The sequence below is a fragment of the Mycobacterium sp. ACS4054 genome (assembly GCF_001667275.1).
Taxonomy (GTDB): domain Bacteria; phylum Actinomycetota; class Actinomycetes; order Mycobacteriales; family Mycobacteriaceae; genus Mycobacterium.
On record NZ_LZHV01000014.1, the window covers coordinates 57,672 to 113,111 of the forward strand.

The 55,440-nt window shown below is 68.2% G+C and carries 57 protein-coding genes (2 of these 57 running past the window's edge); 30 read left to right on the forward strand and 27 right to left on the reverse strand.

The window, feature by feature from the left end; genetic code table 11:
• The 3 genes from A5730_RS02055 to A5730_RS02065 all read right to left on the reverse strand — a co-directional run.
• Positions 1–985 carry the 5' portion of a hypothetical protein gene (locus tag A5730_RS02055; RefSeq protein ID WP_067894939.1) on the reverse strand. Its footprint begins 794 nt before the window's first position, so the window shows 985 of its 1,779 coding nt (coding positions 1–985); its start codon is at positions 983–985; its stop codon lies off the left edge, out of view.
• A 69-nt stretch (positions 986–1,054) separates the two neighbouring features.
• Positions 1,055–1,867 carry a PPOX class F420-dependent oxidoreductase gene (locus A5730_RS02060; protein ID WP_067894942.1) on the reverse strand — a complete coding sequence of 271 codons (813 nt, stop codon included), beginning with the start codon at positions 1,865–1,867 and terminating at the stop codon, positions 1,055–1,057.
• Between the two features lie 181 nt (positions 1,868–2,048).
• Positions 2,049–2,360: a hypothetical protein gene (locus A5730_RS02065; RefSeq protein WP_067818350.1), complete on the reverse strand. Its 312-nt coding sequence runs from the start codon at positions 2,358–2,360 to the stop codon at positions 2,049–2,051.
• Between the two features lie 157 nt (positions 2,361–2,517).
• On the opposite strand from A5730_RS02065, the gene A5730_RS02070 reads away from it, so the two are divergent.
• Together A5730_RS02070 and A5730_RS02075 are read left to right on the forward strand one after the other, a co-directional pair.
• Positions 2,518–3,216, forward strand: a complete 699-nt coding sequence (locus A5730_RS02070; protein ID WP_067894945.1) for a DUF899 family protein — start codon at positions 2,518–2,520, stop codon at positions 3,214–3,216.
• A complete protein-coding gene (locus A5730_RS02075) occupies positions 3,213–3,689 on the forward strand; it encodes an ATPase (RefSeq protein WP_067894948.1) in 477 nt (158 codons plus the stop codon). The genes A5730_RS02070 and A5730_RS02075 overlap by 4 nt, the downstream gene beginning before the upstream one ends.
• A 32-nt stretch (positions 3,690–3,721) precedes the next feature.
• Here A5730_RS02075 and A5730_RS02080 read toward each other — a convergent pair whose 3' ends face one another.
• Entirely contained in the window at positions 3,722–5,683 is a 1,962-nt protein-coding gene (locus A5730_RS02080; RefSeq protein ID WP_156745648.1) for a bifunctional diguanylate cyclase/phosphodiesterase, read from the reverse strand.
• 560 nt (positions 5,684–6,243) lie between these two features.
• Positions 6,244–6,555 carry a DUF732 domain-containing protein gene (locus tag A5730_RS02085; RefSeq protein WP_055399344.1) on the reverse strand — a complete coding sequence of 104 codons (312 nt, stop codon included), beginning with the start codon at positions 6,553–6,555 and terminating at the stop codon, positions 6,244–6,246.
• 197 nt (positions 6,556–6,752) lie between these two features.
• Between A5730_RS02085 and A5730_RS02090 the strand changes: the two genes are divergently transcribed.
• Positions 6,753–7,313, forward strand: coding sequence for an FKBP-type peptidyl-prolyl cis-trans isomerase (locus tag A5730_RS02090; RefSeq protein ID WP_067894959.1), 561 nt, complete (start codon positions 6,753–6,755; stop codon positions 7,311–7,313).
• Positions 7,314–7,338: 25 nt separating this feature from the next.
• Here the strand turns inward: A5730_RS02090 and A5730_RS02095 are convergent, their stop codons facing one another.
• Complete coding sequence (locus A5730_RS02095; protein WP_067894962.1) at positions 7,339–7,782, reverse strand: nuclear transport factor 2 family protein; 444 nt, start codon at positions 7,780–7,782, stop codon at positions 7,339–7,341.
• Positions 7,783–7,900: 118 nt separating this feature from the next.
• Between A5730_RS02095 and A5730_RS02100 the strand changes: the two genes are divergently transcribed.
• Complete coding sequence (locus A5730_RS02100) at positions 7,901–8,548, forward strand: heme oxygenase (biliverdin-producing) (protein ID WP_067894965.1); 648 nt, start codon at positions 7,901–7,903, stop codon at positions 8,546–8,548.
• A gap of 25 nt (positions 8,549–8,573) precedes the next feature.
• Here A5730_RS02100 and A5730_RS02105 read toward each other — a convergent pair whose 3' ends face one another.
• A complete protein-coding gene (locus A5730_RS02105) occupies positions 8,574–9,590 on the reverse strand; it encodes a hypothetical protein (RefSeq protein ID WP_231994600.1) in 1,017 nt (338 codons plus the stop codon).
• An 86-nt stretch (positions 9,591–9,676) separates the two neighbouring features.
• Complete coding sequence (locus tag A5730_RS02110) at positions 9,677–11,110, reverse strand: FAD-binding oxidoreductase (RefSeq protein WP_067894971.1); 1,434 nt, start codon at positions 11,108–11,110, stop codon at positions 9,677–9,679.
• Positions 11,111–11,353: 243 nt separating this feature from the next.
• Here A5730_RS02110 and A5730_RS02115 point away from each other — a divergent pair, with 243 nt between their 5' ends.
• Together A5730_RS02115 and A5730_RS02120 are read left to right on the forward strand one after the other, a co-directional pair.
• Positions 11,354–12,037, forward strand: a complete 684-nt coding sequence (locus A5730_RS02115) for a GAP family protein (protein ID WP_067894972.1) — start codon at positions 11,354–11,356, stop codon at positions 12,035–12,037.
• A gap of 52 nt (positions 12,038–12,089) precedes the next feature.
• Positions 12,090–12,860 carry a class I SAM-dependent methyltransferase gene (locus A5730_RS02120; protein WP_067894975.1) on the forward strand — a complete coding sequence of 257 codons (771 nt, stop codon included), beginning with the start codon at positions 12,090–12,092 and terminating at the stop codon, positions 12,858–12,860.
• An 11-nt stretch (positions 12,861–12,871) separates the two neighbouring features.
• Here A5730_RS02120 and A5730_RS02125 read toward each other — a convergent pair whose 3' ends face one another.
• Positions 12,872–14,107 carry an osmoprotectant NAGGN system M42 family peptidase gene (locus tag A5730_RS02125; protein ID WP_156745649.1) on the reverse strand — a complete coding sequence of 412 codons (1,236 nt, stop codon included), beginning with the start codon at positions 14,105–14,107 and terminating at the stop codon, positions 12,872–12,874.
• An 86-nt stretch (positions 14,108–14,193) separates the two neighbouring features.
• Positions 14,194–14,613: a hypothetical protein gene (locus A5730_RS24565; RefSeq protein WP_156745650.1), complete on the reverse strand. Its 420-nt coding sequence runs from the start codon at positions 14,611–14,613 to the stop codon at positions 14,194–14,196.
• Between the two features lie 359 nt (positions 14,614–14,972).
• Here A5730_RS24565 and A5730_RS02135 point away from each other — a divergent pair, with 359 nt between their 5' ends.
• Positions 14,973–15,716: a sensor domain-containing protein gene (locus tag A5730_RS02135; RefSeq protein ID WP_067895334.1), complete on the forward strand. Its 744-nt coding sequence runs from the start codon at positions 14,973–14,975 to the stop codon at positions 15,714–15,716.
• A 10-nt stretch (positions 15,717–15,726) separates the two neighbouring features.
• On the opposite strand, the gene A5730_RS02140 is transcribed toward A5730_RS02135, so the two are convergent.
• Entirely contained in the window at positions 15,727–16,608 is an 882-nt protein-coding gene (locus tag A5730_RS02140) for a CoA ester lyase (RefSeq protein WP_067894984.1), read from the reverse strand.
• A 124-nt stretch (positions 16,609–16,732) separates the two neighbouring features.
• Here A5730_RS02140 and A5730_RS02145 point away from each other — a divergent pair, with 124 nt between their 5' ends.
• Complete coding sequence (locus A5730_RS02145) at positions 16,733–17,656, forward strand: class I SAM-dependent methyltransferase (protein WP_067895337.1); 924 nt, start codon at positions 16,733–16,735, stop codon at positions 17,654–17,656.
• Between the two features lie 8 nt (positions 17,657–17,664).
• Here A5730_RS02145 and zwf read toward each other — a convergent pair whose 3' ends face one another.
• Positions 17,665–19,173, reverse strand: a complete 1,509-nt coding sequence (gene zwf / locus A5730_RS02150) for a glucose-6-phosphate dehydrogenase (protein WP_067894987.1) — start codon at positions 19,171–19,173, stop codon at positions 17,665–17,667.
• Between the two features lie 152 nt (positions 19,174–19,325).
• On the opposite strand from zwf, the gene A5730_RS02155 reads away from it, so the two are divergent.
• Positions 19,326–19,508, forward strand: coding sequence for a hypothetical protein (locus A5730_RS02155; protein WP_067894990.1), 183 nt, complete (start codon positions 19,326–19,328; stop codon positions 19,506–19,508).
• Between the two features lie 3 nt (positions 19,509–19,511).
• On the opposite strand, the gene A5730_RS02160 is transcribed toward A5730_RS02155, so the two are convergent.
• Together A5730_RS02160 and hrpA are read right to left on the reverse strand one after the other, a co-directional pair.
• The gene (locus tag A5730_RS02160; RefSeq protein ID WP_255384335.1) at positions 19,512–20,990 is read right to left on the reverse strand and encodes an FAD-dependent monooxygenase; all 1,479 of its coding nucleotides are present in this window, start codon (positions 20,988–20,990) and stop codon (positions 19,512–19,514) included.
• A gap of 121 nt (positions 20,991–21,111) precedes the next feature.
• Positions 21,112–24,999: an ATP-dependent RNA helicase HrpA gene (gene hrpA / locus A5730_RS02165; protein ID WP_067894993.1), complete on the reverse strand. Its 3,888-nt coding sequence runs from the start codon at positions 24,997–24,999 to the stop codon at positions 21,112–21,114.
• A 53-nt stretch (positions 25,000–25,052) separates the two neighbouring features.
• Here hrpA and A5730_RS02170 point away from each other — a divergent pair, with 53 nt between their 5' ends.
• From A5730_RS02170 to A5730_RS02180, 3 genes are all read left to right on the forward strand, one after another.
• Positions 25,053–25,826, forward strand: a complete 774-nt coding sequence (locus A5730_RS02170) for an enoyl-CoA hydratase/isomerase family protein (RefSeq protein ID WP_067894996.1) — start codon at positions 25,053–25,055, stop codon at positions 25,824–25,826.
• Between the two features lie 7 nt (positions 25,827–25,833).
• The gene (locus tag A5730_RS02175) at positions 25,834–26,193 is read left to right on the forward strand and encodes a DUF3253 domain-containing protein (RefSeq protein ID WP_231994601.1); all 360 of its coding nucleotides are present in this window, start codon (positions 25,834–25,836) and stop codon (positions 26,191–26,193) included.
• An 86-nt stretch (positions 26,194–26,279) separates the two neighbouring features.
• Positions 26,280–26,957, forward strand: a complete 678-nt coding sequence (locus tag A5730_RS02180; protein ID WP_067894999.1) for a cutinase family protein — start codon at positions 26,280–26,282, stop codon at positions 26,955–26,957.
• A 4-nt stretch (positions 26,958–26,961) separates the two neighbouring features.
• Here the strand turns inward: A5730_RS02180 and A5730_RS02185 are convergent, their stop codons facing one another.
• Both A5730_RS02185 and A5730_RS02190 read right to left on the reverse strand, forming a co-directional pair.
• Positions 26,962–27,624, reverse strand: coding sequence for an IF2 family translation initiation factor (locus A5730_RS02185; protein WP_067895002.1), 663 nt, complete (start codon positions 27,622–27,624; stop codon positions 26,962–26,964).
• Positions 27,625–27,650: 26 nt separating this feature from the next.
• Positions 27,651–28,208: a CsbD family protein gene (locus A5730_RS02190; RefSeq protein ID WP_067895005.1), complete on the reverse strand. Its 558-nt coding sequence runs from the start codon at positions 28,206–28,208 to the stop codon at positions 27,651–27,653.
• Positions 28,209–28,454: 246 nt separating this feature from the next.
• Here A5730_RS02190 and A5730_RS02195 point away from each other — a divergent pair, with 246 nt between their 5' ends.
• From A5730_RS02195 to A5730_RS02220, 6 genes are all read left to right on the forward strand, one after another.
• A complete protein-coding gene (locus A5730_RS02195; RefSeq protein WP_067895008.1) occupies positions 28,455–28,709 on the forward strand; it encodes a hypothetical protein in 255 nt (84 codons plus the stop codon).
• 177 nt (positions 28,710–28,886) lie between these two features.
• The gene (locus A5730_RS02200; protein WP_082946684.1) at positions 28,887–29,132 is read left to right on the forward strand and encodes a DUF6480 family protein; all 246 of its coding nucleotides are present in this window, start codon (positions 28,887–28,889) and stop codon (positions 29,130–29,132) included.
• A gap of 1 nt (position 29,133) precedes the next feature.
• The gene (locus A5730_RS02205; protein WP_067895013.1) at positions 29,134–29,400 is read left to right on the forward strand and encodes a hypothetical protein; all 267 of its coding nucleotides are present in this window, start codon (positions 29,134–29,136) and stop codon (positions 29,398–29,400) included.
• Positions 29,401–29,503: 103 nt separating this feature from the next.
• Positions 29,504–29,719 (forward strand): ferredoxin, encoded by a 216-nt coding sequence (locus tag A5730_RS02210; RefSeq protein WP_067895016.1) that lies wholly within the window; start codon positions 29,504–29,506, stop codon positions 29,717–29,719.
• Positions 29,716–31,119, forward strand: coding sequence for an NAD(P)/FAD-dependent oxidoreductase (locus tag A5730_RS02215; protein ID WP_067895019.1), 1,404 nt, complete (start codon positions 29,716–29,718; stop codon positions 31,117–31,119). The genes A5730_RS02210 and A5730_RS02215 overlap by 4 nt, the downstream gene beginning before the upstream one ends.
• 15 nt (positions 31,120–31,134) lie before the next feature.
• Positions 31,135–32,403, forward strand: coding sequence for a cytochrome P450 (locus A5730_RS02220; protein ID WP_067895022.1), 1,269 nt, complete (start codon positions 31,135–31,137; stop codon positions 32,401–32,403).
• A gap of 6 nt (positions 32,404–32,409) precedes the next feature.
• On the opposite strand, the gene A5730_RS02225 is transcribed toward A5730_RS02220, so the two are convergent.
• The 3 genes from A5730_RS02225 to A5730_RS02235 form a co-directional block, all read right to left on the reverse strand.
• Positions 32,410–33,255, reverse strand: coding sequence for an MOSC domain-containing protein (locus A5730_RS02225; RefSeq protein ID WP_067895026.1), 846 nt, complete (start codon positions 33,253–33,255; stop codon positions 32,410–32,412).
• Between the two features lie 89 nt (positions 33,256–33,344).
• Entirely contained in the window at positions 33,345–33,626 is a 282-nt protein-coding gene (locus A5730_RS02230) for a DUF732 domain-containing protein (protein WP_156675037.1), read from the reverse strand.
• A 387-nt stretch (positions 33,627–34,013) separates the two neighbouring features.
• Positions 34,014–35,342: a PPE domain-containing protein gene (locus A5730_RS02235; protein ID WP_067895030.1), complete on the reverse strand. Its 1,329-nt coding sequence runs from the start codon at positions 35,340–35,342 to the stop codon at positions 34,014–34,016.
• A 350-nt stretch (positions 35,343–35,692) separates the two neighbouring features.
• Here A5730_RS02235 and A5730_RS02240 point away from each other — a divergent pair, with 350 nt between their 5' ends.
• Together A5730_RS02240 and A5730_RS02245 are read left to right on the forward strand one after the other, a co-directional pair.
• On the forward strand, positions 35,693–36,877 hold the full coding sequence (locus A5730_RS02240; protein WP_067895033.1) for a glycosyltransferase: 1,185 nt from the start codon (positions 35,693–35,695) through the stop codon (positions 36,875–36,877).
• A 45-nt stretch (positions 36,878–36,922) separates the two neighbouring features.
• Positions 36,923–37,930, forward strand: a complete 1,008-nt coding sequence (locus tag A5730_RS02245; RefSeq protein ID WP_156745651.1) for a class I SAM-dependent methyltransferase — start codon at positions 36,923–36,925, stop codon at positions 37,928–37,930.
• Positions 37,931–37,935: 5 nt separating this feature from the next.
• On the opposite strand, the gene A5730_RS02250 is transcribed toward A5730_RS02245, so the two are convergent.
• A complete protein-coding gene (locus tag A5730_RS02250) occupies positions 37,936–39,441 on the reverse strand; it encodes an FAD-dependent oxidoreductase (protein ID WP_067895038.1) in 1,506 nt (501 codons plus the stop codon).
• Between the two features lie 59 nt (positions 39,442–39,500).
• Positions 39,501–40,325, reverse strand: a complete 825-nt coding sequence (locus A5730_RS02255; protein WP_067895041.1) for a hypothetical protein — start codon at positions 40,323–40,325, stop codon at positions 39,501–39,503.
• 131 nt (positions 40,326–40,456) lie between these two features.
• Here A5730_RS02255 and A5730_RS02260 point away from each other — a divergent pair, with 131 nt between their 5' ends.
• The 3 genes from A5730_RS02260 to katG all read left to right on the forward strand — a co-directional run bounded on the left by A5730_RS02260 (position 40,457) and on the right by katG (position 44,461).
• Positions 40,457–41,713: an Ig-like domain-containing protein gene (locus tag A5730_RS02260; RefSeq protein ID WP_067895044.1), complete on the forward strand. Its 1,257-nt coding sequence runs from the start codon at positions 40,457–40,459 to the stop codon at positions 41,711–41,713.
• Between the two features lie 84 nt (positions 41,714–41,797).
• Complete coding sequence (locus A5730_RS02265; protein WP_055399182.1) at positions 41,798–42,238, forward strand: Fur family transcriptional regulator; 441 nt, start codon at positions 41,798–41,800, stop codon at positions 42,236–42,238.
• Positions 42,239–44,461: a catalase/peroxidase HPI gene (katG, locus tag A5730_RS02270; protein WP_067895047.1), complete on the forward strand. Its 2,223-nt coding sequence runs from the start codon at positions 42,239–42,241 to the stop codon at positions 44,459–44,461.
• Positions 44,462–44,522: 61 nt separating this feature from the next.
• Here the strand turns inward: katG and A5730_RS02275 are convergent, their stop codons facing one another.
• Positions 44,523–45,260 (reverse strand): glycerophosphodiester phosphodiesterase family protein, encoded by a 738-nt coding sequence (locus tag A5730_RS02275; protein ID WP_082946686.1) that lies wholly within the window; start codon positions 45,258–45,260, stop codon positions 44,523–44,525.
• Between the two features lie 69 nt (positions 45,261–45,329).
• Complete coding sequence (locus A5730_RS02280) at positions 45,330–46,184, reverse strand: DUF1906 domain-containing protein (RefSeq protein WP_369829848.1); 855 nt, start codon at positions 46,182–46,184, stop codon at positions 45,330–45,332.
• 287 nt (positions 46,185–46,471) lie between these two features.
• Between A5730_RS02280 and A5730_RS02285 the strand changes: the two genes are divergently transcribed.
• Genes A5730_RS02285 through A5730_RS02300 form a run of 4 tightly spaced genes read left to right on the forward strand, consistent with a single transcriptional unit; the run spans position 46,472 to position 49,932 of the window.
• The gene (locus tag A5730_RS02285) at positions 46,472–47,737 is read left to right on the forward strand and encodes a glycosyltransferase family 4 protein (RefSeq protein WP_067895053.1); all 1,266 of its coding nucleotides are present in this window, start codon (positions 46,472–46,474) and stop codon (positions 47,735–47,737) included.
• Positions 47,731–48,483 (forward strand): class I SAM-dependent methyltransferase, encoded by a 753-nt coding sequence (locus tag A5730_RS02290; RefSeq protein WP_067895057.1) that lies wholly within the window; start codon positions 47,731–47,733, stop codon positions 48,481–48,483. Before A5730_RS02285 ends, A5730_RS02290 begins: the two co-directional genes overlap by 7 nt.
• Positions 48,470–49,546, forward strand: coding sequence for a prenyltransferase (locus A5730_RS02295; protein WP_067895061.1), 1,077 nt, complete (start codon positions 48,470–48,472; stop codon positions 49,544–49,546). Before A5730_RS02290 ends, A5730_RS02295 begins: the two co-directional genes overlap by 14 nt.
• On the forward strand, positions 49,543–49,932 hold the full coding sequence (locus tag A5730_RS02300) for an ester cyclase (protein ID WP_197506111.1): 390 nt from the start codon (positions 49,543–49,545) through the stop codon (positions 49,930–49,932). The genes A5730_RS02295 and A5730_RS02300 overlap by 4 nt, the downstream gene beginning before the upstream one ends.
• A 34-nt stretch (positions 49,933–49,966) precedes the next feature.
• Here A5730_RS02300 and A5730_RS02305 read toward each other — a convergent pair whose 3' ends face one another.
• Positions 49,967–50,632: a class I SAM-dependent methyltransferase gene (locus tag A5730_RS02305; RefSeq protein ID WP_067895067.1), complete on the reverse strand. Its 666-nt coding sequence runs from the start codon at positions 50,630–50,632 to the stop codon at positions 49,967–49,969.
• A 165-nt stretch (positions 50,633–50,797) separates the two neighbouring features.
• On the opposite strand from A5730_RS02305, the gene A5730_RS02310 reads away from it, so the two are divergent.
• Positions 50,798–51,424, forward strand: a complete 627-nt coding sequence (locus tag A5730_RS02310; protein ID WP_369829849.1) for a cutinase family protein — start codon at positions 50,798–50,800, stop codon at positions 51,422–51,424.
• Positions 51,425–51,642: 218 nt separating this feature from the next.
• Here the strand turns inward: A5730_RS02310 and A5730_RS24570 are convergent, their stop codons facing one another.
• Positions 51,643–51,849: a hypothetical protein gene (locus A5730_RS24570; protein WP_156745652.1), complete on the reverse strand. Its 207-nt coding sequence runs from the start codon at positions 51,847–51,849 to the stop codon at positions 51,643–51,645.
• Positions 51,850–52,106: 257 nt separating this feature from the next.
• Here A5730_RS24570 and A5730_RS02315 point away from each other — a divergent pair, with 257 nt between their 5' ends.
• Positions 52,107–52,943 carry a family 16 glycosylhydrolase gene (locus A5730_RS02315; protein ID WP_067895073.1) on the forward strand — a complete coding sequence of 279 codons (837 nt, stop codon included), beginning with the start codon at positions 52,107–52,109 and terminating at the stop codon, positions 52,941–52,943.
• A 6-nt stretch (positions 52,944–52,949) separates the two neighbouring features.
• Here A5730_RS02315 and A5730_RS02320 read toward each other — a convergent pair whose 3' ends face one another.
• Together A5730_RS02320 and A5730_RS02325 are read right to left on the reverse strand one after the other, a co-directional pair.
• On the reverse strand, positions 52,950–53,795 hold the full coding sequence (locus A5730_RS02320) for an SAM-dependent methyltransferase (protein WP_067895076.1): 846 nt from the start codon (positions 53,793–53,795) through the stop codon (positions 52,950–52,952).
• Positions 53,796–53,826: 31 nt separating this feature from the next.
• Positions 53,827–54,483 carry a hypothetical protein gene (locus A5730_RS02325; protein WP_231994610.1) on the reverse strand — a complete coding sequence of 219 codons (657 nt, stop codon included), beginning with the start codon at positions 54,481–54,483 and terminating at the stop codon, positions 53,827–53,829.
• A gap of 61 nt (positions 54,484–54,544) precedes the next feature.
• On the opposite strand from A5730_RS02325, the gene A5730_RS02330 reads away from it, so the two are divergent.
• A protein-coding gene (locus tag A5730_RS02330) for an NADP-dependent oxidoreductase (protein ID WP_055402256.1) crosses the window boundary here: on the forward strand, positions 54,545–55,440 show its 5' portion. 115 nt of this gene lie beyond the right edge of the window; 896 of the gene's 1,011 nt are visible here — the first part of the coding sequence; its start codon is at positions 54,545–54,547; the stop codon falls past the right edge of the window.

The following is a 55,440-nucleotide window of genomic DNA, read 5'->3' on the forward strand; positions in this document are numbered from 1 at the left end:
CCGACACGACACGAACCATTTCGGATTCCCGTGCGTCACGCGTCGAAGGCCCGGCCGCCACGACGCCGGAGCGCAACCTGCGAACCTCTTGCTCGAGCGACCGCGGCTTCCGCTCCGGTGCGGTCTCCATTCCCAGGATGGTCGCGATGGCGGCGGCTAGTTCGGCCAAGCCGTCTCTGAGGAAATCCAGTTGGTCCTGCTCGGTTTGATTGGCTTTGTCGCTCAACGAATCCGTGGCAACGCGCAGCACGACCACGCGCTCGCACAAACCCAGCGCCCGCATTGCCGACGCGATACCGAAGGATTCCATGTCGATGAGTACAGGCTGGGTAGTCATTCCGGAGTAAAGGGCAAGTGCCAGAGCGTATGTCCAGTCCTCCCGCGCGTAGACCGGACCGCTGGACAGTGTCTCCATCGGCACCGGTGCGATCCCCGGCGAGACCTTGATCACCTTGTCGGTGGCGAGAATGTGGGCATCGGGAAGGTCGAACCCCGACACGGAACCTGGGGCACCCGCGGACCCGGCCCGCAGCTCAATGGCGGCGAGCGGAGCTTGCTCGTCGGGATGCGTGCGGACGATCCACTTGTTCTTCAGCTTGACGACCTCGCCGTCGGGCGAGGCGACTACCACGCCCAATGACAGGTAAGACACCCGTTCGGCTCGGAAGACCTGACCAACGAGCTGGGAGTCGACCGTTCCGCAGCATCCGTAGAAGACGTAGTAGTCGGCGCGGTTTTCGCGGGTCGATCTGCTGAGCGCGGCCGCCGCGACGACATTGCCCTGGGCGCTCAGCGGATGGTGCTCCAGCCTGGCGGTTCGCCCGTCGGACAGGCGGCCCTCCAACGCCTCGTCGCCGTGTTTCACCGGCGTCCACACCGTTGCTCCGAACACCGGCAGGTCGACGTAAAGGCGTGCGAGCAACTCCGTTACCGCGGTCGCTTCGTTCCTGGTAAAGGTAAATATCGCCACCGTGACATCCGCCACGGCGACATCGTAAGCCCGCGGGCGGGCCTAATTAGCGCGGTCGCCGAAATCACATGTGGGCAGCGGTGATCAGCTCCGAGTTTCCGGAATCGGAATCAATTCCGCGTGTATCGTGCGGCCAAACTTGGACCGCATGAGCCGGTGTGCCGTGGGGACCAGCACGCCATGCAGCAAGGGATATTTCTGCCGCAGCAGGCGTGCCACCCGCTGATATTCAGCCCCCTCGAGCAGGCGCACCCGGCCGGGCACCGCGCCTCCGGTCGGCTTGCCCGATGCCGTTGCCGGGGCGAATTCGACGCTGGGGTTCCGGCGAATGCGGCGCACCTTGATCGCCCGTTCGAAGCTGCGGAAGTAGGCGCGGTCTCCGTCGACCACGATGCTGACCGGGCTGGAGCCCGCGGTGCCGTCCTTGCGAAAGGTGGTCAGCGCAATGGTTTTCTGGCGTACGAATAGCGCCAGCGCCGGGCTGGCTGCCGTGCTCACCGAGCCCAGAATGTAGCCGAGTTGGCGTAACCGCAGCACGAAAGCCAGGGCCAGGGCGACCGACACCACCCCGAGCGCCCACGCTTGCGCGGTGGAACCACCCACGTCGAGGTCCACCACGTGGTTCACCGTGTGCACGGTATTCGCCACAACGAATCCGGCGAGCGCAGTGGCCAACGCGTCCCCCCAGATCAGTGCGAGCAGCAGCGTGATGCCCAGACCCAGCTGAAACGCACCCACGTCGTGCAGGAAGTGCCGGTGCGCATCGAATTGGACTGCCTCGGCGAAGGAATTCGGATCGACCAGACACCAGATCCCAATGCCCGTGGTGACCGCACCCACCGCCGCTGTCACCGTTACCAGGTAGACCCGTGCCGGCGTGCTCAAGCGCTTCATCATCCCGCCCTTTCGACCATGCTTCGTACTGTCTGCATAGTCGCTAGACGGAATAGGGCACTGGTATGTGACGCGACGACGGGCGCGCCCGCCACCGGCGTTCAGCTCACGCGCAACATTTCAGCCGCCGGCACCCACGCCGGCGACCAATTCGACCGGGCTGCTTGGCAATTAAAACGGGCGGCTACTGGCCGGCCGGTGGGCGGCACACGTTGGCGCCCGGATCCCACCACCAGCCGTTGTCGCATGCCAGCGGTTGCGGTCCCACGCCGAGAGGCCGGCATACGTTGGCGGTCGGGTCCCACCACTGGCCCGGGTCGCATGCCAACGGTTGCGGTCCCACGCCGAGAGGCCGGCAGACCTTGCCCGTCGGATCCCACCACTCCCCCTCCGCGCAATCCGCCTTGCTCACGGCCGGAATTGCGATCGTCACGGCTGCCATCGAGGCGAACGCCACCATGACGATGACTACAAGATGCCGAATGAACGTCCTCATTGTGGACCTCCCGTCGCGCTATCCATCAATCGAAACCGATTCCGGACATGCAGGTCAAGGCCGCAACCGCATTCCCCGTTGCCTTCTTCCGATGAATTCCGGGCACTTCGCGGGTCAGACCTTCCAGACGGACAAATCGAGAGGAAAGGTGGATGCCATGTCCCCCGAACAGACGGCCCTGCCGCCGATCGTCGATCTCCAAACCTGGCGCGCCGCGCTCGACGACCTGCGCAAGCGCGAGAAGGCCGCCACCCGCGAACTCGATGCGATCGCCGCCCAGCGCCGACGCCTGCCGATGGTGGAGTTGCCCGACTACGTCCTCATCGGTGCCGACGGGCCCATCCGCCTCGCCGACGTGTTCGACGGGCGTTCGCAGCTCATCGTCTACCACCACATGTGGTCGGACGGCGCCCAGTGGCAGTGCCCCGGCTGCACGGGCTTCACGTCGCAATTCACCCGCCTGGAGTTCCTGGACAACTACGACGCCCGCTTCGTCATCGTCACCAACGGACCGATCGAGGAAGCCCTCGCCTACAAGCAGAAGGTCGGCAACCGCATGAACTGGTACTCGTCGTCGCAAAGCCCGTTCGGCGCCGACATGGACGCACCGCCCGGCGGCGGCTTCGGGGTCAACGTGTTCCTGCGCGACGGCGACACCGTGTACCGCACGTGGCATACGAACGGGCGGGGCACCGAGCAACTCGGCCACTCGTTCGGGCTCATCGACATCCTGCCGTGGGGCCGACAGGAGGAATGGCTCGATTCGCCTGAAGGCTGGCCGTCGCGCCCCACATACTCAGGGTGGCTCGACTCCCCCGCCATCGCGGCCGCCTACGGACCCGAGGACAACATATGAGCGTCACCGCCGAACGTTATGTCGCCACCCGCACCATCGCCGCGACCCCGGCCGAGATCTTCGCCGTCCTCGCCAACCCGTCGCGTCACCAGAACACCGAACCCACCGACTGGGTCCGCGACGCGGTGGACGGCGCGCCGATCACCGGCGCGGGACAGACGTTCGCGATGAACATGTACCTCCCTGCGGCCGGCGGCGACTACGTCACGCACAATCTGGTCAACGTCTTCGAGAAAGACCGTGCCATCGGTTGGATGCCGGGCATCCTGGACGACGCGGGCAACCACACCCCCGGCGGCTGGTTCTGGCGTTACGACCTCGCGCCGAATGGCGACCGCACGGATGTCACCCTGACTTACGACTGGAGCGGCACGTCGCAGGACTTCCGGGACCGCGTTGGCCAGATGCCCATCTTCGGTGAGGACTACCTCGACGCGTCGCTGGCCGCGCTCGAGCGATCGATCGCAAGCTGAGCGGTCAAAACCCAGTCACCGCAACCCATCTCCTACTGCGCCGCGAGCGCCGAATTCGCGGGGACTCGCGGGATCTCGGCAGCGGGTAATGGCGGGCAGAAAAAGTTCCCTTGCACGGCGTCGCAACCGTAGTCCCTGAGCCGTTGGGCCGTTGCGAGGTCTTCGACGCCTTCGGCCACGCTGGCGATGCCGAAGGCGGATGCCAACTCGATGACCGAGCGTGCAATGGTGGCGGCGCGGTCGTCGTGCAGGATCGGCGCGATGAAATCATGGCCGAGCTTGACTTCATCGGCCGGCAACTCGCGCAGATACGTCAAAGTGGCGTAGCCGCTGCCGAAGTCGTCAATCGCCACCCGAATGCCCTTGTCACGTAACCGGTTCAGCACTGCGCGGGCCTGTACCAGATCGGCCACCACCAAATCCTCGGTGATCTCGATGGTGAGCGAGCTGGGAGATATGGCGAACTGGCCGAGCACGGACATGATGCGGTCCGGCAGCGCGTCCTCGTCGAGGGAGGGCGCCGCGAGATTGATCGCGACGGAGATCGCCGCGCCGGCCTCGTGCCACGCGGCGGCGTCCGCCACGGCCCGGGAAAGCACCAGATCGGTGAGCGCATGCATCAACCCGTGCGCGCGCACCAGGGGCAAGAACTCATCGGGGCCCAGCACGCCAAACCGCGGATGCTGCCAGCGCACCAGCGCTTCTACTCCGCTCACGGAGCCGGTCAATGTGCTGAATTTCGGCTGGTACAACAAGGTCAGCGTGCCGTTTTCGATGGCGCGTCGCAGTTCGCCCAGCAGTTGCAATCGCGCGATGGCCCGCTCGGATGTCGGCGCGTCGCCAAGCTGAGCGCCCATCTGGGGAGTGAACGTCTGCACATTGGTCGCGCTCCCCAGGCGGGCCCAGGAGCGCGCCGCATCTGCCTGCTTGAGCAAATCGCCGGGTGTCAGGGGCGGAAGATCTGATTCGGCCGAGGCCATGCCGATGCTCAGGCGTACGTCCAGGCGGTGATCGTCGATGTCGACGGGCTCCTCGAACGATCGCGCCACCCCGTTCGCGACCTGTATCGCCACGTCCGGACGGTCTTCGACCAAGATGGCGAATTCGTCACCGCTCATCCGCGCAACGGTGTGGCTGTCATCGACGTTGTGCTGGATCCGCTCGCCGACGCCGCGGAGCAGTTCGTCGCCCACGTCATAACCGAGCGTGTCGTTGACGAGCTTGAAATCGTCGACGCTCACCGTGAGTACGTTGACCGGCACGCTGTGCTGAACGTGTAAGCGCAGGGCATGCGCCAACCGATCGTCGAAAAGCCGGTGATTCGCCAACCCGGTCAGCGGGTCGCGCAGGCTGGCATCGGATACCGCGGCAAGTAGCCGTTGCTTTCGCTCCAGCAGCAATATGTGACGGACCAGCGTGGTGACGAACAGCACCACGCAGACCGAGAAGACGAACGCCTCGCCTCGGTAGGCGGGCCAAAAGTGCACGGCGCCAACGACAATCGCCAGGGCCACCGGCAGATACGGCAGCCACAGCGACACCCGGGACGAGGGCCGTGAAAAACCCAGATCGGGTTCGGGCCCCGGCCGGGAAGTGATTCCGGACAGCGCAACGAAGTACATGCCACCGGCCCATCCGAGGACGACGAGGTCATTGGGCCCACCGTCGACGGAATCCATGGCGACATGCAGCAGGCCGGCCGACGCAATGATCCCCCAGCCCAACATCATCAACGTCGGGGACAGCTTGCGGCCCGCCTCGGCCTTTTTGACAACGATGAATGTCAACGCGACGAGCCCGACGTACACGCCTGCGGCGGTGGCCAACAACACCCGCGGAACGGTGAGCGTCTTTTGCGATGCCTGCGCCGCGGGACCCAGCGGCAGAAGAATGAGAACGACCAACAGCGACGCGGTGATGAGGATGCCGTCAACGAGCAGGCCGATCCCGAACCGGGCGTCGTCCCTACTGGGAATCGCGGCCGCGGTGGCCAACGCGCACAGCGGCAGGATGAGGAACCCCAAGTTCGCCGCCGAGAGGTCCGATGCGGGAAGCTCGCCCGCCAGGGCGACGTAGCACCAAACGGCTTGGCCCGCAGTCCAGCCGACCAAACCGGTGGACAGGACGGTCCACGCGAGGCGTTGCCGCCCCCGCGACCCGCGGGCGGCATAGACCGAACACGTGGTGGCGAACACGCCCGCAAGCAAAGAGCCCGCCGGCGCGAGAACCGCGCGGCCCGGGGCGGCTTTCCCGCCCAACAACGCCACCGCGAACGCGACCAGCCCGACGGTTGCCGACACGACCACCACCTGTCGGCTTCGTGTCAGTGACAACAATTTCCCTTAATCTGTCGGGTGCGGCCCGCAAGCAGGATAAGGCACGCAGCGAGGTAGTTGAGAGAATTTACTCACCCGTTTCTCGGTTCTTCTCGCGCCGAATGCTGCACCGCCTCAGGGAGCGATCGGGCCCCGCAATGCGTCTAATTGCGTTGCACCTGCGGTGCATTCGATGCAGCGGCGCGTCGACACGGCGCCATGGGGCGAGTGCCGGGATGTCACGTGCACAGCGAAGGGGCGTCACACACGTTGCCGGGGCAATAGATCGAGTGCGCGGCATCGACCATGGTTCCGACGTCCAACAATGTGACGCCCCGCGCGTTCAGGTGCGCGTGAACGTCGTCGGCGATCTGTTGTGGCGTCCAACCCCAGGTGAGGTCGTAGCAGATGAGGTGGGCCTCCCCGATGAGCGCCTCTTGCGTCTGCGGCGGCCAGCTGAGGCCGACGGCGCGCAGTTGAGCGAGGTATGCGTCGTCTTGGGGCGTGGCGGCGGCAATGGCCGCGCTACTGACCAAGCCGGCGCCGGCGATCATGGGTACGGTAAGTGCCGCCAGCCAGCGAGGTGAAGGCATGCGACTCACTCCTTTTCTGCGATGCCCCCCAATATTTTGCGGACTCAACCACGTCGAAGAATAGCCAAAGTCCTCAGCGTCGGCTCGCGTTAATCGGATTGCGCTCCCCGCGGCGGCCAAGGGCCAGCGATGGCCGGGGCACGGTTGGCTGTAGCGTGACGGCCGTGAAGTCCTCCCTGGTGTATTCCTCCGTCGCCGCCTGCGCCGCGGCGACCGTCCTGGCTATCGCCGCGTCGAGCAACGCAACCGCAGCCGGCTCGTGCCCGACCGCGCAGCCCCCGGCCGGTGGCACGCCCGACTGGACACTGGCCGGCACCACCGGCAGCGTCGCGGTCACCGGGTCCACGGATACGACGGCTCCGCGCGTCGACGTCACCGCGCCGTTCGGCGTGACCCAGACGCAGGTCCATACGCTGCACGCCGGGAACGGGCCGGCGGTCCCCGCCACGGCCCGGGTCTCGGTCTGCTACATGGGTGTCAATGGGCGTGACGGGTCGGTGTTCGACAACAGCTACGAACGCGGTGCCCCCGTCGACTTCCCGCTCACCGGAGTCGTGCCGGGCTTCCAGAAGGCCATCGCGGGACAAAACGTCGGATCGACCGTCGGCGTCGCGATGACTTCCGCGGACGGCTACCCCAACGGTCAGCCGAGCGCTGGGATCCGGCCGGGTGACTCGCTCGTGTTCGCGATCAAGATCCTCAGCGCGTCGAGCTAGCCGGACGCGCCAAATCGCTTGTCGCTCAACTGTTCAGCGGCGCGAACATCAGCGCGGGGTCGATCCCGAGTTGCTGTGCGACGTGGGAGGTGTCCCAATACTCGCGCCAGTAACTGATCGCGCCGTCGCGCACTCCGAAGAACGCCGTGACGTAGAACGTCACGGCGACACCGTTCATGGCGTTCACATCGACGCGCTCGACGACGACGGTGTCACCGTCGGAAACGATGGTGCGGATCTCGCTGCCCTCGACCATCCCCGTCGATAGCGTGTTGTGCTTCTCGAGTTCCGCGCGCGCCGCGTCGCGCCCGCGCACGACGGGTGAAAGCGGCACGTGGAGCTGCCAAACGAAGTCGTCGGTCATGAGCGCCGTCATCGCGTCGATGTCCATGCTCTCGCCGTAAGCGGAATGTATAAAATCGACGACGATCTTTTCGTTGTCGTTTTTGGTTGCAACGCTTTTCGCCATCTGGTCGTCCTTTGAAGGTGATTGCGGTTCGCTATTCGTCGAACTGTAGATGGCCGCCGTCGGAAGAGGCGCCGATATACGAATCGCTTAGCGCGGGCCCATGTAATCTGACCAGGACATGCCCCCAACCGCAGCCGCAACCCGCCGCCGCTTGTCGGTCGCGATGAAGGCGGGGTCGGCGGCCGAGCACGCCGCCGCCGAACAGAGCGCGTTCGTCGCCGAACTCCTCGCCGGCCGGGTCACCGCTCGCGGCTATTCCGAATACTTGCTGCGCCTGCGTGTGGTGTACGCCGCGCTCGAGGACGCCGTCCGGGCCCGCCGCGAGGATCGGATGGTCGCCGCCGTGTACGACCCGGCGTTGGAGCGTTCGGCCGCCATCGACGCCGACCTGGAGCACTGGCGGCCCGACGCCCCGCGGGAGGTCGACTCCCCCGCGGCCACGGCATACCGGGACCGGATCGCCGCGCTGACGTGGGGTGGCGCGCTGCTGGCCCACCACTACACGCGCTATCTCGGCGACCTGTCCGGCGGCCGGATCATCCGCAAGGCGCTCGATCGCACGTTTGACCTGCGCGGAGCCGGGCTGGCGTTCTACGAATTTCCCGTGCGGCCCAAGCCGTACAAGGACGCCTACCGGGCGCGGATCGATGCGCTGGGCACCGGCGCGGCCGACATCGAGCGGATTGTCGACGAGGTCAAATTGGCCTTCGGCTTCAATCGCGCGTTACTCGACGAACTAGAAGGCCACGTCCCGACGTGGAATTGACGCTTGGTCACTCGCGCGGCGGCGCCTAGATGGGCCCGGGCAACTCGCCGAGTTCGGTCAGTTCCGCGTGGACGGAACCGATGGCCGCGCGATATTGGTCATCGCTCAGCGAGTTGTTGTAGTAGCGGTTCATGCGTAGCTGGTATTGCAGCTCCCGCAATTGGCGGATGCGGTCCAGCCTGGCGGTGTCGGTTGCGGAGAATGTCAATTGCTCGGCGGTGATGCGGCCGGCGATCACTTGTTCGATTGGTGCGAGCCGGTAGCCGCAGCCTTCCAGGTACTCGAAGTACGGCTTGAGGTATGGGCGGTCCCCAGCTCGCCAGTTGCCGCGGACGGCTTTCCACTCAAACGCGGCAAGCACCATGGCCAGGGTAACCATGGCCGGGCGGGTGTCGAAATCACCTGAAAGCTCTAGGTTTTCGTATCGCGCTTCGTCGGTCTTCAACAGCTGCGCGGCCACATTCATGCTGGCGTGGCAGTGCCGATCGGCCAAGTAGTGAAAGTTCCGGGCGATGAAGATCTCGGTCCCGGGCGGTGGGGCGGTCCGCGAGAGGACATTGGTGCGAATCCAATCCCGCCGGGCTGTCGCGATCGCGTTCGCGCGTCGATTCAGCTCGTGCACCAGGGTCCAGTCCGTGTTGGCCTCTGCGGCGGCTTCGGATTGCAGCTTGGTCGGTTGGGCGCCGGTGTAAGTGGGCCCGGCGATGACTTCGCTGCGCGTGAGCGGGCGTGCCATGTCCCAGGTCAGGTAGCGGACATAAACCTCAAGGTCCGGTACCCTCGCCCAACGGGCCAGCTCGCCCAATGTTGTCTTACCGGGCATCAGCCTGCAGATGTGCGGTTCTTGCTTCAGGTCGTCGCGCGTGTAGATCGCGCCGAGGTCGCGTCGGCACGCTTCGTCTTCGGTGTTGACGTCCGCAACCCAGCCGGCCGCCCCGGCGACTCCGGGAACGTAGTGGGTGATTTCAACCAGGAGGTCGTCGACGGTGGCCGAATAGGGGAAGACCCAGAACTCTCGATGGGAGTCGACGTCGTCGCCCATCGCGACGCTGCTGCGATTGAGCGTCACCTTTATCGCGTCCGTCATGGTCGGGATTATGTCCCGGCGTCAGACGCAGGCGCCATTCACTAGAGATTCAGCCCCGAGAACATGATTCGGCTGGGATCGTACTTCTGCCGCACGGCGGCCAGCCGCGACAGGTTCGAGCTGAAATACCTCGAGGCGGGTTGGTTCGCCTCGATGTAGTTCACGTATCCCCCCACCGAGTGCCCTTGCACGGCCTGGTGCGCGGTGTTGAGCCAGTTCGTCGCCGCCCCCGCGTCACCGGTCTCCACGTACCACTGCACCAACGCATACTGCCGGCGCCACGGGAATGCGGTCGCCCCAGGCGCCACATCGGCGAGGGCGCCGTCGAGTGCATGCATGATCGCCAACATGCGGCCCGCTCCGCGGGGAAAGGCGTTGACGGCCTGGGTGATTCCCTGGGCGGTGGCCGCGTCGACGACGGGCAGCACGTCGGACCCGCCGACGTATCCGAGCGGTGCCGGGTTGAGGTTGCCCACGGCCAGATACCGCACCAGGTCCAGGTAGTTGAACGTGTGGTTCTCGGTCCCCGTCGGTTGCACGCCAACGGCTTTGGTGATGTTGGCCCCGACGCTGGCGCCCGACCCGACCGGGCAGGTGGCCATGATGCGGCAGTGCGTTCCCATCGGCTCCACGGTGGCATCCGCCAACGCCCAGCTGTTCCGGTCGGCGGTGCGCAGCCAGTTCTGCCAGCCGACCAACACCTGCGCGAACGCCTCTGGCGGGAAGTTGAGATTCACCACGTCGAGATCGGTGGTCGGGAACGTGGCGAAGGTCAGCGAGGTGGTCACGCCGAAGTTTCCGCCACCGCCACCGCGCAACGCCCAGAACAGGTCGGGGTTGCTGGCGTTGGAGGCGGTCACCGCCTGCCCGCCGGGGAGCACGACCGACGCCGACACCAGCTGGTCACAGAGCAGACCCGCGTGGCGGGAGTTGGCGCCCAATCCCCCGCCCAGCGCGTGCCCGGACGCGCCGACCGACGGGCACGTGCCCGTCGGGATGCCCCGGCCGGCGCCGGCCAGCGTCTGATGCATCGCATACAAGCTGGTCGCGGGCGCCACGGTGATGTTCCCGGTGGCGGCGTCGTAATTGATGCCCCCCGGCAGCTGGCGGAGGTCGAGCACCATGACGCCGTTAGCGGTCGAGGCGCCGATGTAGGAGTGCCCGCCGCTGCGCGGCGCCACCTTCAGGTTGTGGGCGGCGGCGAACGCCATGGCCTTCTGCACGTCCGCGGGCGACGTCGGGGCGACGATCGCGGCGGGCGTCGAGCCGTTGAAATTGGTGTTGAACACCTGCTTGGCCGAACCGTAACCGCCGTTGTCGGGCAGCAGCACCTGCCCGCCGATCGCGGTGGACAGCCCCTCCCAGCCGGTGGGGTTGGGGGCGGCGGTGGCCCGCGCCGAGCCGAACACCGTGCCGGCGGCCAACGCTCCGGCGGCGCCCCGCAGGAACGTCTGGCGGGATATCTCACGCGCCATCGCCGGGCTCCCGCGTCTGCCTCATGTCCGCATTGTCAAACGGGCGACAACGAAACCCGCGGTGCCCCATGCCCTGTGACCGGATCGAAACCGATACGAGCCGCCGCGGTGATGCGCTCCACGGCACTCGTCGACGCCGCCTCGAACAGACACGCCACGCTCCGCCTCGTATTGTCTGCAGCATGGTCGCCGCGTCCACGTCCGCTCCCGGCGAGTTCACGCGGTAGGCGGGGTCGGGGCCGCGTGGGTGCTCTGTTGGTGGCGCTTGCCGGCCTGGCGTTGCTCGATTCGTTGAACGTCCTCAATGTGGGCGTGGTATCCGCGGTCATCTTCGACAGCCGGTTGAGCCGGCGATCACCGATTCCGGGCGCGTTGAGCTACGTCGCGGGCGTGTTCGCCGTGACCACCACCTTCGGGCTTTGCACTGTGCTGGGTCTCAGCTTCTTGACGCATGTCGTCGGGTTTCACGTGACACCGGCCATCCGTTTCTGGGGCGAGCTGGTGCTCGGCCTGGTGCTGACCTGCCTGGCCTACTTTCCGTTGACCGCCCAATCATCGGCTCCCGGTTGGGCATTGGCGGCGATGCGCGAGCGTCCCTGGCTGCTCGGTTTCCTCGGGCTGGCGGTCGGTAGTGGCCAGGCGCCCACGGCGATTCCCTATCTCACCGGCTTGGCCATGCTCGCCGCCCTGCATCCGCGGCCGCCGCTGTGGCCATTGGTCATCGTCGTCTATTGGGCGATCGCGCTTTCCCCGCCGCTGCTGATCCTTGCCCTCTCGATGAGAAAGACCATGCGAGCCAAGCGCATTCAGCGTCGGCTGGTCCGCGCCCTCACCCGCTACGGCCCGCTATCCGTGCGGCTGCTGTTCCTGGTCTTCGGAATCGGGCTGATGGCCGATGCGCTGGTCAATCACAGCGCGCTGTGGTGAGGCACAACCCTTTCTCACGTCTTGCCCAGCGAACCGGATTACCTTGGCGGATATGACCGATCGCCATGAACGCGCGCTCTCCTTCGGCTCGATTGCCCAGGACTACGACGGTTTCCGCCCGAGACCTCCGCAAGACGCGGTGGACTGGCTGCTGCCGCCCCGGTGCAAGGTGGCAGTCGACCTGGGCGCGGGCACCGGGCTGTTCACCCGGGCGCTGCTCGGCAGGGCGACCGAGGTGATCGCCGTGGAGCCCGACGCGCGCATGCGTGCGGTGCTTACCGGGCGGTCGCCCGAGGTGCGGGCCGTCGAGGGCACGGGTGAGTCGATCCCGCTCGAGGACGCGGCCGTCGACGCGGTGTTCGTCTCCTCGGCCTGGCACTGGATGGATCCCGAGCGCGCCGTCCCGGAGATCGGGCGGGTACTGCGCGACAACGGGCGGTTCGGCCTGATTTGGACCAGTCGAGACCGTGAGGTGGATTGGGTCCGCGAACTGGACCTGCTTCCGGGCGAGGACACGCCCGATGCGGAATCCCCCGACCGCTTCCGCCGGCGCCACGAGAACGTCGTGCTTCCCGACCCGCAGATATTCCATAACGTTTCCCGCGAGACGTTCACGTTTGTGCGGACCATGACCATCGACGATGTCGTCGCGATGGTCGGCACGTACAGCAGGGTGATCATCGCGTCCCCGGACGAGCGCGCCGCGCGACTGGCCAATGCCCGCGCCGCACTGGACGAGCGCTTTCCCGGTGCGAAAGCGATCGACGTCCCGATGAAGTCCCGGTGCTGGCGCGCTGACCGGATGCCCCGCGGCGGCCGGTAGGCGTCAGCGGCTCAGGACTGCGGGCCCTCCGACGGCGGCCAAACCGAACCCGGCGAGGCCTCGCCGGGCGAATCGAGTTCCCCGCGCGCCAGCGGCACCCACCGCTCGCTCGGCGCCGGCTGCTTGGACGACGGGAAGTCGCGCAGCTTGCCCGACGGCTTGGCGTCCCACTGGGCGAAGGTCAGCGGCGTCTGCAGCCAGGCGTGCAGCAGGCAATACGCCGCCTGCAGCGAATCCAGGTGGGTGCGCTCCCAGCCGTGGCTGCCGTCGAGCCCGAACCCGACCAGCGCGGCGCGCGTGCCCGCGCCCGCCTCGATCGCCGCGGCGGCGTCGGAGCGGTAGAACCGGAACACATCTCGCGCGCACGGGACGCCGAGTTCCCCGGCGAGCTTGCACAGCTTCCGGGTGAGGTGGTAGTCGAACGGTCCATGGAGGTCGGCCATCGGGATCGTCACGCCGTCCTCGATCGAATGCTGGCCGGGTGCGCACACCGCGTTGTCCACCGATACCAACTCGGCGACGTCGGCGGGCAGTCCGTGGCTGGCGCCGTGACCGACCTCCTCGGTGATGGTGATCATCACCATCGTGCGGTGCGGCAGCACGATTTTCTGCTCGGCAAAGTTCTTGGCGAGCGCGAGAGCAATTGCGACGCCGGCCTTTCCGTCGAGGTGCCGGGAGACGATGTAGCCGTCGGCGGTGAGTTCCGGACTGGCGATGAACGCGACGAAGTCGCCGACCTGTAGGCCGAGGCGGATCAGGTCCTCGCGCGAGGACACCTTGCGGTCGACTCGCACCTCGACGTGTTCCCAGTCGGTGGGCTGCAGATCAATCTCGTCGCCGAATGCGTGCCCGCTGGCCTTCAGCGGCAGGACCGTGCCGGTGATGAATTCGTCGGGGTCGTCGGAGAAGATGCGCACCCGGGCGCCGGCGGCGAAGCGGGCCGAGAAGGTGCCGACCGGAATCACCTCGAGGCGGCCGTTGTCCTTGAGCCGACGCACCATGCAACCGATCGTGTCGGCGTGTACGACGAGCGCGCGGTCGGTGGTTGCCGACTCGCCCGGGAGTTCGGCGGTCAGCGCGCCGCGCCGGGTCAGCTCGAACGGCACACCAAAGCCATCGAAGATGTCGCCGATGAGCTGCATCACCGCGTCCGTCCGCCCCGCCGGACTCGGCGTTTGGAGCAGCGCGAGCAGCGTGTCGACCATCCATGTGCGGTCGGCTTCGGACATGGCCGCGCTTGTGCGCACGGTCCCTCCTCTCGATAACCCGGGACCGGACCAACCTACCGCGTGGCCACCGTTGATCCACCCGCCCGGGCCAAATGCCCGCGTGCTCAGGGATTCACGTTGGGGCAGACCTGCTTGATCCAACCGGTGATCAGGTCCCTGTTGGCGTTCAGGTCGGGATCGTCGGGCCGCGCGCCGCCGGTGGTGACGAAGTGCTCGATCGCGGCCTTCACGTTGTCGGGCGGCCCGTACTTCTCCAGCGTGTCGGCGTACTTGCGCGCCTTCTCGGGGTTGTTGGCCACCATCAAGTTGTCTTTGGCGAACGAGACGTCCAGGCAGGTGGACTGATCCAACGGGCCGCCTGCCGCAGCCGACGCCGATGGCGTCGTCGTCGAGGGTGGAGATTGTGAGCTCGATGTCGGCGACTGGCTGGACGAGGAGGCGGGGGTCGATGCGCCGTTCGAGCAACCCGCGGTGACGATCGCGATGGCGACTGCCCCTGCGATCGTGGTTCGGTCTAGCCTCATCGGACGCTCCTCCGCTTCTTCAGGTGGTGTTTGCTGCATGCACCTTATCGGCAACATGCCTCGCACCGCAGCGTGGACCGTTCGAATCCGCATCGAGGCGGCGTGCGCCGGCTCTGTTCGCGGCCGCGTACCGCCCATTTTTATTGCCCTGGGAAACCCTTGATCTGCGAACGTTTCATGATTGCCGGGCGTCGCCGGGACGCCGTCAGCCCACTGGTCGGGTCGCCGACTGCCCCGAAACGCGCGGCGCACACGACGGCTCCTGCAAAAGTTTGCGGTGAACCGCACGATTTGCTGCCGCAGCGGTTATGCTTCCGTCCGGCTTCCGGCAGCGGATGCAATCACGAAGGGTGAGCAACATGCGCCAACTATCAACCGCAGTCGCCGTCGCCGCTACCGGCGTCCTGGTTGTCGCGTGCGGCGGCAGCAACGGAAGCGGCTCCGGCTCGTCGACGACGACCTCGACGGCGCCGCCCGTCGCGCAGGCCGCCCTGTCGGGCTTGCTGCTCTCCTCGGCCGATCTGGACGCGGCGCTGGGCGTCACCGGATCGAAGAGCAAGGAAAAGAACGACAAGCTGAAGGACGACGCGGCGAAGCAGCCGTGGCCCGCGGGCTGGAAATTCCCCGACGACTGCGTCTACGCGTTCGGCCCTGGGCAGGCTCCCGTGTATGCCGGCAGCGGTTACACCGCGGTCAGCGGTGACGACGAGGTCGCTTCCCTCCCTCCCAACTCGAACGAACCGGACCCCGAGGTCGAACAGGTGCTGGTGTTGTTCCCGACCGCGAAGGAGGCCGGCGCCTTCTTCGCCCAGTCGGCCCAGCGCTGGCCCGCCTGCGCCAACCGTCAATTCACCACGCCGGCCGGCCAGGACACCCCGGAGACGGGTTGGCAGGTGGGACCGGTCACCAACTCCAACGGAACGTTGAGCACCACCCTGACCATGACGATGCGCGACAACGGCAACGTGCTGCTCACGATTACCGCCCAGCGGGCGCTGACGGTGCGCAACAACGTCGCGATCGATGTCAGCGCGCTCCGCAAGGATCCAGACTCGGCCGTCAAGGTCGCCGGTCAAATCGCCGGGCGAGTCGACAAGCAGTGAGCCACATCGCCTAGGAGGCGGACGCTAATTCCGCGATCAGATCCGCGAGGGCGAGGATCCGTTCCGCGTTGCGGACGTGCAGGCTTTCGATCATGCGACCGTCCACGGTGATGACGCTGGTCCCCGCGGCGCGGGCCTCTTCGTAGGCCGCGACCACCCTGCGGGCGTCGGCGACGTCTTGCTGCGACGGACCGAACAGATCGTTGGCCGGGCCGATCTGGGACGGATGGATCAAAGTCTTACCGTCGAAACCCATTTCGCGGCCCTGCCGCGCTTCCGCCTGGAAGCCGTCTTCGTCGGTGATGTCGTTGAAGACCCCGTCCAGGATCACCTTGCCGGCCGCCCTGGCCCCCAGCACCGCCAACGACAACGCGGCCAGCACCGGCGCACGGCCGGGCACGTGCAAACCGTGCAGGTCGTTCACCAGGTCGTTGGTGCCGACGACCAACGCGGCCAACCGGTCACTGGCCGAGGCGATCTCCTCGGCCCTCAGGAAGGACCTCGGCGTTTCGATCATCACCCACACCCGCAACGACTCCGGCGCACCGAGCCCGTCGAGCGCGGCGGCCAGGGCCCGAACCTGCTCGCCTGACTCCACTTTCGGGACCAACACTCCGTGGGCGGCCGAACCGGCCACCGCCGCCAAGTCCGCGTCGTGCCACTCGGTGTCCAGGCCGTTGATGCGCACCACGACCTCGCGGGGCCGGTAGCCATCCGCCGCGATGGCGTCGCAGACCGCGGCCCTGGCGCCGGCTTTGGCGTCGGGCCCGACCGCGTCCTCGAGGTCGAAAATCACCACGTCCGCGGGCAACGACTTTCCCTTCTCCAACGCTCGCGGCTTGTTGCCGGGCAGGTAGAGGGCGGAGCGTCGAGGGCGCAGGGTCGGTGCCAAGTGAATCGCTTCCTGTCGTCTAGCGGAGCGGGCGCGTGGTGCGCGGCATAGGCAGAAAGTACCCTTCGGTCTTGGCGGTGTGGTCGCGCAGGCGATCGGCGGCGAAACAGGAGGGAGCGAGAAAGTGTCATCACTTGGTTCTGCGCGCACCGAGGGCGACAGCTGGGATTTGGCGTCCAGCGTGGGGGCGACCGCGACGATGGTCGCCGCGTCCCGGGCGCTCGCCTCCCGTGAGCCGGACCCGCTGCTCGACGACCGGTTCGCCGAGCCGTTGGTCCGCGCGGTCGGGCACCCGTTCTTCGTCCGCATGCTGGACGGCCAGATCCCGCTCGACAGCGACGACATGCCCCTGACCCTGCAGCAACGCCGCGAGCAGATCGCCGTGCGCACCAAGTTTTTCGACGATTTCCTCACGTCCGCGACCAGCACCGGGATCCGCCAGGCCGTGATCTTGGCCGCCGGCCTTGACGCCCGGGCCTACCGGTTGGACTGGACCGCGGGCACGGTGGTTTACGAGGTGGATCAGCCCGAGGTCATCGCGTTCAAGGGCGACACGCTGGCCCGGATGGGTGCCGAACCGACCGCCGAGCGCCGGACCGTGGGCATAGACCTGCGTGAGGATTGGCCAACCGCATTGCGGGACAAAGGCTTTGACACTGCAACGCCCACCGCGTGGATCGCCGAAGGCCTGTTGCCCTACCTGCCGCCGCAGGCCCAGGACCGACTGTTGGACAGCATCACCGCGCTCAGCGCGCCGGGCAGCCGGCTGGCCACCGAGAACATCACCGACATGGGCGTGTTCAGCGACGAGCGCGCGCGGGCAATGCGCACGGCGTGGCGCAAGCACGGACTCGACATCGATGTGGCCGAACTGGTTTGGCAGGGGGAACGCCAGCCCGCCGGGGAGCACCTGGCCGCCACCGGGTGGGCCGTCACCCTCTACCCCACCGAGGAGTTATATGCCGAATACGGCTTCGTCCTCCCCGACAACGAGATTCTCCGGCAGTTCCGGCACGCCATCACCTACGTCAGCGCCAAACTCGGCTGAGCGCGCCCTCAGCCGTCGTTGGGTTTGGCTTCGCGCCACTCCCGCTCGAACGGCAACCGCCACGCGTTGGGGGCGATCAACTGATGAATGGCGTTGGGTCCCCAGGTGCCCGGCTGATACAGCTTCGCCGGCGGCGGGTCGTCGAGCAGGTCCTGCGAACGCTCCCATAGCGATTCGATGCCCTCCGCGGTGTTGAACAGGGTGTGATCGCCGCGCATCGCGTCGAGGATGAGCCGTTCGTACGCCTCCAGCACGTCCACCACGGTGTCGATCTCCTGCGAGGAGAACTGCATGGACAGCTTGTCCAGCTTCATGCCCGGTCCGGGCCGCTTGCCGTAGAAGGACAACGAGACTTTCGAGTTGTCGGCGAGGTCGAAGGTGAGGTGGTCGGGCCCCTGGGTGCCCACCCCCGAGCCGGGCGGAAACATCGTCCGGGGGGCCTCTTTGAAAGCGATCGAGATGATGCGGATGCCCTCGGCCATCTTCTTGCCGGTGCGAAGGTAGATGGGCACGCCCGCCCACCGCCAGTTGTCGATGCCGACCTTGAGGGCGATGAACGTCTCGGTGTCGGAATCCTTCGCCACGCCCTTCTCGTCGCGGTAGCCGATGTACTGCCCGCGCACCACGTTCGAGGGCTTCACCGGCAGCATCGACCGGAACACCTTGTTCTTTTCTTCACTGATGGCGAAGGGCTCGAGCGCCGTCGGTGGCTCCATGACGACGAACGCCATCACCTGGAACAGGTGGGTCACCACCATGTCCTTGTAGGCGCCGGTTTCCTCGTAGAAGTTCGCCCGCTCATCCAGGCCCAGCGCTTCGGGGATGTCGATCTGAATGTGGTCGATGAAGTTGCGGTTCCAGATCGGCTCGAACAGGCCGTTGGCGAAGCGGAACGCCAGGATGTTCTGCGCGGCCTCCTTGCCCAGGAAGTGGTCGATGCGGAAAATCTGGGATTCCTCGAAGGTTTCGTGCACGAAGTCGTTGAGCGCCACCGCGCTGGCCAGGTCGGTTCCGAACGGCTTCTCCATCACCACGCGCGAGCGCTCGACGAGCTTGGCGTCCCGCAGCATGGTGATGACTTCGCGCGCGGCCTTCGGCGGTACCGACAGGTAATGCAACCGCCTGACGTTGGGACCCAGGTTGGCTTCGGCTTCGGCAACCGCCTCGGCCAGCGCCTCCGGTCCGTCGCCCTGCGGAACGTAGGTGATGATCTTGGCGAAGTTGGCCCACTGCTCGGACGTGAGCTTGTGGCTGCCGAACGAATCGATCGCGTCCTTGGCGATCTCGCGGAAGTCGTCGTCACTCAGGTCTTCCAGCGACGTCGCGACGATCTGGATGTCGGGCGCGAGTTCGGACTGGTCCAGGTACGCCAGCCCGGGGAGCAACTTGCGTTTCGCCAGATCTCCCGTCGCGCCGAACAGGACGATGACATGGGGGTCCAGCGGGTCGGTGTCGTGGCGGCGCCGCCGTTGATCCGGCGCCGGGTAAGAGATGGTCTGCGGTTTCTTGTCTGCCACTCTTGCGATACTTCCACCGACGCGGCGCAATGTCGCGTCCGTCACGTCTAGCTCGGACAACGTGGTCCTTTGTCGCCACCAACCAACGATTTCGGTTACCGCGCGGCTGACGGGGTACTGGGTACCGACGGGGCGGTACCCAACCAGAGTCTATGGAAAGCGATATGACGAATCCCGACAAAGACCTACGCGGGCACTCTCAGGAGCTGGAGGACATCGTCGACCAGCTCGAGGAAAAGGTCGCCGACGACCGGGAGGCCGAAGGGGTGGCCGGCAAGCCCAGCGACCGGGAAAGCACCCCCACCCGCGGCACCGGCGACGAACCGCCCGACTAGAAGTTAACCGCCGAACCACGCGGTGAGGGCGCTGCGAAGCCCGGAGTCGCCGGAGTCTTCCACCCAGGCCACATGTCCGTCCGGCCGGATCAGCACGGCATCGGGGGCCGTGACCGCACCGACAGCCGGAAGTTCCCAGCCACCGGCACATTTCGCGTCGATCAGCGCAACCCGCTGTGCCCAGGGGGTGATGTCGAATCGGCCCGGTTCGCCGAGGTTGAGCAGCACCGGGCGGGCCTGGTGCAGGAACACGTAGACGCGCCGCGGGCCGTCGGCGGTCACCAGGTCGAGGTCGGGCATGCGGCGTCCGAGCAGCGGGTGCCCGTCGCCCAGGTCGTAGCGGATGTCCAGACCCGACATCATGGCGGCGAACCGCTTGCGCGGTTCCTCCATGGCCAGCAGGTCGGACATGGTGTCGCGCAGGGCCTTGGTGCGGTCGTCCGGGCGGAGCAGCGCCATCTGCGCGACGGCGTTGCGCAGCACGCGTGCGGCGACCGGGTGGCGCTCGGTGTGATAGGTGTCCAGCAGGCCCTTGGGCGAGATCCCGTTGACCACCTGACCCAGCTTCCATCCCAGGTTGACCGCGTCCTGCACACCGGTGTTCAGGCCCTGCCCGCCCACCGGGTGATGGACATGCGCGGCGTCACCGGCCAGCAGGATGCGCCCCTCGCGGTAGGCCGCGGCCTGCCGCGCCGTGTCGGTGAACCTGGAAAGCCAAGCGGGGCTGTGAATCCCGTAGTCGGTTCCGTAGACGGCGATGAGCGCCGCACGCAGCTCGCCCAGCGTGGGTTCGCTGTTGGGATTGAGGCTGCGCTCGGTGACCATGACGCGCACGGCCCCGCCGTCCTCGGGGGCGGCCAGGGAATGCACGCCGAGCGCGTCATGGTGGATTCCCCAGCGCGGGGAATCGCCTGCCCCTAAATCCATTTCGACCTCGGCGAGCAGGTAGCTGGTGGTGGGCTCCCATCCGGGGAAATCGATGCCGGCGGCTTTGCGGACCACGCTGCGCCCGCCGTCGCAGCCGACGAGGTATCCCGCACACAGCGAGCGGCCATCGGACAGCGCGACGTCCACGCCGGAGCCGGATTGGGCGATGCCCGTCACCTCATGCCCGCGATAGAACCGCACCCCGAGCTCGCGCACCCAGTCGGCGAGTATGCGCTCGATCTCGTTCTGCCACAACGCCAGACCGTAGGGGTGCCGGGTGGGAAAGTCGCTGATGTCCAGACGGATCTGCGAAAACCCGGCGACCTGGGCGACCTGGCCCCGGGCGAGAAACCGGTCGGCGATCCCGCGCTGATCCAGGACCTCGATGGTGCGCGCGTGCAGACCCCCGGCGCGGGCACCGACCAGGCCCTGGTCGACGCGCCGTTCGACGATCGCCACGTCGGCGTCCGCCAACGCCAGTTCACCGGCCAACATCAGCCCGGTCGGGCCCCCTCCGGCAACCAGCACCGCGTGGTCGACGTTCTTGCTTGACAACTTTTCAACCCCCCAAGAAGTGCGAAAATCGACTTCGGCCAGCGATTGTGCGGCATCACCCCGCCCTTGCGGCAAGCCCCCCAGTGCGCTATAGGTTGAGAGTGGGAGGGCAATAGTTCGCTTAGCGGTCCCGCAGCGCATCGATGGCGCGGTAGATCCGCTGTTCGCTCACCGGCCGCGGGGTGCCCAGCTGCTGGGCCCACAGGCTTACCCGCAATTCCTCGATCTGCCAGGCGATGTCGCGGATGTCGTCCGTCGCCGGTGGCGGCGTGGCCGCCAGTTCGTCGTATGCCCGCTGCACCGCGTGCACCCGCTGCATCCGGTCGCGGTCGGCCGCTATCGCGTGCGGAAGCCGGTCAAGGCGCTGCCGGATGGCGGTCAGGTACCGGGTGAGGTCGGCCAGGCGGGGGCGCCCGGTGACGGTGACGAACCCCGGCGGCAAAAGCCGCTCCAGCTGGGCGCGGATGTCGGCGATCGCGTCGGCCTGCGCGGGCGGCGGCTGTCCCGGTAGCAGCAGGTGCACCTGTTGCGCCGCGGCCAGCACCCGCTCCACGCGGCCCACGATGTCGACGGTCGACGACGCCAACGCCTTGCCGACCCGGTCGCACAACGCGCTGAACTCGTCGCGGGTCCACACCGGTCCGGTGACCAGCGCGTCGGTCGCGGCGTCGGCGCAGTCTTCGAGCAGTGCGGTCAGGGATCCGTCGGGGTTGGCGCCGAGTGCCAGCCGCGAACGTGGGCTCAGTTGTCGCTCAATCGATTTGACCGGCGACGCCACGCACAGCCGCACCAGTCGGCGAAGGCCGGGCCCCAACAGGACGTCCCGCTCTTCCGGCGTCGCAAACACCCGAAGGTCGACCGCGCCGCCCGCGTCGACGAAACCGGGAAAGCCGCGCACCGCGCGTCCGTCGACCGTCCGCTCGACGGTGCGCGGCAGCGCGTCCAGCTCGTCGGGCCAGACACGCAGGCCCGTCCGTTCCAGTTCGGCGGCGACCGCCTGCGCGACGGCCCGGCGAGCCGGGCCGGCCAGCCGTCGCTGGAGCGCCGCCAGGTCCTTGCCGCGCGCGACCTCGGTGCCGTCGCCGGATTCGACCGCGAAGGTCACCCGCAGATGCGCCGGCAGCTTATCCAGGTCGAAGGCGTCGACGGGCACCAATATGCCGCTGCGACGGCGCAATTCGCGCTGCAGCGCCGGCAGCAGCGGCTCGCCCGCCGGATCGATCCCACCCAGCACGGCGCGGGCGGCGTCGGGGGCGGGAACGAAGTTGCGGCGCAAGTCCTTTGGCAGTGAGCGGATGAGGGCGGTCACCAGCTCCTCGCGCAGCGCCGGCACCTGCCAGGCGAACTCGTCGCCGCCCAGCCGGGCGAGCACGTCGATCGGCACATGCACCGTGACGCCGTCGTCGGCGGCGCCCGGCTCGAACCGGTAGGTCAGGGGCAGGGTGACATCGCCGGAATGCCAGGCCGTCGGCCGCTCGGCGTCGGCTGCGTCGCCGGTGCGCAACAGGTCGTCGCGGGTGAAAGTCAGCAGTTGCGGGGTCTTGTGCCGCTGCTTGCGCCACCACGCGTCGAAGTGCCGCGCGGAGACGACATCTCCGGGGATGCGCGCGTCGTAGAACGCGTACACCTCGTCGTCGCCCACGAGCAGGTCGCGGCGGCGGGCCCGCTCCTCGAGTTCCTCGAGCTGGGCCCGCAGCCGCGCGTTGTCGCGGAAGAAGTGATGGTGGGTCTGCCAGTCGCCCTCCACCAGCGCGTGCCGGATGAACAATTCCCGCGCCACCGCCGGCTCGACCCCGGCGTATCCGACGCGGCGGCCCGCCACCAGTGGCAGCCCGTACAGCGTGACCCGCTCGTAGGCCATCACCTCGCCGCGCTTGGCGTCCCAATGCGGTTCGCTGTGGGTGCGCTGCACCAGGTCGCCCGCGACCCGCTCGACGACCTCCGGCTGGATGCGCGCGGCGGTGCGCCCGAACAGGCGGCTGGTTTCGACCAGCTCGGCCACGACCACCCAGCGCGGCGGCCGCTTGGTCAGCACCGAGCCCGGCGCCAGCACGAAGCGGGAGTTGCGGGCGCCCAGATACTCGCGGCCGTCCTCGCGGCGCATGCCCACATGCGACAGCAACCCGGCCAGCAGTGCCGCATGCACGCGGGCCGGATCGGCCGGTTCGTCGGACTCGACCACACCCAGGTCGCGCGCGATGCCGCGCAGCTGCCCGACCAGGTCCTGCCACTCGCGGATGCGCAGATAGTGCAGGAACTCCTCCCGGCACATCCGCCGAAAGCCGTTGCCCGACAGCCTGTTGCGTTGCTCCCGCAGGTAGCGCCAGAGGTTGAGATACGACAGGAAATCGGAGTTCTCGTCGGCGAATCGGGCATGCTTCTGGCGAGCGGCCTCTTCGCGGTCGGCCGGCCGTTCCCGCGGGTCGTGGATGGTCAGCGCCGCGGCCAGCACCAGAACCTCCCGCACGCAGCCCTCGGTTTCGGCTGCCAGGATCATCCGGCCCAGCCGGGGGTCGACCGGCAGCCGCGCCAGGCGGCGGCCGAGCTCGGTGATCGCCCCGTGGGCATCGAACGCCCCCAGCTCCTGCAGCAACTGCACCCCGTCGCGGATGCTGCGCCGGTCCGGCGGGTCGAGGAATGGGAAGTTCTCCACCTCGCCCAGCCGCAGCGCCGCCATCTGCAACAGCACGGCGGCGAGGTTGGTCCGCAGGATCTCGGGCTCGGTGTAGCGCGCGCGGGCCGCGAAATCCTGCTCGGAGTACAGGCGAATGCACACACCGGCGGCGACCCGGCCGCAGCGGCCCGCGCGTTGCGCGGCGGACGCCTGCGAGATCGGTTCGATCGGCAACCGCTGCACCTTCAACCGGCGACTGTAGCGCGAGATGCGGGCATTGCCGGGGTCGACGACGTAGCGAATGCCGGGCACCGTCAGCGACGTCTCGGCGACGTTGGTCGCCAGCACCACCCGGCGCCCGGTGTGCGGCGCGAATACCTTCTGCTGTTCGGCGGTCGGTAGCCGGGCGTACAGCGGAAGCACCTCGGTGTGCTTCAGGCCCGCCAAAGCCTCTGCGGTGTCACGGATTTCGCGTTCCCCCGAGAGAAACACCAGCACGTCCCCGGGCGGCTCGGCCTCGAGTTCTGCGATCGCGTCGACGATCGCCTCGACCTCGTCGCGGGTTTCGGTGCGGACGATCTCGTGGTCGGGGTCGTCGGGGTCCTCCTCGGCACCGCTCGCGACGGGAAGTTCCAACGGCCGGTAGCGGATCTGCACCGGGTACGTCCGCCCGGACACCTCGATGATCGGCGCGCCGCCGAAGTGGTCCGAGAACCGTTGCGGCTCGATGGTTGCCGAGGTGATGATCACCTTCAGCTCGGGGCGGCGCGGCAGCAGTTCGCGCAGGTAGCCCAGCAAGAAGTCGATGTTCAGGCTGCGTTCGTGGGCCTCGTCGAGGATCAGCGTGTCGTAGCGCAGCAGGCGGCGGTCGCGCTGAATCTCGGCGAGCAGGATGCCGTCGGTCATCAGCTTGATCAGCGTGCGGTCGCTGACCTGATCGGTGAACCGGACGGTGTAGCCGACGGTTTCGCCGAGGGGGCCACCCAATTCGTCGGCGATGCGCTGCGCGACCGTGCGGGCGGCCAGCCGCCGGGGCTGGGTGTGCCCGATGGTTCCGCGGACGCCGCGGCCGGCGTCGAGACAGATCTTGGGCAGTTGGGTGGTTTTCCCCGAACCGGTTTCGCCGGCGACGACGACGACCTGGTTGGCCCGCACGGCGTCGGCGATCTCCCGGCGCCGCTCGCTCACCGGCAGGTCGGGGTAGGCGATGGCCGGCACGGCGGCCCGCCGCGTGGCGACGAGCACTTCGGCCCTCGCGATCTGCTCCGCGAGCTGGCGCAGTTGGTCGGGTTGCGCGCCGCGGAGGTTTTTCAGGCGCCTCCCGAGGCGGGACGCGTCGCGGATGGTCAGACCGTCAAGGCGGCTGCGCAGATCCGCGACGGACAGTTCGGGCACTTTGGCCAGGATAGGCGTGCCATCGCCGGCGTCGGCCGCCCTAGGGTGAACCCATGAGCCTCGTCACCTATGAGCTGGACGACCACGTCGCCACCATCACCCTCAACCGCCCCGAGGCTCGCAACGCCATCAACGGCGCCCTGCGCCAGGATCTGAACGCGGCCTGGGATCGTTTCCGCGACGACCTGGACGCGTGGGTCGGGATCCTGACGGCCAACGGCGGCGTCTTCTGCGCCGGCGGTGACCTCAAGGACGGCGAGGGCTCGGTCGGCACCTTTGGCGGCACGTTCTGGGAGAAGCCGACGATCAACTCCTTCGAATCCGGGATGGAGCTGTTCAAGCCGACCATCGCCGCCGTGCACGGGCCCTGCATCGGCTACGGGGTGACCGGGGTGCTGTTCTGCGATTTCGTCATCGCCAGCACCGAGGCCACGTTCTGCTTTCCCGAGGTCGCGATCGGGGTGCCGACCATCGTCGGGGCCATCCGGCTTCCGCAGCGGGTGGGCTGGGCGAACGCCATGGAGCTGCTCCTGACCGGCAAGCCGATGAGCGCGGAGCGGGCCAAGGAGGTCGGTCTGGTGTGGAGGCTGGTCGAACCCGATCAGCTGCAGGCCGAGGCCAAGGCGTGGGCCCGCACGCTCACCGAGGCGGCGCCCTTGGCCCAACGGGCCACCAAGGAGGTGGCGTGGCGAACCGCGGACATGGGCTGGATCGAGTCGGTCCGCTTCGGCGAGACCATGCGCAAGGTGGCCGGCGCGACCGAGGACGTCGGCGAGGGGCTTCGGGCCTGGGCCGAAAAGCGCAAGCCGCAGTGGCGCGGCCGCTAGCCGCGCGGTGGCCTTGACCGGTCGGGCGGGTGAGCGATTGCGGGCCGAGCTGGCGCGGGTCCTTGACGGCGGCGGGCGCGGGGCCGACCACGCCGCGCGCGCTCTCGGTGACGGGCCGGTCGGGCAGCGGCTGGAAGCGGCGATCCGCGCGCTGGCCGAGCATCGCGGCCGGCGCAGCAGCATCTGCCCGTCAGACGCCGCCCGGGCCGTGGGCGGCGACAACTGGCGCGCGTTGATGGCCGACGCCCGGCAGGTCGCCCGGGACCTGGCCAAAGCGGGCGACGTCCAGATCACGCAGCGCGGCGCCGTCGTCGACCCCGACGCTGAGTGGACCGGGCCCATCCGCATCCGAACCACCTCGGATTGACCTGTGCGGCAAGGTCACTCGGCCGTGCCCGCACGGGTACCTGCCCGCCGGGACCGGCGTGAACGTTGATGTGACAGGATTTCGGCATGAGTTCACGCAGACTTGGGCGCATTGTGGGTGTTTCGTTGGCGACGACATGGGCGGCGTTGAGCAGCCCGCTCTGGGGGCCGTCGGCCCTGCCCACCGCCGGCGCCGATGCGTGCGCCGACGTGTCGGTGGTCTTCGCCCGCGGCACCCACCAGGAGCCCGGTCTGGGCAACATCGGCCAGGCCTTCGTGGACTCGCTCACCTCGCAACTCGGCGGGAAGTCCGTCGACGTCTACGCGGTCAACTACCCGGCCAACGACGACTACCACAACAGCGCGAACGCCGGGTCGAACGACGCGAGCACTCACATCCAAGACACCGTCGCCAGCTGCCCGAACTCCAGGATCGTGCTCGGCGGATACTCGCAGGGCTCGACGGTGATCGACCTGGCGACCAACGCGATGTCGCCGACGGTCGCCGATCACGTCGCCGCCGTCGCCCTCTTCGGCGAACCCAGCAGCGGATTTTCGACCATGCTGTGGGGCGGTCAACCGCTACCGACCATCAGCCCGGCCTATGCGTCCAAGGCCATCAGCCTATGCGCGCCCGATGATCCGATCTGCTCCCCGGGCGGCAACATCATGGCGCACGTCTCCTACATCGACGCGGGAATGACCGCGCAGGCGGCGACGTTCGCGGCCAACAAGGTCAACCAGGCCGCGGCGCCGCGCGCCTGACGCGTCAGTCGTCCTGCCGCTGTTGCTTCTCGGCGGCCGCCAGTTGGGCCACCCGGTCCGCTTCGGAGCGCCTCTCGGCGGCGTCGCCCAGCTTGTCCTCGGCCTCGTCGATCTTCGCGGCCGCGGCCTTGGCGGCGGCCTTCTCGGCCACCTTGGTCCGGGTCTCCACCTGGCGCTTGGCTGATTCGACCGTCTGCTTTTGCCGGTCAGCCGCCTCGTCGGCGCGCTTTTTCGCCGCGGCGCTCTGCTGGTTGGCCGCCTGCGCCGCTTCGCGCTTGCGTTGCTCGGCGGTGGTGCGCGCCTCTTTGATCTCCTGTTGCGTCGCCGCCTGAGCCTCCTGGCGGTCCTCGATCGCCTGGTCGCGGGCGCCCCTCAGCTTCGCGTCCGCCTGCTCGCGGCGGGCCGCGGCCTTCGCGTCCAGCTGGGCGGCGCGGCCCAGCGCGTCGCTGCGCTGGACGAGCGCGGTCCCCCGCTCGACGAGCTGCGGGTCGCCGAGGGCATTGCCGACGGTGGTGTCCAGCAGGCCGAGCGAGCGCTCGAAGAGCAGGCGCGCGGACGCCTCGCTGGGGATCCGGGTGACCACGCGGTCCTCGATGACCTGCAACGGGAAACGGGCCAGTTGGTAGTGAAACCGCAGAACTGCCAACGGGACTTCGGATATCTTCATCAACTTCTCCTGTCTGTGGGCCGCCGTCAGGGCAGGTCGGCGTCGTTCGTCACGTTCTGGGCCTGGCGTCGAAGACGGTCGGCCTCCGACTCCTCGTTCCGGGCGACCTGCACGGAACTCTGGTGCTCGGCGGCGGCGTCGACGATGTCCTCGGACGCGTCGCGGATTTCGGCCCGCTCCTCGGCCTTCGCCCGCTGCATCTCGTGCTGTGCGTCCAGCTCGGCCCGGGTCTTCTCGGCGGTCGCGCGCTGCCGCGCGGCCTGCTCGGCGGCGCGCTTGGAAGCCGCCTCTTGGGCTTCGATCGATTCCTCGGCCATGACGGCTTGCGCGTTGGCGGCCACCCGCGCTCGGGCGCCTTCCGCCTTCGCCCGGGTCGCATCGTCCTGTGCCTGTTCGGCCTGGGCTTCGGCGACGGCCTCCATGGCGTTCGCTTCCTTGCGCTCGTGGGCCTGGGTCTGTTCGAGTTGTCCCTCGGCGGTCAGTGATTCGTTGCCGGTCACGGCCCCGAAGACCTCTTTGGCTTTGCCCTTGACCGAATCGATCAGTCCCCGTCGCGCTTCGTCGGCTTTGTTCTGCTCGCTCATCGAAAGTCTCCTTGCGGCGCTAGCCAAGAATTGCGTTCGTTCGTTGGTGTCACGGTTAGTGGTTCCACCGGTGCGGCCGATCAAACACGCCTGTGATCTGCGTCACCCACTTCTGGTGCGCCGCGATGAGGCCGTCGGATGGTGAATCTATAAGGGCCGCAAGGGAAGTCACCGATCACAACCGAGACGGCATCACCGCCGACGGCGTGTGGGGTGTGCGGAGCCCGATCGGCTACCGTCGACGGTATGTCCAAAGTCTCCGGTAACGAACCGATCGACGACGTCGCCCCGGGCGACATCATCTCCGTGAACCGCGGCTCTGGTGAACGGCCCTACAAGGTGGTGTTCAAAGACGCCACCGACGGCGGCTACCGCATCACATTCGAAGGTGACGGCGGGGAGACCTTCCAGCTCGACCTGGCGGCGGGCACCACGGTGACGAGGGCGCTCGAGTCGAAGTGGGAATCTGCGCAAAGCCCCACCCCGCAGGCCGAAGCGTAGGCGCCCGTCCCCGCACCGCCCTGCCGATTGGCGAGCCGATCGCCGGTGCACGATTTGCGGCGGTCCGTTTGGGCGCGTGCTGGGCGGGAATGCAGCCGCAACGGACCGAGTGGCGGTGCGGCTCGGTAGGAAAGCGCCGCTGCCGCCCGGAAGCCCACGAAAGGACCGGTGCCGACGATGACCGCGCAACCCCCCAATCCGGACCCGCTAAGAACGCCCGGGCTCGAGCCGGGTGGTGGCATGCCGCCGGGGACCACTCCCCCCGCGGCGGCGCAGACCTCGGGCGTGGCAGCGCATCAACCACCCGCGACCCGGCGATTCACCCCCAGCTCAATGCTTACGGTGATCGCCGTGTGCGTCTTCGCCGTGGTGTTCCTCGCGGTGGCGGTGCTGCTCGTCATGAAAATGGTTGGGGCGCACTAACATGGCCGGATTCTCTTCGACCGTGAACGCCGACGATGTCCGGCGGTTATTGGACTCCCCGGACGAGCAGGCCGCGCTGGTCGCGATCGAGGGCCGCATCGACGTCGCTTCGCCGGCGCAGTTGGAAAGTCCGGATTACCGGGGCGCGCTGCAGATCGCCACGCGGCAGGAGGTGCTGGAGCGCACCGGCGGTGCGCAGCTCTCGGAACCCGAGCTGGCCGAGCAGGCCGAGGAACTCGACACGGCATTCCGCAATCTGGGGGCCTGACCTACCGCCCCGGATGCGCGAATCCTCGCGAACCCTGTAGCGGACGACCGCGGCGAAGTAATCTGCCCGCTAAGGGCCTACTCGCCGGGCGGAAGGTCGGAACATGCGGCTGGTCGTGGATCTCAACAAGTGCCAGGGCTATGCGCAATGTGTCCCGCTGGCGCCCGACGTGCTGCAACTCGTCGGCGAAGAAGCGTTGGCCTACGATCCCAATCCCGACGACTCCCAGCGACAGCGCGTGTTGCGTGCCGCGGCTTCCTGCCCCGTCCAAGCGATCATCCTCGAAGTGGACCCACCGGCCGACCGGCAGGCCCCATGACCACGCGGTCGTTGGTCAGCCAGCTGGTCGACACCTTCAGAGCGCAGGGCCGAATCGTCATCGTCGGCGCGTCCCTGGCCGGTTTGCGCGCCGCAGAAGCGCTGCGCGAGAAGGGGTTTCAGGGACCACTTACCATCATTGGCGACGAGCCCCATGAACCCTACGACCGGCCACCACTGTCCAAGCAGGTCTTGAAGGGCTGGGTGCCCGCCGACCACACCAAACTTCCCCGCCTGCGACCCGTGGACGCCCAATGGCGGCTGGGTGTCGCGGCGGTGGGCCTGGACCGGCCCAACCGCCAGGTGCTGCTCGCCAACGGCGAGAAGGTGGACTACGACCGGCTGCTGATCGCCACGGGCACCAGGGCGCGCCCTTGGTTCAACCCCGAAGAGGCCGCTCTGACGGGCCTGTTCAGCGTGCGCACGTGCGACGATGCGGCCAAGCTGGCCGCCGCGCTCAAGGCGCGGCCCCGCCGGGTGCTCATCGTCGGCTCGGGGTTCGTGGGATCGGAGATCGCCTCGGTGTGCCGCGATCTCGACCTTCCGGTGACCGTCGCCGAGCGGGGCAAGGCGCCGCTGACCGGTGCGCTGGGCGGGGTGATCGGTGACATCGCCGCGCAAATGCAGATCGAGGCCGGGGTCGATCTGCGCACCGGCGTGGCGGTCGATCGGCTCGAAGGCGACGTCGACGGCAAGGTCCGCGCGGCCCACCTGTCGGACGGCACCGTGCTCGAGGTCGACGTCGTGGTGGCCTCGCTGGGCTCGATCCGCAACGTGGAGTGGCTCGAGGGCGCCCGGCTGGCGAGCGGGTTTTGGGGAGTGGCCTGTGACGCCGGCTGCCGCGCGTTCGACATCAACGGCGTGGTGACCGACAACATCTTCGTCGCCGGCGACGTGGCGCGCGCCCCGCACGTCCTCTACGAATACCAGTTCATGTCGCAAGAGCATTGGGACAATGCGGTTTTCGGCGCCGAGGTGGCGGCCAACAACATGATCAGCGTGGAGACGGGACGACGGCCGCACCTGCCGCTCCCCTCGTTCTGGTCAGGGCAATTCGGCGTCAACATCAAGAGCGTCGGCGTGTGCTCGTTCGGCGACGAGATCGTCTTCACCCAGGGCTCGGTCGAGCAGCGGCGCTTCGCGGCCGCCTACGGACACCGGGGCCGCATCGTCGGGGCGGTGACGTTCAATCACGGAAAATGGCTGCCGTACTACGCCTCCCTGATCGAGCGGTCCGCACCGTTCCCGCCGCCCCCGCCCGGCTACGACCGGCCCCTGCTCTTCGAGCCGATGCCGGCCCGATTCCCCGACCCGCGCGAACGCACCGACATCCCCGACGTCGTGCTCACCGGACACGACCCGACCTCGCGTGGCGCCGAATTCCGGCCCCGGATCCGCTGACGGCAGGGAGACGACATGAACGCCGCGACCGCTTGGGCCGAAGCGATGAAGTTCGAGAACCGGCCGAACCCCTACCCGTTCTTCGAGGAGCTGCGCAAGACACCGGTGGCCAAGGTCGCCGACAAAACCTACGTCGTCACCGGCTACCCCGAGTTACTCGCGCTGGCCCACGACCCGCGGATCAGCTCCGACATTCGCCGCAGCCTGTCGGATTTCGGTGTCGAGAAGCCCGAACCCGAGCCGGGCAGCGGCCACCTGCAGGCCTACGGCCGGGAGCCGAGCATCATCGTCTCCGACCCGCCCGAGCACGACCGGGCCCGGCGCCAGGTGATGCGCCACTTCGGCCCGCCGCACTCCCCCGACGTGATCCCCGGCATGGAACCGCTGGTGGTCAGGCTGGCCAACGACCTGCTCGACGAGATCAAGGCGCGCGGCACCGGCCGTCTGGACGTGGTGGCGGACTTCGCCTATCCGATACCCGTCTCCGTCATCTGCAAGATCCTCGGCGTGCCCGTCGAAGACGAATCGAGGTTTCACGCCTGGATCTTCGACTTCATGATGGGCCTGGATCTCGGGCCCGAGGGCGCCACCGAGGAGGGGCGGGCCCTGGCGGAGAAGGGCCGCGCCGGAACCGCCGCCCTGCTGGCCTACCTGGGTGAGCTGGTGCGGACATACGCGGCAACCCCCGGCGAGGGCCTGCTGTCCAGGCTGCTGCACGACGGCGGCCCCGACGGCCCGATGTCGGTGAAGGAGGCGACATCCAACGCCATGCTGCTTCTCGTCGCCGGACACGATTCCACGGTCAACACCATCAGCAATTGCGTGATGACGCTGCTGCGCAACCCCGGCAGCTGGGATTTGGTCAGGCAGCGTCCGGAGCTGATTCCGCGCGTCATCGAAGAGGTGCAGCGGCTGCAGTCGGCGGTTCAGTTCTTCCCCAGCCGCAGCGCCACCGCGGACATCGAGATCGCCGGGACGCTGATCCCCGCGGGCTCGGCCGTCTATCTGATCTACGCCGCCGCCAACCGGGACCCGCGTCGCTTCGACAATCCCGACCGCTTCGACCCGCTGCGCCCGGATAACGAGCATTTCGGTTGGGGCAGCGGCATTCACACCTGCATGGGCGGCCCGCTGGCGCGGCTGGAGGTGAACCTGGCGCTGGAGATCTTCGTCCGCCGCCTCGAATCTCCCAAGCTGGTGGTCGACCCGCCGCCCTACCGGCACAATCAGGTGTTCCGCGGGCCCCGCCAGCTCTGGGTGGACTTCGCGGCGATCACCGAGTGAATCCGCCTACCCGCCGATGGTGACGCGGTCACCGACGCGGATGATGCCCTCCGCCGCCACCGCGAGATACGCGCCCGCGCACGGCTGGGCGCCGTGACCGCCCGTGTCCCAACGGTTTTCGGCCGCCGGTGTGCGCAGGGCATGCGGGGCGCGTGGCAGCGATCCGTGTTCGAGCGTCGGCACGACGCAGCGGGACGTGGCCGTAAGGACGCGCAGCCGTGCGTCGCCGACGGCGATGTCGCAGCCGACCCAGTCGTTTTCGGCGTACGGCGGGTAGCCGGCTGGCGTCTCGATCACCACGTTGGGTCGATACCGAAGCGCCTCCACGCCGATGTGTTCGAGCGTGGCCGTCGTAATCGCATGCAGCGGCGCCTCATCGGTGAACGCGTCACCCGGCGTCGCCTGGGCGATCTGAAGGATGCGGCCACCGACGTCGGCATCCAGGCCCAGCTCCAGCAGCTTCTCCGGATCGGGGCGCACCAACGAGGCGCCCTGCGGGCGCTGGGCGATCAGTCGGACCGGGCGCCCCAACAGCTGCGAGAGCAGATCGTCGACGCCGGGGTCGTCGGCCGCCACGCTCGATCCGTCGGGCAGTTCGATGTTCACCCGGCCGGCGTCTGCGTTGGCGGTGCACTTCAACAAACCACGCCACAGTCGGGCATTCTTGGCGCTGGCCACATGCCCGGTGTCGGCGTCGAGCAGCGCCAGCCGCCGGTCGCCCTGGGCGCCGTGCTCGTCGACGAACAGGTGCGGCACGGCTTCGCCGAGCATCGATTTCACCGGATAGCGCAGCAGGGTTTGCACCCGCAGCTCAGCAGCGGCCTGGCCCGAAAACCCCGTCGGCTCCGTCACTGCCCGTCCCCACTCAGCGATCCTGCCCGCACCGTCCGGATCAGACTATGCGGGCAGGACGCCAAACCCACTGGGGGGTCGGAAACCGATCAGCCCGGGCAGTAGGTCGACTCCGCCGCGCTCACCCAGCCGGTCATGTCGGCGAAGCTGAAGCCCTTCGCGCTCATGCCGGAATGCAGGTCGGCGGCGATGGCGTCCGGCGTCTTGCCGGCCATCCGGTCCGCGCAGACCGCATGCCCCAGCGCGATCATGTCGGAGTCACTCGACGAGGGCCAGGAGAATCCGAGGTTGTGCAACTTCGCCAAGTATGCGTCGTCGGTGCTGTCGGCCGACGCAATCGCCGTCGTTGCGGTGAGGGCAGCGCCAACCATGACGGGAATTGTCAGTTTGGCCAGCCAACGCGATGTAAGCATTTTGTGCCCTTCTTTTTTGTCGGTATCGAGGTGGGGTCAGTATATGAGCGGGCGATGCCGGCCAATATTAAAAGTAAGAAAATTGCTGCGGCCCTTCGGTAACCGCGGAGACAACATTTCTGCGGGCTTGGTGCGAGTGGTGGTTGCACCGGCTCACTAGCCCCGGATGGCCGCGCTGCGCGCGGAGTTGCGCAGACGGCGATCGACTGCTAACAGCTTTGCCAGCCGGCCGGTGGCAGGGCGAGGCCACCCGGTAATTCATTGACCCCGGCGGCAATTGTCCGAGCCGTCTGTCGGTATTGGGCGCCGGTTATGGAAAATGACGGCCCATGTCGGCGCGCGAGGTCAGTGCGGGAGCAGGCGCTGCTTTTGCTCGAGGAACTCGTCCTCGGTGATGATTCCCGCATCGCGCAGTGAAGCGAGCTCGCGCAACTCGGCGGCGATGCTGGTGATCGGCCCGCCAGCCGGCACCTGCGGTGCCGCCGTGCCGTCCTTCGTCGTCTTTTGCGTTGTCCCCCTGACCCTTTCGGCGCGGCCCGCGCCGCCCGTGCCGGCCATGGCGCGCCCCGCCATGCCCGCCGCGGCCATCTCACCGAACAGGCTGCCCGAGGTGCCGGACGAGGCCGGGGCGGCGCCCACGCTGGTGGCGGGCAGCGCCAGGGCGGCCGGCCGGATCGCCGGGGCGGCCGCGGTCCAGGCCGGCGGCACCGACAGGCCGCCGACCGTGTTCGCCTGGCTCAGGGCCGCCGTTGCGGCCGACCCGCCCGCCAGGTTGGTGATCACCGGGAAGGGCGTCGGGGGCACCGGGGCGAAGCCCGGCCAGGACTGCACCCCCGCCCAGCCGCTGACGATGTCATCGGTGTGGAAACCGGTCAGGGCGCCGGAAACGTCGTAGGGAAGGGCCACGACGGCGGCGGCGAGGCCCGCCGCCCCGATCTCCGGGTCGACGAACACCGCGCTGAGATCCGCCGCCAGGCCCAGCAGGTCCCGCCCGCCGAAGCCCGGGGCGAGCGGGCTCGCGAGGGTGTTCAGCGCGTCGGGCGTCGCGGCCAAGGCCTGCTGCGTCGAGGTGACCGCGCTCTGCACCTTTCCGGCCGCCGTGGCGGCGGCCTGGTTGAGGGCCGCCGCTTGCCGCACCGACCCGCCCGAATCCGTGCTCTGTTGTGGCGAGGTGAACGGCGTCAGCCTGGTCGCCGACGCTGCCGACGCCGCGTAACCGTACATGGCCCCGGCGTCCTGGGCCCACATCTCGGAATACTGCGCCTCGGTGGTCGCGATCGCCGGGGTGTTCTGCCCCAAGATGTTCGTCGCGATCAGGGACATCAACAGGCTGCGGTTGGCCGCGATGACCGGCGGCGGCACCGTTTCCGCGAACGCCGCCTCGTAGGCGGCGGCGGCCGCTTTGGCCTGATTGGCGGTCTCCTCGGCCTGCGCGGCGGCCGTTCGGGTCCAGCTCACATAGGGTGCCGCGGCGGTCGCCATCGCCTCCGCCGACGGACCCATCCAGGGCCCCCCGGTCAGGGCCGCGATCTCGGACTGGTAAGACGTCGCCGCGGAATGCAACGCGACGGCCAGCGCGTCCCAGGCGATGGCCGCGCCGAGCAGCGGTGCCGCCCCCGGCCCGGTGTACATCCGCGCGGAATTGATTTCCGGAGGCAGCGCTGCGAAATCCATGGTCGTCTCCTCCGGACGGTGGGTGGCCACAGTGTTAACGGTTCGTAGCTGGCCGTAGTGGGATTGCCCAACGGACAGCAAATAAATCTCGATGTTTCTACTAGTACAGATTCCACCACGATGGGAAATCCATCCGGGCCCCCGACTCGCCTCAGAAGCCCGGGTCGGGTCCGTGACCAGGAATGCAGCGCCGTTGTGTGCGCCTAATCACCGACAAGTTACCCCGGCATTCGCCGTGAGCACACGAACGTCGCCCGTCGCAGCGCGCGGCGTCATGACCTATGAGCGGACCGGCCCCATACCCCGGCCGGTCTGCTTGGATCGGTATCACCACCGCGAGTTAGGTCTTGATGAAGATTGTGCTGGCCGCCTACGGAAGCCGGGGCGACGTCGAGCCGTGCGCGGCTGTCGGCCGCGAGCTGCTCCGCCGGGGTCACGACGTGCGCATGGCGGTCCCCCCCGATCGGCTGTGGTTCGTCGAATCGGCTGGGCTCACCGCCGTCGCCTACGGGCCGGACACGCGTGAACAGATAGCCGCCGCAACGAGTTTCGTTCAGCGCGTCCAGGATCCGATCGGTGCGCTACCGCAGATCGCGGAGCGGGTCACCGGCGTGTGGGCGGAGAAGACCACGACGCTGTCGTCGTTGGCGCAGGACGCCGACCTGCTGGTGGCCGGCATGAACGAACAGCGGCTGGCCGCCAACGTCGCGGAGGCTTACGGCCTGCCGTTCGCCGCCCTGCACTTCTTCCCCGCCAAGGCGCTCGAACTGGGCGGGCTCCAGGCGCACGTGACGAACGCCGCCGAAGGCACCCAGCGCCTGACGCTGGGTTTGCCGGCGACCGGCGGCTCCCCGGCCTCGCAGGTGTTGGAGATCCAGGCCTACGAGGAGCTGTGCGTCCCCGAGCTGGCCGCCGAGTGGGCGGGGTCCGGGCTCCGGCGGCCGTTCGTCGGGTCGCTGACCCTGGAAATGCCGACCGACGTCGACGACGAGGTGTTGTCGTGGATCGCCGAAGGGGCGCCGCCCATCTACTTCGGTTTCGGCAGCACGCCGGTCACGTCGCCCGCCGAGACGGTCGCGGTGATCAGCGGAGCGTGTGAGCAGTTGGGCGCACGGGCGCTGATCTGCAGCGGCTTCAACGACTTTTCCGAGGTGGCGCGGGCGGACCATACGAAGATCGTGGACGCGGTCAACCATGCGGCCATTTTTCCGGCCTGCCGCGCGATCGTGCACCACGGCGGTTCGGGCACCACCGCGGCGGGCATGCGGGCCGGAGTCCCCATGTTGGTGCTCTGGCTCTGGCTCGATCAGCCGATGTGGGCCTCCGCCGTCAGCCGGCTGAAAGTCGGTATCGCCAGGGCATTTTCGGAGTCGACCTACGATTCACTCGTCGCCGACCTGCGCTCGGTGCTCGGTCCGGATTACCTCACGCGGGCCCGCGAGGTGGCCGCGCAGCTGACCAAACCCGCCGAAAGCGTCGGCAGGGCCGCCGATCTTCTGGAAGACGCGGTGGTGCAAAGCGGCCGGGTCGGGTAGAAGGTTCTGGTGCAAGATCCGCCCCCCAGCCCTTTCGATCCGTCGATGCTGCATGAAGCGATGGTCAGGCGGTTGTATCGCCGTTCGTCGTCCGAAGGTCACATCCGGGTGCCGGCCGTGCCCAGCATGCTCGACGAGTACGTCCTGTTGTGCGGCAACATCTGCGCCACCCTGGGCGTCTGGCACACCCCGGAACAGTCCGCCCAGCTCAGGACCGCGCTGGCGGCGGAGCTGGCGAAGGGTTTCAAGGCCTCTCCCCGTTCGGACATCCTCATCTCGTTCAACTCCTCCTTCGGGACGAGCGTGAACATCCGCGTCAAAGCCGAATGGCGGACGGTCGAGGCCGACTACGACGAATGGGTGGCCGTGCGTCCGCCGCCGCTGTTCGGCACCGAGCCCGACGCGCGGGTGCTGGCGTTGGCCGCCGAAGCGGCCGACCCGACGGCCCACCGCGTGTTGGACGTCGGAGCGGGAACCGGACGCAACGCCCTGGCCCTGGCCCGCCGCGGCCACCCGGTGGACGCGGTCGAGATGGCGGCGAAGCTCGCCGACATCATGCGCTCGGAGGCCCAGAGCGAATCGCTGGGCGTGCGCGTGATCCAGAGCGATGTCTTCACCGCGATGGAAAGCGTCCACGACGAATACCAGCTGATGGTGCTCGCCGAAGTCGTGCCCGACTTTCGAACCACCCACGAGTTGCGGGGCGTGTTCGAACTCGCCGCCGACTGCCTGGCCGCCGGGGGCCGCCTGGTGTTCAACGCCTTCCTGCCCCGGGAAGGCTACGTCCCCGACGCGTCCGCGGTGGAGCTCGGCCAGCAGTGCAACACCATGATCTACACGCGCGACCAGCTGGCGAGCGCGGTGTCCGGGCTGCCGCTCGAGCTGGTCGCCGACGATTCGGCGTACGAATACGAGAAGGCGCACCTGCCCGAGGGCGCCTGGCCACCCACGGGATGGTTCGAGGGGTGGGCCAACGGCCTCGACGTGTTCGACGTGCAGCGCGAGCACTCGCCGATCGAGTTGCGCTGGCTCGTGTACCGAAAGGCCGGCTGACCGCCTCAGGCCGTCAGATCGCGGGTGGCCGGTCCCTCCAGCAGGGTGCCGTCCGGCGCGAAGCGCGACCCGTGCAGTGGGCACTCCCACGCCTTGTCGGCGTCGTTCCAGTTCACGATCCCGCCGAGATGCGGGCACACCGGCGAGACGCGGTGCTCGGTGCCGTCGACACGGCAGCGCGCCTCCAGCCGCCACGGCGGCCCGCTCACCACGCCGCCCTCGTCGGGGCCGGGACTCCGCTTGCCGGTGCGCAGCAGCGGGGTGATCCAGCCCTTGGCCAGATCGAAGCCCACTTCGAGGTTGGCCTGCATGGCCGTCGGCAGACCCGTCAACTCGTGCGGGCTCCAGCTGGCGAACGCTTTGGCCCAGTCCATCCGGCCACCCAGGATGCGGCTCGACAGCGCCAACGCGGCGGCCGCACCGTTGGTCATCCCCCACTTGTTGAATCCCGTTGCAACGAAGATGGTTTCGGTGTTCGGCAGGATGGGCCCGACGTAGGGCAGCTGATCGATCGGCGTGTAGTCCTGTGCCGACCAGAAATGCGTCTGCTTGGCGCCCGGGTAGTGCTGGCGGGTCCACGACGCCAGTTCCTCGAGCGCCTTGGTCGGGCTCTTCTTGCGGCCCACGGTGTGGCCGCCCCCGCCCACGATCAGCAGCTCCCCGTCCGCGACGGGCGCGTAGCGCACCGAGCGGGTCGGCGAGTCGCTGGAGATCATCATCGGCCTGGTGATGTCGCCGGGGACCTTGAAGGCCATGCAGTAGGACCGGCTCGGCTTCACGCGTGCGAAATATCCGCCGCGATCCAGGATCGGGATACCGGTGGCGAGGACCAGTTGCCCGGCTTGCAACTCGACGTCTTGCTGCGCCGCGTCGTTGACGTGCACGCGCACCCGTCCGCCCCGGCTGGACACCCGCCGGACCCGCGTGTGCTCGACCAGCCGGCCGCCCCGGTCGAGCAGTTCCTTGGCCAGCGCGTCCAGGAACGGCATCGGATCGAACTGCGCCTGGTCGCCGAGCCTGACCCCGCCGTGGTACGGGAACGGCACGGCGGCGTCGTCGTCCCAGACGGCGGGCAGCCCGACCGCTTGGCACGCCTTGAGTTCCAGGCGCGTGGACGGCACTCCCTTGGCGGATTGGGCATAGGTGTAGGCGTCCTCGCGCTGCACCGGTATGTCGTGGGACTCGCAGTAATCGATCACCCAGTCCTGGCCCTCGCGGTTCCCGTCGACATAGGCGCGCGCCAATTCCCGGCCATGCCTGGGCAGGATCTTCGACAGGTGGGTGCTTTGCAGCAGGCTGATCTTCGCGGTGGTGTTGCCGGTGGCGCAGGCCCCGACGGTGCGCGCCTCGAGCACCAACACATCCTTGCCCGCGCGGGCCAACAGGACCGCCGTCATCAGCCCGGTGATGCCGGCGCCGACGACGATCACGTCCGCGGAATGGGAGCCCTCGTCAAGCTGGCTTGCGGCCCAAGGCTGTTCGGCCCGATTGGCCAACCATAAAGACGTCACGCGTGGGCTAATACCCCTCCCGAACCCGGGGAAACACCGCGGCGGCGCGGTGGCCGCCGTCACGCCCGCTTCAACTGCGCTTTCGCCTCCGCAACCAAATCTGCGGCGGCGCGGCTGGCTTGCTGGGCCTTGTCGTACTTCGTCTCGGCGCGGTCGACGTCGCGTTCGGCCGTGCGCAGGGCCGCGAGCGCGTCGTCACGGCGCTGGCGGGCGGCGTCACGTTCGGCCTGACGCTCCGACAGCTCGGTGTCGGCGTCGGCCTTCTTGCCCTCGGCGGCGGCCACGGCGGCGGTCAGCTTTTCGAGCCGCCGCCGCGCGGCCGCGTCGCGCGCGGACGGCTCGGCGGGTTGTGCCCCCGATTTCGCCGCCGGCGCCGGCGCCTTCGCGGACCGGGCCTGGCCCGCCGATACCGGGGTCGCGCCCCCGAAATCGCCGAAACCGGACCACTGCTCGGGCCGGGCCAGCCGGCCGAGCCGTCGCCGGACGTCGGGGTCGGCGATGGCCGCCTGCAGCGTGCTGGTGATGTCGTCGCGCACCGCCGCGGACGGCCGGCTGATGTCGGCCGCCTCGAGCGCGGCCCGCGTGAGCTCCCCGATGAGCCGATGCTGCTCGGCGGACAAGTCCCGAATGCGCGCGCCGTCCATCGCGGCGTGTGCGGCGCGCAGCTCGTCGCCGAGGTCCGCCAACCGTTGCCGGGTGTCCCCGCGCGCGAGGGTGAGCCGGTTGACGATCCATGCCGCGGTGGTCGGCTTGTTGGCCGCGGAGATCCGCTTGGCGGCGGCGTCGTCCCCGCGGCGCTTGGCCGCGGCCGCCAATCGGGTGCGCTCCCCGGTGAAATCCCGCGGTGCCGCCCAATACAGACTGTCGAGTTCGTCGTCGGCCATGAGGCCATGATCCCCGCGCCGCCGCCCGTCGGTTTAGAAACCGCACGTCCGTGGCACCTGATGGACAACATCGTCCCGCCCGCGGCGACTGCGCCCCGGCAGCTAACAGAACGCAAGGATCCGTCAGCTCAATGATGCCCACGACCAGCGATCGGCCCGTCCGCCGGACCTTTCTGGAGCGCAGCGCCAACCGGATACTGTTCGCGGTGCTGGCGGTCGTCGTCGTCGCGGCGTCGCTTGCCGGTTGCGGTCACCGCAGCGCCTCGTCAAACACCCCGGGGCCCGCGCACGTCACGATCACGCCCGGCCCCGACGCGCGTGACATCGATCCGGTAGCCCACGTCATGGTCAAGGCCGACACGGGGACGTTGACCGAGGTCCGCATGGTCAACGAGAGCGGCAAGTCCGTGCAGGGCGTCATGACCCCGGACAACACCGTATGGAAGCCCACCGTCCCCCTCGGCTACGGCCGCACATATACCCTGACGGTCACCAGCCGCGGCCCCAACGGCGTTGCGGCGACGCAAGTTTCGTCGTTCTCCACGCTGAAGCCGTCCAACCAGACCAAGGTTTCGTTCACCACCACGGCGGAGGCCGCCCTCAAAGACGGCGGCACCTACGGCGTCGGCACCGTGGTCGTGGCCCACTTCGACGAGCAGATCGCCGACCGGGCCGAGGCCGAGCGGCACCTGGCGGTGACCACTGACCCCAAGGTGGAGGGGTCGTGGTACTGGGTGGACGGCCAAACCGCCCACTGGCGGCCGGAGCACTACTACGCGCCGGGCACCACCGTCACCGCCGAAGCCAAGATCTACGGAATCGCGTTGGGCGAAGGCCTATTCGGCCAAGACGACGCCAAGGTGTCGTTCCGGATCGGCGACGCGCACGTCTCCATCGCGGACGACGCCACCCATCAAGTCAGCGTCTTCAACAACGGCGCCCTGGTCCGCACGATGCCGACCTCGATGGGGATGGGCGGCACCGAGGACGTCGGCGGCAAGAGCATCTCGTTGTGGACGCCACCGGGCGTCTACACCGTCCTGGACAAGGGCAACCCCGTGGTGATGGATTCCTCGACGTTCGGGTTGCCCAAGAATTCGCGCCTCGGTTATCGCGAAACGATCAACTGGGCCACCAAGATCAGCACCGACGGCATCTACCTGCACGAGCTGGACGCGACGGTGTGGGCCCAGGGGCACCAGGACACGTCGCACGGCTGCCTGAACCTCAACGCCGACAACGCGAGATGGTTCTACGACTTCTCGGTGCCCGGCGACGTGGTCGAGGTCCGCAACAGCGGCGGCCCGGCGCTGACGCTGGCGCAGAACGGCGACTGGACGCTCAGCTGGGACGACTGGCGCAAGGGTAGCGCCCTGAAGCCGACGTGACGCAGCCCATTCGTCGCCGGCAGTTGTGCCCCACTTCACAGTAAAGTCTTGACTCGTTCCAGATAAGTGCGTCATATTGGTGCGGTGTCATCGACGGCCGATTACGCGGAACGATTGCGGATGGCCGATCTCCGGGTGACCCGTCCCAGGGTCGCGGTGCTGGAGGCGGTGGACGCCCACCCCCATTCCGACACGGAAACCATCTTCTCGGCGGTGCGCGTCGGCCTGCCCGATGTCTCCCGCCAGGCCGTGTACGACGTGCTCAATGCGCTGAGCACGGTCGGACTGATCCGCCGCATCCAACCCTCCGGGTCGGTCGCCCGTTACGAGTCGCGCGTCGGCGACAACCACCACCACGTCGTCTGCAGATCCTGCGGAGTGATCGCCGACATCGACTGCGCGGTCGGCGAGGCGCCCTGTCTCACCCCGGCGGACGTCGACAACGTCCTGGACGGCTTCGTCCTGGATGAGGCCGAGGTCATCTACTGGGGCGTGTGCCCCGACTGTTCGACTGCTGGTTCCTAGATCGCAGCCCGATTTATCCACCACCCCGAAAGGAACGCTGTGAGCGAAAGCGAAAACCCCACAATCTCGGCGCCAACACCGAAATCGAATGCGCCGCTGACCAACCGGGACTGGTGGCCGGATCAGGTCGACCCCTCGATGCTGCAGCCGCACAATCCGAAATCGACCCCGTACGGCGAAGACTGGAACTACGCCGAGGAGTTCGCCAAGCTCGACGTCGAGGCGCTCAAGGCCGACGTGATCTCGGTGATGACCACCTCGCAGGACTGGTGGCCCGCCGACTACGGCCACTACGGCGGCCTGTTCATCCGGATGAGCTGGCACGCGGCCGGCACCTACCGCATCTTCGACGGCCGGGGTGGCGGCGGCCAGGGCATGCAGCGGTTCGCCCCGCTGAACAGCTGGCCGGACAACGTGAGCCTGGACAAGGCCCGACGGCTGCTGTGGCCGGTCAAGAAGAAGTACGGCAACAAGATCTCCTGGGCCGACCTGATCATCTTCGCCGGTAACTGCGCGCTGGAATCCATGGGATTCAAGACGTTTGGCTTCGCCTTCGGCCGCGAGGACGTCTGGGAGCCCGAGGAGATCCTGTGGGGCGAGGAGGACACCTGGCTGGGCACCGACAAGCGCTACTCCGGCGAGCGTGACCTCGCCCAGCCCTACGGGGCGACCACCATGGGGCTGATCTACGTGAACCCCGAGGGTCCCGAGGGCAAGCCGGACCCGATCGCCGCGGCGATCGACATCCGGGAGACGTTCGGCCGCATGGCCATGAACGACGAGGAGACCGCCGCGCTGATTGTCGGCGGGCACAGCTTCGGCAAGACCCACGGCGCCGGCAGCGGCGACCTGGTCGGCCCGGAGCCGGAGGCCGCCCCGATCGAACAGCAGGGCCTGGGCTGGAAGAGCTCTTACGGCACCGGGGTCGGCAAGGACGCCATCACCAGCGGCCTGGAGGTGGTCTGGACGCCCACCCCGACGAAGTGGGACAACACCTTCCTGGAGACGCTGTACGGCTACGAGTGGGAGCTGCAGAAGAGCCCCGGCGATGCGTGGCAGTTCGTCGCCAAGGACGGCGCGGGCGCGGGCACCATTCCCGACCCGTTCGGCGGCCCCGGCCGCGCGCCGACGATGCTGGTCACCGACATCTCGATGCGCGAGTCGCCGATCTACCGCGACATCACGCGGCGGTGGCTGGACCACCCGGAGGAGCTGACCGAGGCGTTCGCCAAGGCCTGGTACAAGCTCCTGCATCGCGACATGGGCCCGATCAGCCGCTACCTCGGACCCTGGGTTGCCGAGCCGCAGCTGTGGCAGGACCCGGTGCCGGCGGTCGACCACGAACTGGTCGACGAGCAGGACATCGCGGCGCTGAAGGGCAAGGTGCTCGAGTCGGGGCTGTCGGTTCCGCAACTGGTGAAGACGGCCTGGTCGGCGGCGGGCAGCTACCGCAACACCGACAAGCGCGGTGGCGCCAACGGGGCGCGGCTGCGCCTGGAGCCGCAGCGCAACTGGGAATGCAACGAGCCCTCGGAGCTGGACAAGGTGCTGCCGGTGCTGGAGAAGATCCAGCAGGACTTCAACGGCTCGGCATCCGGCGGCAAGAAGATCTCGCTGGCCGACCTGATCGTGCTGGCGGGCTCCGCGGCGGTCGAGAAGGCCGCCAAGGACGCCGGCTACGAGATCTCCGTGCACTTCGCGCCCGGGCGCACCGACGCCTCGCAGCAGAACACCGACGTGGAGTCGTTCGCGGTGCTCGAACCGCGGGCCGACGGCTTCCGTAACTACATCCGGCCGGGCGAGAAGGCCCCGCTGGAACACCTGCTGATGGAGCGGGCGTACCTGCTGGGCGTGACCGCCCCGGAGACGACGGTGTTGATCGGCGGGCTGCGCGCCCTGAACGCCAACCACGGCGGCGTCAAGCACGGCGTCTTCACCGACCGGCCGGGCGCGTTGACCAACGACTTCTTCGTCAACCTGCTCGACATGGGCACGGAGTGGAAGCCGTCGGAAACCGCCGAGAACGTCTACGAGGGCCGCGACCGGGCCTCGGGCGCGGTCAAGTGGACCGCGACCGCGAATGACCTTGTGTTCGGCTCGAATTCGGTGCTACGCGGGTTGGCCGAGGTCTACGCCCAGGACGACAACAAGGGCAAGTTCGTCGAGGACTTCGTCGCGGCCTGGGTCAAGGTCATGAACAGCGATCGGTTCGACCTGAAGTAAGACCACGCTGTAGCGCAATCCGGCACCTCCGCGGGCCCTCGGCTCGTGGAGGTGCCGCGCGCTAACGCGGCCGCCATTCGTTTCGCGCGATGAGGACGTCGCGCAGGACGTCCGCGCGATCCGTGATGATGCCGTCGACACCGATATCGCAAAGTGCGTGCATGGTGTTCGGGTCGTCCACGGTCCACGCGTGCACCTGGAGTCCCGCCGCATGCAGGGCCCTGACCAGTCCGGGCGTGATGATCGGTACGCGGCCCAGCCGGGGCGGCAGCTGCAGGCAGTCGCTGTCGCGCAGCATCTGCCAGGCATACGCTCGGGCGACCGGCGTCCTCGCCGCCAGCAGTGCCAGAAACGCGCTCGTGCCGGCCGAACTGGCGACCCGTTTCGACAGCAGACTCAGCGCGCGCCGTCGCCGACGATCGGAAAACGACGTGATCAGCACCCGGTCATGCGCGTGCAACCGTTCGACGACCTCGACGGTGGGCGCGATGGCGGACGCGGCTTTGATATCGATGTTGACGCGCATGTCCGGCAGTGCGGAAAGCAGTTCTTCCAGGGTGGGGATCGCCTCCCCCGCACCGAGATTCAGCCGGCGGACGTCACGCCAGTAAGACTGGTCGATGGCGCCCGATTCGCCCGATTCCGACCGGAACGTGCGGTCGTGCAGGATCACCGCGACGCCGTCGCGGGTTGCCCGGACGTCGGTCTCAATGTAACGAAGCCCGAGCTTCGCCGCCTCGTGAAACGCGCCCATGCTGTTCATCGGCAATCGGAAGGCGGTGAAACCCCTGTGCGCCATGGCGATTCGTCCGGCGTCGCGCAGGTACTGCAGTGTCGGTTCGCGCGGTTGCCTGGCTGCACGCACGGCTCACCGAGCCAGATCCCACTGACCGAAGTCGGGCGCCAGAACGTCGTCGATGTCCACGTTGATCCCGCCGAGGACCGGGCTGGGATTGGCCGGGCTGTTGACGACGGACTGATAGAGCACTGCCGTGGGCTCGCGGTCACCGTGCGACCACGATCTGGTCTGCCACGCCCACCGGTGCCCGGGCGTTGTCGAGCTGCCGATGACGCCGTCGCGGATCGCCCAGCCGCACGCTGCGGCGTGCCCGTAGATGCCGGTGCGGCCGACGCCCAGCACCGAATTGATTCCCCGGAACCACTGGACGGCAACGCTATTCCAGGTGTTGACGTCGATGTCGTCGTCGATGCTGAAGAAGATCGGGGCCGAGGCCGGGCCACCGGCCGCGCCGTGCAGCCGCAGGGCGCTCTGCGCATCCGCCACGCCGCCGTCGTAACCGCGTGTGCAGTCCGAGGGATCGGGCCAGCCGGGCTTGCCGTATTGAAAGTTGCTGACGATTTGCAGGCCCGCCGCGCGCAGCGCGTCCGCGTATTCGCGGGTGATGGGCTTCGCCTCGAAATTCGCGCCCGGCCGCGACAGCGACACGTAGTTCACCACACCGCCATAGCCCGCCGATTTGATCTCGTCCGGCGCGATGCGGCGCTCGGCGAAATCGATCAGCCGCATGTCCGCGGCGGACGCCTTGGGCCCCGCCGGGCCGGCGGCCAGCGTCGCGAAGCCGAGGAACGCCGGCGCAGCGGCGAGCCGGAGGACGTCGCGTCGCGACACCGATCGCCGTCCGCCCCGTTCTGATGCAGCCGCATCCTGCACCGCGCGATGGTACCTCGGCCGCCCTCGGCCACGCGGCGGAAGCCGTCGCATCATGCCCGGCTCCCCCGCCGATGCGGGCTGGGTATACCAGCGGGTACCTCGGCCCGGGTGAACGGTTAAATCCCTGAAGAAGCCGAATGGCATGATCATTTCGTGCCGGAATTCCGTCAGACCGTTTACCCGGGAGTCGGTGACGTCCGAGCTCGTTGCGCTCGATTAGGTAATCGAACTATAGTCTGGACACATGTCCAGTTTGCTGTCACGGAGCTCGGGAGTCCGTTGACCGCGATGGGTTCGGCGCTGTTCCGCGGTCATTCACCAGCAAAGAAGAGTTGAGTATGCGAATTGCCCTGCTGTCCTACCGTAGTAAGACCCATTGCGGCGGACAGGGCGTCTACGTGCGCCATCTCAGCCATGGTTTGGTCGAACTCGGTCACGACGTCGAGGTGTTCTCCGGCCAGCCCTACCCCGACCTGCTCGATCCGCGGGTGCGGCTGACGAAGGTGCCGAGCCTGGATCTCTACCGCGAGCCGGACCCGTTCCGCGTGCCGCGACCCAGCGAGATCCGCGATTCGATCGACCTGTTGGAACTGCTCACCACGTGGACCGCGGGGTTCGCCGAACCGCGGACGTTCACCATGCGCGCGGCCCGGGCGCTGGCCGGCCGGACGGCCGATTTCGACGTCGTCCACGACAACCAGAGCCTGGGCACCGGACTGCTCACCATCGCCGAAGCGGGGCTGCCGGTGGTGGCCACGGTGCACCACCCCATCACCCGCGACCGGGTGCTCGACCTGGCTGCCGCGCGGTGGTGGCGAAAGCCGTTGGTGCAGCGCTGGTATGGGTTCCTGGCCATGCAGCAGCAAGTGGCGCGCCAAATCCCGGACCTGCTGACGGTTTCGTCGTCGTCGGCCGCGGACATCGTCAGCGACTTCGGCGTCGCGCCGGAGCAACTGCACGTGGTGCCGCTGGGCGTGAACACCGAACTGTTCAAGCCCGGCTCGCCGGCTCGCCAGCCCGGGCGGATCATCGCGATCGCCAGCGCCGATACGCCGCTCAAGGGCGTGCGCACGCTGTTGCAGGCGATCGCCCGGCTGCGCACCAGCAGGGATCTCGAGCTGCGCCTCGTCGCCAAGGTGGAACCCAACGGCCCCACCCACAAACTGATCGCCGAGCTCGGCATCTCCGACATCGTGCACATCACCAGTGGGCTCTCCGACGCCGAGCTCGCCGCGCTGTTCGCGTCGGCCGAGGTCGCGTGCATTCCGTCGCTCTACGAAGGGTTTTCGTTGCCCGCGGTGGAGGCCATGGCCAGCGGTACGCCGATCGTGGCGAGCCGGGTCGGCGCGTTGCCGGAAGTCCTCGGCACCGACGGCGCGTGCGCCGAGCTGGTGCCGCCCGCCGACGTCGACGCGCTGACCCGCGCGCTCGGCGACCTGCTGGATTCGCCGGAGAAGCGGCGGAGCCTGGGCAAGGCGGGACGAACCCGCGCGGTCAACGTGTTCAGCTGGGAAGCCGTGGCGGCGCAGACTGTCCGGGTGTACGAGCGGGCGATCGCACGCAACGCCGCCTCGGCCGCCACCCATGGTGACGCCCAATGCTGACCGTGGATTTCGACCGGCTCCGCGTGGGGCCGGCCACCAAGGTCATCGATGTGGGGTGCGGGGCCGGCCGGCATGCGTTCGAAGCGTATCGGCGCGGCGCCGATGTGGTCGCGTTCGACCGGGATGCGGACGAATTGCGTTCGGTGGACACCATTCTGCGCGCCATGGCGGAGACCGGCGAAGCCCCCGCCGGGGCGTCGGCGAAGGTGGTGCTCGGTGACGCGCTGAAACTGCCGTACGCCGACGAGACGTTCGACTGCGTGATCGCCTCGGAAATCCTGGAGCATATACCGCACGACGACGCCGCCATCGCCGAACTGATCAGGGTGCTCAAGGTCGGCGGCACCCTGGCGGTCAGTGTGCCGCGGTGGCTTCCGGAGCGGTTGTGCTGGCTGCTGTCCGACGAATACCACAGCAACGAGGGCGGCCACGTGCGCATCTACCGGGCCAGCGACCTGCGCGCCAAAATCGTTGGCGGGGGCATGAAAATAACGCACGCCCACCACGCGCACGCCTTGCACTCGCCGTTCTGGTGGCTCAAATGCGCCGTGGGGGTGTCGAACACCGATCACCGCGCGGTGTCCGCGTATCACAAGCTCTTGGTGTGGGACCTGATGCAGCGGCCGAAAATCACCCAACTGGCCGAGTCGCTGCTCAATCCGCTGGTCGGCAAGAGCGTCGCGATGTACTTCGTCAAGCACGCCGAAAGCCAAGCGACTGTGGGATATTCAGTTGCGTCGATTTAACCCCCCGGCGGTCGCGGGTGTCCTCACGCCCGACCAATGCCGTCAGACCGCGGAATCGATCGCAGCCACACAGGAATCTTCGGGCGCCATCCCCTGGTTCGAGGGTGGCCACACCGATCCGTGGGACCACGTGGAGTGCGCGATGGCGCTCACCGCCGCCGGTCTGCTGGAACCGGCGCGCGCCGCGTTCGACTGGAGTCGGCGCACCCAGCGCCCCGACGGATCCTGGCCCATCCAGCTGCGCGGGGGTGTCGTCGAGGACGCCAACAGCGACAGCAACTTCTGCGCCTACATCGCCACGGGCGTGTGGCACCACGTGCTGGTCACCGGCGACCGGTTCTTCGCCGCAATGATGTGGCCGGTCGTGCGCAAGGCGATCGACTTCGTCATCGACTTGCAGGTTGGCTATGGCGAGATTGGTTGGGCGCGAAGCGAAGCCGGCCCGCTGACCGAAGCCCTGCTGACGGGTTGCGCGAGCGTGTTTCACAGCATCCGGTGCGCCTTGGCGTTGGCCGCGCTGGTGGACGACCCCCAGCCCGAGTGGGAGCTCGCGCTCGGGCGGCTCGGGCACGCGATAGCCGCGCACCCGGAGGCGTTCACCGAGAAGGACCGCTACTCGATGGACTGGTACTACCCGATCCTCGGCAGCGCCCTGCGCGGGCCGGAGGCGGCCGCGCGAATCAGACAGCGCTGGGACGAGTTCGTGGTCGGCGGGTTGGGCATTCGTTGCGTCGCCGACCGGCCCTGGGTGACCGGCGCCGAGACATGCGAGTTGGTGATGGCGCTGGAGGCCATCGGCCAACGGCCGGCCGCCCACCGGCAGTTCGGCGCGATGCAGCATCTCCGTGAGGAGGACGGCTCCTACTGGACTGGATTGGTGTTCGCGGACGGTAAGCGGTGGCCCGAGGAGCGCACAACGTGGACGGGGGCGGCGATGATTTTGGCCGCCGACGCGCTGTCGAACACCACCGCGGGCGCCGGGATCTTTCGCGGCCACGGGCTGCCCCTGGGCCTGCAGACGGACTTCGACTGCGAATGCGTCGGCGCCGGGCCCGGCCGGTGAGTGCCGACGCGCTGCGAACGCTTTATCTGTCGTATCTGGATGCCTGCAATTCGCACGACTTCGAACGAATGACGACCTTCTACGCGCCGACGATCACGGTCAACGACGCACCCATGGAGCCGACTGCCGTCGCGGCGCAGTTCGCGCCGCTCGTGTCGGCCTTTCCCGATTGGCATTGGGAATTGCGGCATCTGGCGGTCGACGGGGACCTCATCGCGCTGCACTTCTCGGTCACCGGCACCCACCGGGGCAGTTTTCAGGGCATTCCGGCCACGGGTCGGCGGGTGGCCATCTCCGAGTTCACCATCTATCGGGTGCAAGACGGCAAGTTCGCCGAGGTTTGGGATCTCGCCGACATGGGCGCGCTGCTCAGTCAGATCGGTTGAGGCGAAAGCGCACTGACATTGCGCGGGATGACTCCTATGGGATGGGTTCCCCCGGGATACCGCTGACCCGTTCGAGCACGCGGAGCGAGCCGGTGGCCGAAACCTGCCGGAACTGGCCGGAATCGATTGCGCGACAGTAGATGTAGTACGGCGGTCGGCCGCCGTCCTTTGGGTCGGGGAAAACATCGTGGATGGCCAGCCCGCCACCGACCGCCACCCACTTGGCCCATCCGTCGAAGTCCTGGTTGGCGGCGGCCTCGCTGTGGCCGCCGTCGATGAACAGAAACCGCAGCGGCGACCCCCACCCGGAGGCCACGACCGGGGACTTCCCCACGACGGCGACGACGTGGTCGTCGAGTCCGGCGGCGTCGAGGGTGTGGCGAAACGCGGGCAGCGTGTCGAACAGGCCCGTGACCTCGTCGACCAGTGAGGCGTCGTGGTACTCCCAGCCGGCCTGATGTTCCTCGGAGCCGTGGTGGTGGTCGATCGTGTACAGCACGCCGGCGGTCTGTTGGGCCGCCGCACCGAGCAACAGGGTGGATTTGCCGCAATAGGTGCCGATCTCGACACCGATGCCGCCGTCGAGATACCGCAGCGCGGCCTCGTAGAGCGCGCGCCCCTCGTCGGCGGGCAGGAAACCCCGCACCTGCTCGGCCAGCGCGAACAAGCGCTCGGGCGCACTGGCATCGGCGTGACTCATCAGCCGAACCTATCGTCTGCCTCGCCGGAGCCGGCACGGTGGTCGGCCGTGCATCGAGCGGTCTCCATCCGTTGCCCAGCGGCCGGAGCGGGACCGCTTTACCATCGTGCTGTGCGCGCCCTACCTGTTCGTAAATGTGTCAACGCCCTCCTCGCCGTTGGGGCGCTGACGCTGACCGCCGCGATCCTCCCGCCCGGCACGCCGGGGGCCGCCCGACCGGCCGCGGCCGCCGGTTGCCCACCGGTGCAGGTGGTGTTCGCCCGCGGCCGGATGGAATCGCCGGGAGTGGGAACGCTGGGCAACGCGTTCATCAGCGCTCTGCGATCCAAGGTCAACAAGAACATCAGCGTGTATGCCGTGAACTACCCCGCCGACACCGAGGTGGCCCAGGGCGCCAACGACATGAGCCACCACGTGCAGGACATGGTGACCAACTGTCCCGACACTCGCCTCGTGCTGGGCGGTTACTCGCTGGGTGCGGCGGTCACCGACGTCGTGCTCGCCGCGCCCATCGGCGCGTTCGGTTTCGACAGCCCGTTGCCCGCGGGAACCGATCAGCACATCGCGGCCGTCGCGTTGTTCGGCAACGGCAGCCAATGGGTGGGCCCCATCACGAACTTCAGCCCGATCTACAACGACCGGACCATCGAGCTGTGCCACGGCGCCGATCCCATCTGCAACCCGGCGGACCCCAACACGTGGAAAGCGAATTGGCCTCAACATCTGGCCGGCGCGTACATCGACGCGGGCATGGCCAACCAGGCCGCCGATTTCGTCGCCGGCAAGCTCTGAGCGATCCGCCGGCGGATTACGCCGGAATCGCGCCTCGATCGGTGAAAGTCGGGCGCGGCTAGCGCCAACGAAGCCATCTACTACGCCCGGTAAGAGTTTAAGTCGGTCGGCTGCACTGAGATTTCCGAGTTATCGGATCGTTTTCGGGGCCCAACACTCGTTTGCGGACCCTAGTGGCCGGTTCTGTCGCGGGCTATTGCGCGGTTTGCGCGCGAAATTCAGGCCGGGGTGTTGGTGCTCGAGTACAGCTTGAAGTCGCGGACCAGCGGAATGACCTCGCCGCCGGCCGCCGCGGCATGCTGGCGGGCCAGGAAGGCCGGGTGGCGGCGCATCGCCTCGCTGCGTTCGCGTTCGTGCCGCTGGGCCGCGGTCCATACCGGGTGGGACTGAAGGAAAATAACGTTCGCTCCCGTTGTATTAGCCACGATCGTTAACTCCTCTCAGTGCCACCGGCAAAAGCTACGACTAGTGGTTATCGGCTCGTGATCTCAAGGATGCCCGGACGATCCTGAGACCAAACCATCCAACGAGTTGAGAATTAGCCATGAATTTGGGCTAATGCTCGGCCACCGTCGCGCCGCCGTCCGTGCTGGCCCGCCGGCGATCCGAAACTTTATCGGCGGGCACCGACACATTTCCCGTTTCGGCTTCGCACACGCCGTGCTGCTATGGTCGCTTGCCTATGCCGAAGATGGACCGCCGCCGCATGATGTTGACGACCGGGATCGGCGTGCTGGCAGCCGCGCTGCCTGCGCCGGAAGCAGGGGCGCGCCCCGTGGGGCGCGGCACCGCACCCCCGCCCGCCGCGCCCAGCGGCCAAACCGGAACCTACATTTTCCAGGACGAATTCGACGGCCCCGCAGGCTCGGCGCCCGATGCCTCGAAATGGACGATCGCCAAGGCCCGCGAGACGATCAAAGACCCGACGTATTGGGAGCTGCCCGAGCACATCGGGCAGTACCGGGACGACCGCCACAACGTCTTCCTCGACGGCAACTCCAACCTGGTGCTGCGCGCCGCCAAGGACGGCCCCACCTACTACAGCGGCAAGGTCCAAAGCCTGTGGCGGGGTGGCGTCGGCCATACCTGGGAAACCCGCATCAAGCTCAACTGCCTGACGGCGGGCGCATGGCCGGCCTACTGGCTCGGCAACGACGACCAGGGCGAGATCGACGTCATGGAGTGGTACGGCAACGGCAGCTGGCCCTCGGCCACCACCGTCCACGCCAAGGCCAACGGCGGCGAATGGAAGACCCACAACATCGCGATGGACAGCGGCTGGCACACCTGGCGCACCCAATGGGACGCGGCCGGCATCCGGTTCTGGAAGGACTACACCGACGGGGCCCAGCCGTACTTCGACGTCCCGGCCAGCTCGCTGCCGGATTGGCCGTTCAACGGGCCGGGCTACACGGTCTATCCGGTGTTCAATCTGGCGGTGGCGGGTTCCGGTGGCGGCGACCCGGGACCGGGCAGCTACCCGGCGGACATGCTCGTCGACTGGATCCGCGTCTGGTAAGCGCGCTCAGTGCGTGAGCAGGGCCGTCGCGCTCCAGGCCCTGCCGCCCGGGTGCCGCGGGTCGGGCTGGGGCAGCCAGGCCAGCGGGCGCATCCATAGCGGCAGGCGGTGAAACCGGTAAGCGGCGAGATACAGCGCCTGCACCTCCACTGTGCGCCAGCCCAGGTCTTCGAAGTAGGCCAGACCGTTCTCCGGCGCGAACTTGAAGGGCGCGTTCTGCATCATGCCGGCCATCTTCTTGTTCATCAGCTTCTTCAGCCCCGGGCCGGCGAAGTCGAGCATCCACCACGCGACCTCGGGCCGCTTGATCGCCGCGGAGAGCGCGGCGACGTCGCTTGCCTCCAAATACATCAGCAGCCCCTCGGTCAGCACCAGCGCCTTGGTGGCCCCGCGCAGGGCCTCGTTGAGGAAGGCGTCGCGGGCCGCGGGTTCGGCCAGGTCGACGGCCATCCGGGTCAGTCGGCACCGCGGCGTCTCATCGGCGAGCAGTTGCGTCTTCTCGGCGAGCAAGTCCGGCAGATCCGCCTCGACCCAGGTGAATTCGGCCGGAAGGTCGAGCCGATACGGGCGGGTGTCCAGGCCGGCGGCCAAATTGAGCACCCGATCGCAGCCGCCGGCGATCGCGTCGGCGATCGCGTCGTCGATGAGCTTGGTCCGCGCGACGAGCCACCAGCCGTTGCGGGTCGATCGCGGGACGTTGGCGACGATCTCGCGGCCGTGTTCGCCGGCGAGCCGCTCGGCCAGCGGGTCGCTGAACAGCGCGTCCGGGCGGGCCGATTCGGTCGCCCGGTGCAACGCCGTCCAGCGGGCCGTGTCCGAAACATGGGTGATGGTGTGCCTGGGGGTAGACATACCTGCGTTATAGCAGCGCAACCCCGCCGGCCTATTGGCCGGCCTTGCCCCCGGCGAACCACGCCTCGGTCACCGTGCGGGTCTGCGGCGGCGGGAAGACGGCACCGGGTGCGCCGAGCTGGCCAACCTTGACGGTCCACGCCGGCGCGGAGCGGTCGATGCACGTCCCCGGGCCCTGGCTGGGCAGCCACAGCACCTCGGGGTTGCCGGCGCCGCACCAGTAGATGCCCTCGTACCCGTCGGCGCGCAGGCCCCAGGCGCCGCCGTTGCGCAGCCGGCACCGCGTGCCGTCGTCGAGGGTCAGAGCGAAGGGGTCCGGGCTCGCGGTCGGCTGCACCGGCGGGAGCGAACCCCCGTATTTCACCCGATGCAGCTGCCGCTCCCACGGATCGTCGACGCACAGCAGTGATCCGGGCGTCGACGGCCAACACGTGCCGGCCCCGGCCGCGCTCGGCGAGCAGGAGTACACGTTGTCGTCCACCGCCGATGGTGACGCCGTGTCGCAGGTGACCATGACGACGTTGCCCTCCGGGGGTGTCTCCCGGTAGCCGTTGATCGGTTGGCCATCGGGCCCCACGGCCATGACGGTGATCTGCTGGGTGGGCGGCGGGTCCGCGGTGGCCGACCCGGGCGGCGAGAGCGCCGCGATCGTCAGCGCGGCGATGGGGACAGCGACCACTCGCGACATCACGTTCACCGCACAAAACCTTCCGTCCGGCGGGCCCATTGTTGAAGGGTACGGTGCGCATATGACCGATCGAAACCGTCGTTTCCTGCTTCGCGAACGCCCCACCGGCCGCATCGGCCCCGACACTTTCGAACTGACCGAAGAGGCGATCCCCGAGCTCGGCGACGGCGAGGCGCTGGTGCGTGTCGACTGGATCTCGCTCGACCCGACGAACCGCATGTGGATCAACGACACCCCGACCTACCTGCCCCCGGTTGGGCTCGGCGAAGTCATGCGCGCCGCAGGGATCGGCGAGGTGGTCGCGTCCAAGAGCCCCGCCTATCAGGTCGGACAGCAGGTGCAAGGGCTCCTCGGCTGGCAGGAGTACGCGGTGCTCACGGACACCGCGATGGTTAACCCGGTGGAAGTGGCACCCGGCATGTCGCCGAGCGCCTACCTCGGCGCCCTCGGGATGACCGGGCTCACCGCGTGGATCGGGATCCGCGACATCGGCAAGCCCCGGCCCGGCGAGACCGTCGTCGTCTCCGCGGCGGCCGGCGCGGTGGGCTCCGTCGCCGGGCAGCTCGCCAAGGCGGCCGGCGCCCGCGTCGTCGGGATCGCCGGGGGTCCCGAGAAGTGTGCGCTGCTCACCGACCAGCTGGGCTTCGACGCGGCCGTCGACCACCGCGCCGACGATTGGGCCGCGCAGCTGGCCGCGGCGACCCCCAACGGCATCGACGTCGACTTCGAGAACGTCGGCGGCGACCTGATGGACGCAATCTTCGCGCGCCTCAACATCGGCGCCCGCGTCGCGCTGTGCGGCCTGATCTCCGGCTACAACGCCGAGGACCCGCCGCCCGGCCCGCGCGCGTTCGGGAACCTACTCATCCAGCGCGCCACCGTGCAGGGCTTCATCGTCCTCGACCACTTCGGGCGCGCGCCGGAGGCGATCGGCGAGATCGCCGGCCTGATCGGGGC

Coding starts and splice junctions, on each gene's coding strand:
- A5730_RS02060 (WP_067894942.1), bottom strand. CDS start 1,867: ATGATGAAGCGCTTGAGCACGCCGGCACGGGTCTACCTGGTAACGGTG.
- A5730_RS02065 (WP_067818350.1), bottom strand. CDS start 2,360: ATGAGGACGTTCATTCGGCATCTTGTAGTCATCGTCATGGTGGCGTTC.
- A5730_RS02070 (WP_067894945.1), top strand. CDS start 2,518: ATGTCCCCCGAACAGACGGCCCTGCCGCCGATCGTCGATCTCCAAACC.
- A5730_RS02075 (WP_067894948.1), top strand. CDS start 3,213: ATGAGCGTCACCGCCGAACGTTATGTCGCCACCCGCACCATCGCCGCG.
- A5730_RS02095 (WP_067894962.1), bottom strand. CDS start 7,782: ATGGCGAAAAGCGTTGCAACCAAAAACGACAACGAAAAGATCGTCGTC.
- A5730_RS02100 (WP_067894965.1), top strand. CDS start 7,901: ATGCCCCCAACCGCAGCCGCAACCCGCCGCCGCTTGTCGGTCGCGATG.
- A5730_RS02105 (WP_231994600.1), bottom strand. CDS start 9,590: ATGGGCGACGACGTCGACTCCCATCGAGAGTTCTGGGTCTTCCCCTAT.
- A5730_RS02110 (WP_067894971.1), bottom strand. CDS start 11,110: ATGGCGCGTGAGATATCCCGCCAGACGTTCCTGCGGGGCGCCGCCGGA.
- A5730_RS02120 (WP_067894975.1), top strand. CDS start 12,090: ATGACCGATCGCCATGAACGCGCGCTCTCCTTCGGCTCGATTGCCCAG.
- A5730_RS24565 (WP_156745650.1), bottom strand. CDS start 14,613: ATGAGGCTAGACCGAACCACGATCGCAGGGGCAGTCGCCATCGCGATC.
- A5730_RS02135 (WP_067895334.1), top strand. CDS start 14,973: ATGCGCCAACTATCAACCGCAGTCGCCGTCGCCGCTACCGGCGTCCTG.
- A5730_RS02155 (WP_067894990.1), top strand. CDS start 19,326: ATGGAAAGCGATATGACGAATCCCGACAAAGACCTACGCGGGCACTCT.
- A5730_RS02170 (WP_067894996.1), top strand. CDS start 25,053: ATGAGCCTCGTCACCTATGAGCTGGACGACCACGTCGCCACCATCACC.
- A5730_RS02180 (WP_067894999.1), top strand. CDS start 26,280: ATGAGTTCACGCAGACTTGGGCGCATTGTGGGTGTTTCGTTGGCGACG.
- A5730_RS02185 (WP_067895002.1), bottom strand. CDS start 27,624: ATGAAGATATCCGAAGTCCCGTTGGCAGTTCTGCGGTTTCACTACCAA.
- A5730_RS02190 (WP_067895005.1), bottom strand. CDS start 28,208: ATGAGCGAGCAGAACAAAGCCGACGAAGCGCGACGGGGACTGATCGAT.
- A5730_RS02195 (WP_067895008.1), top strand. CDS start 28,455: ATGTCCAAAGTCTCCGGTAACGAACCGATCGACGACGTCGCCCCGGGC.
- A5730_RS02200 (WP_082946684.1), top strand. CDS start 28,887: ATGACCGCGCAACCCCCCAATCCGGACCCGCTAAGAACGCCCGGGCTC.
- A5730_RS02205 (WP_067895013.1), top strand. CDS start 29,134: ATGGCCGGATTCTCTTCGACCGTGAACGCCGACGATGTCCGGCGGTTA.
- A5730_RS02210 (WP_067895016.1), top strand. CDS start 29,504: ATGCGGCTGGTCGTGGATCTCAACAAGTGCCAGGGCTATGCGCAATGT.
- A5730_RS02215 (WP_067895019.1), top strand. CDS start 29,716: ATGACCACGCGGTCGTTGGTCAGCCAGCTGGTCGACACCTTCAGAGCG.
- A5730_RS02220 (WP_067895022.1), top strand. CDS start 31,135: ATGAACGCCGCGACCGCTTGGGCCGAAGCGATGAAGTTCGAGAACCGG.
- A5730_RS02230 (WP_156675037.1), bottom strand. CDS start 33,626: ATGGTTGGCGCTGCCCTCACCGCAACGACGGCGATTGCGTCGGCCGAC.
- A5730_RS02235 (WP_067895030.1), bottom strand. CDS start 35,342: ATGGATTTCGCAGCGCTGCCTCCGGAAATCAATTCCGCGCGGATGTAC.
- A5730_RS02240 (WP_067895033.1), top strand. CDS start 35,693: ATGAAGATTGTGCTGGCCGCCTACGGAAGCCGGGGCGACGTCGAGCCG.
- A5730_RS02245 (WP_156745651.1), top strand. CDS start 36,923: ATGCTGCATGAAGCGATGGTCAGGCGGTTGTATCGCCGTTCGTCGTCC.
- A5730_RS02255 (WP_067895041.1), bottom strand. CDS start 40,325: ATGGCCGACGACGAACTCGACAGTCTGTATTGGGCGGCACCGCGGGAT.
- A5730_RS02260 (WP_067895044.1), top strand. CDS start 40,457: ATGATGCCCACGACCAGCGATCGGCCCGTCCGCCGGACCTTTCTGGAG.
- A5730_RS02275 (WP_082946686.1), bottom strand. CDS start 45,260: ATGGCGCACAGGGGTTTCACCGCCTTCCGATTGCCGATGAACAGCATG.
- A5730_RS02280 (WP_369829848.1), bottom strand. CDS start 46,184: ATGCGACGGCTTCCGCCGCGTGGCCGAGGGCGGCCGAGGTACCATCGC.
- A5730_RS02285 (WP_067895053.1), top strand. CDS start 46,472: ATGCGAATTGCCCTGCTGTCCTACCGTAGTAAGACCCATTGCGGCGGA.
- A5730_RS02290 (WP_067895057.1), top strand. CDS start 47,731: ATGCTGACCGTGGATTTCGACCGGCTCCGCGTGGGGCCGGCCACCAAG.
- A5730_RS02305 (WP_067895067.1), bottom strand. CDS start 50,632: ATGAGTCACGCCGATGCCAGTGCGCCCGAGCGCTTGTTCGCGCTGGCC.
- A5730_RS02315 (WP_067895073.1), top strand. CDS start 52,107: ATGCCGAAGATGGACCGCCGCCGCATGATGTTGACGACCGGGATCGGC.
- A5730_RS02320 (WP_067895076.1), bottom strand. CDS start 53,795: ATGTCTACCCCCAGGCACACCATCACCCATGTTTCGGACACGGCCCGC.
- A5730_RS02325 (WP_231994610.1), bottom strand. CDS start 54,483: ATGTCGCGAGTGGTCGCTGTCCCCATCGCCGCGCTGACGATCGCGGCG.